Below are 54,790 nucleotides of genomic sequence, written 5' to 3'. Positions count from 1 at the left end.
GTGTCGGTGAACGCCATGTCTCCGTAGGCGTAGAGCGCGCGCAGCGCCCGCTCGGCGTACGCGAGCACGGCGCGCGCGAGACTGCCACCGACGCTGACCCGCGCGACGCCGAGCCGTCCGAGCTCCTCCACGGTCGGCATCGACGAGGTCAGTCCTGCGACGACGTTGAGCGGTCCGGGGATCTCGGCGACGAGCCGACCGATCGTCTCGGCGTCGCCGACACCGGGCACGAACACGCAGTCGGCGCCGGCGTCGAGGAATGCCACCGCACGGCGGACCGTCTCGTCGAACGGGTCGGCGGCCCCAGCGAGATAGACGTCGGTGCGCGCGTTGATCACCATCGTCCCCGCAGGTGCGGTCTGCCGTGCGGCGCGGATGCGTTCGGTGGCCCGAGGGGCACCCATCAGGCCGCTCGCGTCCGCATCCTCCAGGTTGACTCCGACCGCGCCCGCGGACGCCGCCCGGGCGACGGTCTCCGAGACGTCGTCGGGCGTCGGCCCGTAGCCGGACTCGATGTCGGCAGTGACCGGAAGCCCGGTCGCGGCGACGATCTGCGCGACGCGCTCCAGGATCGGCTCGCGGCCCAGCGTGCCATCGGGCACGCCGTGGCTGAAGGCGATGCCGGCGCTGGTGGTGGCGAGAGCCGGGAAGCCGACGCCCTCCGCGATGCGGGCCGACCCGCCGTCCCAGACGTTGGGCAGGACGAGGGGCTCGGAGGCGTGGTGCAGGGCGAGGAGAGCCGCGGCCTTGGCGTGCCGCCGTACGTCGTCGGTCATGCAGAGCAATCTAGGCGTGGCCACTGTCAGGAGATTTTGTTAGTGCACTAACCATCCGTACACTCATCACATGGCTGCCGACGACCCCCTCGCCCTCGAGCACCAGGTGTGCTTCGCGCTCGCCGTCGCGTCGAGGGCGGTCGTCGCCGCGTACAGGCCGGTTCTGGAGCCGCTCGGCCTCAGCCACCCCCAGTACCTCGTCATGCTCGCGCTCTGGGAGCACGACGGCCTGTCGCTCAAGGAGCTGAGCACCACCCTTCACCTCGAGCCCGCCACGGCGTCGCCGCTGGTCAAGCGCCTCGAGTCGGTCGGTCTCGTCACCCGGGAGCGCTCTGCGCACGACGAGCGCGCGCTGACGATCACGCTGACCGACGCGGGCCGGAACCTGCGCGACGCGGCCCTCAGCGTCCCGACGACGATGCTCGACCGGCTCGGTATGTCCACCGACGAGCTCGTCGACGCGAACTCCTTCCTCCACCGCCTCATCGCGGCCGCGCACGCGACCGATCCCGCCCCGACCAGGAGTCCCGCATGACCGAGCGTGCCGAGCCGACCACGACGCGACCCGTGCGCAAGACACGCGAGCAGCTCGATGCCGAGCACCAGGCGCTGCGCGTCGTACAGCGTCGCGTGGCAGCCGTCGGCTTCTTCGCCGTCACCATCCACGGCGTCCTCGGCTGCATCGGGCTCGGCATCGTGCTGGACGACCAGGGCCGCCACAGCGACGCCGTGCTCATCACGATCATGTCGGGCGTGATCGCCGCGATCACCTACTCCGGGGTGCGCGTGATCCTCCAGCGGTCGCTGTGGTCGCCCTTGTGGATCGTCGTCGCCGCACTTCCGACCGCCGTCGCGCTGGCCCGGCTCCTGATCGCCTGACCGCCGACGCAACAGATCGTCGCCGGCGCGCGTCCTCAGAGGTGCCAGGACCACCGTCGAAGGGCCACTCATGCGCCGTCTGCTGAGCGCCGTCGCCATGCTGATCCTGCTCACCAGCGCCTGCGGAGAGGACACGCTCGCCGCAGGCACCTACGACGGGCCACTCGCCGCGGAGGGACGGCAAGGCGCGGCTCACCGGGTCGTCGAGTGCGACGACGCCCCCACGGGTGGCAACAACTATCCCGGCGAGTACGACAACGGCGCGTTGAGCGACGAACCCGAGGCCGCACTCCGCACGGCGTTCGACGAAGCCCAGATCACCGGCGTGCACGACGGCTACGTGCTGGTGCGCGAGGACGACGACCGAGCACTGTTCACGTTCACCGACGCCGGGCGGGTTCGGCAGGCGTTGATCGTCCATGACGGCGAGGCGTTCGGCAAGGAAGGCTGGTACGTGGAGTCGTGGGCGCGCTGCGACTACGCGGAGCTGCCCGCAGCCGTCGCCGAGAGAGCCGGCGTCGAGATCTGGTTCGACGCGGACGGGCCTGTCTCGACCCGCCGTGTCCACTCGGCGGACGGGCCCGAGCACTGCGGCTGGCAGCACCTGACGTTCCTGTCCCTCGGCGAGACGACGTACGTCCGCGACGCCGACACCGAGTACGCCGAGTGGACGGATGCCCCGTACGACTCCGAGGCCGACCTGCCGCCGCACGCCGTGGACACCGGATTCCATCGCGACGGCGACCACCTCTGGCGGTCGCCGGACGGCACGCGTGCGTACGTCGGGAACCGCGAGAAGGTCGCCGTCTGGCCGCGCACCAAGGACGGGTTCACGTGCGCGTAGCCACGGCATGACCCGACCCCGACGGGGTACGGGGCACTCATGAGCGACGATCAGGCATTTCCTCCGCAGCAGCAGGATCCCCCGGGCTCGACCGCGGCGATGAACCCGGTCCCCGACCACGGCGAGGAGTCGTACCACGGCTCCGGGCGTCTCGAGGGACTCCGGGCGCTCGTGACCGGCGGCGACTCCGGGATCGGTCGGGCCGTCGCCATCGCGTACGCACGCGAGGGCGCCGACGTAGCCATCTCGTACCTTCCCGAGGAGAAGCAGGACGCGGAGGACACCGCGTCGTGGATCGAGCGCGCGGGGCGCCGCGTGATGCTCCTTCCGGGCGACCTCACCGACCGCGAGACCGCGTCGAGCCTGCCGCAGCGGGTCGTCGAGGAGCTCGGCGCGCTCGACGTGCTGGTCAACAACGCCGGGTTCCAGATGGCGCGGCGGTCGGACGGCATCGAGGGCATCACGCCCGACGAGCTCGACCGGGTGTTCAAGACGAACCTGTACGCCCTGTTCTGGCTGACGCAGGCGGCCGTGCCGCTGATGAAGGAGGGGTCGAGCATCGTCAACTGCACGTCGATCCAGGCGTACGACCCCTCGCCGACGCTGCTCGACTACGCCGCGACGAAGGCGGCCATCAACAACGTCACGGCCAACCTGGCGACGACCCTCGGGCCGAAGGGCATCCGTGTCAACGCCGTGGCGCCCGGTCCGATCTGGACACCGTTGCAGCCGGCGACACAGCCGGTCGAGAAGATCGAGAGCTTCGGCAAGGACACTCCGCTGGGACGCGCAGGTCAGCCCGCCGAGGTCGCCCCGGCGTTCGTGTTCCTGGCCTCGCCCTCGGACGCGAGCTACGTGACGGGCACGGTGATCGGCGTGACGGGGGGCAAGCCGGTCTTCTGAGGACCGACGCTGCGTCTCGACATCGCGACCACGGGACGGACGGAATGTCGATACGCAACGCCTCAGGTCAGGTCAAGGCGGGCACGGACGGCGTCTGCGGGTACGGCGCGCGCGACGTGGCCACGGAACCCACGGGTCGTCGTCGCCATCAGCACCGAGTTGAGCAACGCCTCCTCGACTGCGTCCATGGCAGCGCCGAACAGCGGGTCCAGTGCGGCGTCGGCCGGTGGCGTACCTGACCCCACCGAGAACGCGAGCGCGTAGTCGCCGCTGCCGTGCGCAAAGCTCGCGCCGACCCGCCCCATCGCGAACACCGCGCGCCGCGCCGCCCGGTCCAGCTGGCGCGCATCGAGCGGCGCATCGGTCGCCACGACGATCATGCAGGAGTTGCCGTCGGTCTCCCCGACCGGCTCCTCGGCAGGCACCGGCACGCCGGCCACGGTGAGCGTCCCACTGAAGTTCGACTGGACGAGCGAGCCGACGGCGTACGACTCCCCGGCGACGTCGACCCGTCGTGACGACGTGCCGACACCACCCTTGAACCCGAGCGCCGTCGTCCCTGCCCCAGCACCGATGCACCCCTCGCCGACGGGACCGCCGCTCGCTGACGCCAGCGCTTCCTCGACCTGCTCCGCACCGACCGCTCGAGCCCGGACGTCCGACAGGTATCCGTCGTTCGTCTCACCGACGACCGGGTTGAGGGTGGTGACGTCCGCGTAGCCAGGCCAGGCCAGCACGTGCGCGACCAGTGCGTCGGCCACCCGGAACGCGGACAGCGTGCTCGTGAGCAGGACGGGGGTCTCGATCGCACCGAGCTCGCGCAGCTGCGTCGCGCCGACGAGCTTGCCGAACCCGTTGCCGACGAACAGGCCCGCCGGCAGCTGCCTCCGCGACGCGCCCAGCTGATCCGGCACGATCGCGGTGACGCCGGTCCGGAGGTCTCCCGACGCGAGCGTCGCGTGGCCGACGCGCACCCCCGGGACGTCGGTGATCGCGTTGTGGGGGCCCCGCGGGTGGGGGCCGAGGGTCAGAGGCAGCTCGTCGACGCGCACGCCGACGACGTTAGCCGCTCACAGCGCGTCGACGTCCAGGTCGATCGTCGTGCGATCACGCGCGGCGACCAGGTCGAGCTTCGGCGCGATCGTGGGCAGCTCGTACGTGAAGAAGTAGCGTGCGGCGGCCCGCTTGCCGTCGTAGAACGAGCCCTCCTTCTCGTCCGCGACCAGAAGCTGCTCGAGCCACGTCCAGGCGACGACGACGTGACCGGCGGCCTCGAGGTACGCGGTCGCGTTGGCGAGCGCCACGACCGGGTCGCGGTCTGCCCACGCGAGGCCCGTGACCTCGCCGAGCCGGCCGAGCGCACGCTCGAGCGCGTCGGCGTACGAAACAGCGTCTCCTCCCGCCTTGCGCGCCTGCGCGATCGTCGCACCGATGGTGTCGGCGAGGAGCGCCAGGCCCGCGCCGCCTCCCGCGACGACCTTGCGTCCGAGCAGGTCGAGTCCCTGGATGCCGTTCGTGCCCTCGTGGATCGGGTTCAGCCGGTTGTCGCGGTAGAACTGCTCCACCGGGTAGTCGCGGGTGTAGCCGTAGCCCCCGTGGACCTGGATGGCGAGGTCGTTGGCAGCCAGGCACCACTGCGACGGCCACGCCTTCGCGATCGGGGTGAGCACCTCGAGCAGCTGCCTCGCGCGCTCGCGGTCGGACTCCTCGGGCGCCGTTGCCGCCTCGTCGACCAGGCGCGCGCAGTAGAGGACCAGAGCCAGGCCACCCTCGACGTACGACTTCGAGGCGAGCAGCATGCGGCGCACGTCGGTGTGCTCGATGATCGCGACCGGGGCGGACGTCGGGTCCTTGTCGTCGAGCGCACGCCCCTGCGTCCGCGACTTCGCGTAGTCGAGCGCGTGGAGGTAGCCGGTGTAGCCGAGGGCGACGGCCCCCGCCCCGACCCCGATGCGCGCCGCGTTCATCATGTGGAACATGTACGAGAGGCCGTGGTGCTCCTCGCCGACGAGGAACCCCACCGCACCAGGCCGACCGCCGGGCGTGGCGAAGCCTTCGCCGAAGTTCAGCAGGGTGTTGGTGGTGCCGCGGAAGCCCATCTTGTGGTTCAGCCCCACGAGCGACACGTCGTTGCGCTCACCGGGAGCACCGTCGGCGTCAGGGAGGAGCTTGGGCACGATGAACAGGGAGATGCCCTTGACGCCCGCCGGTGCGTCCGGCGTCTTGGCGAGGACGAGGTGGACGATGTTCTCACCCAGCTCGTGGTCGCCGGCGGAGATCCACATCTTGGTGCCGGTCAGCCGGTAGGAGCCGTCCTCCTGCTGGACCGCGCGCGTGGTGATGTCGGTCAGCGACGACCCTGCCTGCGGCTCCGACAGGCACATCGTGCCGTACCAGCGGCCATCGATCACCGGCGCCGCATAGGTCGCGATCTGCTCGGGCGTCCCGTGCGTGAGGACCAGGTGGGCGTTGCCCTTGGCCAGCGACGGGTACGCGCTGACGCCGACGCTCGCCGCCTGGAACCAGACCGACGAGGCCTGCTGGAGGGTGAACGGCACCTGCGCTCCGCCGTGCTCGGCGTCGAACCCCAGAGCCGGGAAGCCCGCCTCGTTGTACGCGGCGAGCGCGTCGGCGACACCCGGGAGGAGGACGACCTTGCCGTCCTCGCCGACCCGCGGCTCGTCGACGTCGAGCGCTCGGGCCATCGGTGCGAACATGTCCGTGGCGATCCGCTCGGACAGCTCGAGGAGCCCGTCGAAGGTCTCGCGATCGTGCTCGGCGTAGCGTTCTCGTCGCGTGAGCTCCTCGACGTCGAGCCACTCGTGGAGCAGGAAGTCGAGGTTCCTACGAGACATGATGCGCGATTCGGCCATGGCGCCATACTAAGCGCTTGCTTACCTCCCTGGCGATGCCCGACCCTCCGGAGTCTGTCAGCGGTGAGCGGTACGTTCCGAGCACGAACCCCGCCCGTACGGAGTGACCATGTACGCCGTCATCGACACCGAGACGACCGGCCTCAGCCCGTCGCTGCACCATCGCATCGCCGAGATCGCGGTCGTCCTCGTCGACCGTGACGGAGCGGTCGAGCTCGAGTGGTCCACCTTGATCAACCCCGGGCGCGACCTCGGCCCGCAGCGCATCCATCGCATCCGCGGGGTCGACGCCGTGCGCGCCCCGCGGTTCGCCGACGTGGCCCCGCACCTCGTGTCGCTGCTGCGCGGTCGCACGCTCGTCGCCCACAACCTCCCGTTCGACCTGACCTTCCTGGACGCGGAGTTCCACCGCCTCGGCGTCGCGTTCCCTGTCACGCCCGACCTCGGGCTCTGCACGATGGCGCTCAGCGTCGACCTTCTCCCCGGGTCGGGCCGCTCCCTCGGAGACTGTTGCGCCGCCGCCGGCGTGGAGCTCGAGGGCTGGCACGCTGCGGCGGCCGACACGTGGGCGACCGCCGGACTCCTCGCGGCCTACCTCGACCGGGTCGGCACGCCTCGACCGTGGGACGACGTCCTCGCGTCCAGCCGTGCCCTCAGGTGGCCGGTCCTCCCACCGACGGCCTTCCGCCCGGCGCCGCGACCGCGGGCGGCCGTGCCCGAGCCGCCGACGGGGTTCATGGCGAGCCTGGTCGACCATCTCCCCCGCGACCCCCACACCGCGACCGCCGACCCCTACCTCGCGGTCCTCGACCGAGAGCTCGCCGAACGCGACCTCGACGGCATCGACGCCGACGACCTCGCCGGCCTCTCGCGCTCGTTGGGCTTCACCGACGCCGATGTCGCCCGCATGCACCGCGACTACTTGCGTGCCCTCGTCCGAGCGGCGTCGAGCGATCGACGGCTGTCTCCGGCGGAGCACACCGACCTCGAGCGCGTCGCCGTGCTCCTCGGGCTCGACCGCACGGCCGTGCGGGCCGCCGCGGGTGAGGACGCCGCAGCGGTCGAGCCCGCGCCGGCCCGGGCTCGTTACGCGGTCGCTCCAGGCGCACGCGTCGTCTTCACCGGCGAGATGGCCGAGCCGCACCAGGCCTGGGCGCGACGCGCGGAGGCGTACGGGCTCACGGTCCTCGACGCCGTCACCCCCCAGGTCGACGTCGTCGTGGCCGCTGACGCCTACACCATGTCGATCAAGGCGCGGAGGGCCCGCGGGTTCGGCATCCCTGTGATCACCGTGGAGGAGTTCGCGCGACAGCTGGTCGTCCCCGGCCCGGAGGTCAGTGACCTCGGAACGCCTCCTCCAGCCACCACGACGCCGCGCGCGTGACCTTGGCGTCGACGAGGAGCGGTCGTTCACGTGGTCCGGCGAGCCACCGCCCGACCTCTCGCAGGTCGTCGACGCCTCGCACCGTCACTGCCTCGAACCCGTACCCGCGCCCGATGGCCGCGAAGTCGGCCGACGGAAACATCACCGTGTCGAGCGGGTGTCCGTCCGGCCCGAAGTGGTGCACCTCGGCCCCGTACGCCTCGTCGTCGTAGACCACGACGACCATCGGCAGCCCCAGACGTACGACGGTCTCGAGCTCGGCGGCGCCCATCAGCGCTCCGCCGTCCCCGAGGGCGGCCACGGCGAGCCGCTCGGGTTGCGCCAGCGCGGCGCCGATTGCCGTCGCGAGCCCGAGGCCGACCGACTGGAACGCCTGCGTGAAGCAGAACCCGCGCTCGTCAGGGACAGCCAGGAAGGCGCTCGGATAGCCCATGAAGTTGCCGGAGTCGACGCCGACGACCCTCTCCGCCGGCAGCAGGTCGTCGAGGGCGATCGTGAGCGTCCGCGGGTCGATCCGTTCGGGTCGCCCCTGTGCGTCCTGGGTGCTGTCGTCCTCGTAGGCGACGTCGCGCCACCGACCTTGCGCGACGATCTGCTTCTCGACCTCCGGAGTGCGGTAGCCCTGGCGCGAGCCGGTCAGGCGCTCGATCATCGCCCGGGCGGTCGCGCCGACGTCACCGACGACCCCCACCGCGTCGGGTCGGTGCGCACCGATGGCGTCGGGGTCGTCGTCGACCTGGACCACGACCGCTCCGGGGCCGATCAGCCGACCGTGACGCATCGTCCACATGTTGAGGGCGCACCCCCAGCCGACGATCAGGTCGGCATCGGCGATCAGCTCGGCGACGACCGGTGGCGCGAAGCCGCCCGACACGTCGAGCGACCACGGGTCGCCGGCGAACAGACCACGCGCGACGGCCGACGTGGCGAGCAGCGCGCCGCACGCCTCCGCGAGGCGGGCGACGTCCGGACCGGCGCCCCGTGCGCCACGTCCCGCGACGAACACGGGCCGCTGCGCCGCCGCGAGGGCGTCGCACAGGGTGGCGAGGTCGGTCTCCGGCGGTCTCGCCACCGGCCGGGCCGAGGCCCCGACGACGCTGGGACCGGCCCACGCCTCGCCCGCCTGCAGGTCGAGCGGCACGTTCAGCAGCACCGTACGGCGCTCGTCCCTGGCGACCGCGACGGCCGCGCGTGCGTCGGCGATCGCGGAGTCCGCCGACCCGACCCGGATCGGGACGGCACCGACCGCCAGTGCGAGCGCGTCCTGGTCCACGAAGAAGTTGGAGAGCGGCTGGGTCACCTCGGCAGCGACGACGACGACGGGCGTCCGGCTCTTCGCAGCCTCGGCGAGTCCGGTCATCGCGTTGGTGAGCCCGCACCCCTGGTGCACGGTGACGGCCGCCACGCGACCGCTCGTGCGGGAGTACGCGTCCGCTGCGGTCGTCGCGCCGCCCTCGTGGCGGGTCGCGACGAAGCGCGCACCGGCGGCGACCATCGCGTTGGTGAGATGGAAGTTGCCCGACCCGACGACACCGAAGACGTGGTCGATGCCGGACTCGACGAGAGCGCGACCGACGGCCTCGGCGACCTGCATCAACGCTCCACCAGGGCGAGCACCCGTGCGGGCGACCCGGAGCCGCCGACGATCCGTAGCGGTGACGCCACGACCACGGCACCGGTGACCGGGAGGCGGTCGAGGTTCTGCAGCTGCGCCAGGCCGTACTTGCCGTTGCCGAGGAGGAACGCGTGGCAGGGGAACGCCGGGTCGAAGGAGTGCGCGGCACCCGCGTCCGTACCGACCGTCTCGACGCCGATGCCTTGCAACGGAGACTCCTCCGCGACCCAGCGGGCGCACTCGGCGGACATCCCGGGGCTCGTCGGACCGGTCTCCGTGTTGTTGATCATCTCCTGCTGGGTCGTGCGGGCCGACCATCCCGTGCGGCACAGGAGCCAGCCGCCCGCGGGGAAGGCGCCGTGCTCGGCCTGGAAGGCCTCGAGGTGCTCGACCTCGATGAGGAAGTCGGCGTTCGAGGCGACCTCGTCGGTGACGTCCAGCACCACGGCCGGAGCGACGAGCGCCGAGACCGGGACGGAGTCGATGTCGGCAAGGTCCTTGCCGCTCACCCAGTGGTTCGGGGCGTCGAAGTGGGTACCGGTGTGCTCGCCGGTACGAAAGTTGTTCCAGTACCAGGCCGGGCCCCGGTCGTCGTAGCGGCTGATCTCCTCGAGGGTGAAACGCTGGGTCTGACCGAACTCGGGCGGCAGCTCCAGGATCGGGGTCTCGTGAGACAGAGGCGACGTCAGGTCGACGACCTCGATCGAGCCGGAGCTCAAGGCGGCGGTGAGGGCTGTGAGAACGGACATGTTGCTCCGTATGGTCTTTGCTGTGAGGGGTGTGCGAGCACACTAGTGGTTCGGGCCGGTTGTACGGCAGACGATCGAGGAGGATTCCGATGACAGGGCATGACGAGGTGGTCAGCCAGGTCGTGCGTGAGCTGAGCTCCATCCGGGGGCTCACGTCCTCGATCGAGAAGGTGACCGAGTCGGCGCGAGTGCTCTTCGGAGCGGACTACGCCGGAGTGACGCTCATCCGGGGAGGTGGGCGGCTGGAGTCGGAGGGTGCGACGCACGACATCGTCGAGCGCCTCGATGCCGTCCAGTACGACCTGCGCGAAGGCCCGTGCGTCGACGCGGCGACCGACGAGGGCCTGGTCCTGACGGGCGACCTGGGAGAAGACCCCCGATGGCCGAACTGGGGGCCCTTCGCGCGCGAGCACGGCGTGAACAGCATGATGGCGGCCGACCTGCACGCCGACGACAAGCGGATCGGGGCGCTGAACATCTTCGGCACGAAGATCGACCAGTTCGACAAGAACGACGTCGCACTGCTGGTGACCTTCTCGGCGCACGCAGCCGCCGCGCTCGCCTCCGCGCACACGATCGAGTCGTTGACCACGGCCCTCGAGAACCGGACCGTGATCGGGCAGGCCGAAGGCATCATCATGGAGCGCTTCGGAGTCGACGACGTGACGGCCTTCGCTGTTCTCAAGCGCTACTCGCAGCACTCCAACACGCGACTGCACGAGGTCGCGGCCGAGATCGCGGCAACGCGGCAGCTCCCTTCATCATGATCCAGAACTTCCGCGAGTACCTCGACGACCTGGTCCACTCGGGCTACACCGTGCGCCACGACGGCCACGGCTCCGACCCCGACCTCATCGACCCGGGCGGCAACCCGATCGAGACGTGGCGCGCCGACTACCCGTACGACACCCGGATGGACCGCGACGTCTACGAGGCCGAGAAGTACCGCCTCCAGGTCGAGCTGCTGAAGTTCCAGTACTGGGCGCAGGACAGCGGCACCCGCCACGTGATCCTCTTCGAGGGGCGTGACGCCGCCGGCAAGGGCGGCACGATCAAGCGGTTCACCGAGCACCTCAACCCACGCACCGCCCGCGTGGTCGCGCTCACGAAGCCGACCGAGACAGAGAACGGCCAGTGGTACTTCCAGCGCTACGTGGAGCGCCTCCCGACCGCCGGTGAGATCGTCCTCTTCGACCGCTCCTGGTACAACCGGGCAGGTGTCGAGCGGGTGATGGGTTTCTGCACGGACGCCGAGTACGAGCTGTTCATGCGCCAGGCGCCGCTGTTCGAGGAGATGCTGATCGAGAGCGGCATGTCACTCACCAAGCTGTGGTTCTCGGTGACCCAGCACGAGCAGCGCACCCGGTTCGCGATCCGCCAGATCGACCCCGTACGCCGGTGGAAGCTGTCTCCGATGGACATCGCGTCGCTGGACCGCTGGGACGCCTACACCGATGCGAAGGAGGCGATGATGGTGCACACGGACACCGACATCGCCCCGTGGACGGCGATCAAGAGCAACGACAAGAAGCGCGGCCGTCTCAACGCCCTGCGCTTCTTCCTGAGTCAGTTCGACTACACCGGCAAGGACACGGCGGTGGTCGGCTATCCCGACCCGAAGCTCGTCCGGCGTGGCAAGGAGTCCGTCGGCGACTGACATCCGTCAGGGGAACGTGCCCGCGTGCAGCAGCGCGCCCGGGAGGCGACGACCGATCTCTTCCTCCAGCCACTTCGCGGCTTCGATGAGGCCCGACAGCGACAAGGACGTGGCGATGTCCGAGCGCTCGAAGGTGTAGACGAGGTCCTCCGTCGCGACGTTTCCGGTGGCGTTGGGCGCGAAGGGGCAGCCACCCGTGCCGCCGATGCTGGCGTCCAGCACGTCGACACCCGCTGCTACGCCGGCGAGCGCGTTTGCGACGCCGGTGTTTCGCGTGTCGTGCAGGTGCAGCCGGGTGCTGGTTCCTGGGGCGATCCTCGCGTCGAGGAGCGCCAGCCGGGCCGTCACGGCGGCAGGCACGGCGACACCGATCGTGTCGGCGAGGGCGACCTCGTCCGGTGCCGCGTCGGCGACCCGGGCAAGCACGTCCGCGAGCCGGTCGAAGCTCACCTCGCCCTCGAACGGACATCCGAACGACGCTCCGACAGTGACGGTGGTGAACAACCCGGCCTCGCGCCCGGCCGCGACCAGCGCGCGGGCCTCGTCGCACGCCTGCGCCGTCGTCCTCCCTTGGTTGCGCTGGCAGAAGGTGTCGGTCGCGACGACGACGACGTTGATCTCGTCGACGCCGGCCTCCACGGCCCGGTCGAGCCCGCGACGGTTCATCACGAGGCCCGCGTACGAAACACCCTCGACCCTGGGGACTGTCGCCATCACCGCCTCCGCGTCGGCCATCTGCGGGACGCGCGCAGGGTTGACGAAGCTGACTGCCTCGACACGGCGTGCGCCGGCGGCGACTGCCCGCTCGACGAGCTCGGTCTTCACCTCGGTCGAGAGGACGACCGACTCGTTCTGGAGGCCGTCTCGCGGCGAGACCTCGCAGATCTCCACGCTGGTCATGCGACCGACGCCAGGTAGTCGACCGCCTCGGCCGCGCTGACGACCTGTGCGTACTTCGCCTGAAGGTCGTACAGGTTGGCCTCGTGCGGTCCGGACGCCCGGTCAGCCACGGCGTCCCGGACGACGAGTGCCACCAGCCCGTGCTGAAGCGCGTCCACCGCCGTCGCACGGACGCATCCGCTCGTCGAGACTCCGATGACGATGACCGTGTCGACGTCCATCGACGCGAGCATCGAGGCGAGCCTGGTGCCGAAGAACGCGCTGGCGTACTGCTTGACGACCACCGGCTCGCCCCCGGCAGGCGCGACCGGCTCGACGATCTCGCTCAGCGGTCCGCCCCCGACGAGGCCTCGCAGCGCGGGCAGCTTGCGGAGGAACACGCCGCCGTTCGCTCCGTCGGCGTCGTAGGCGACCCGGGTGTGCACGACGGGTACGCCCGCGGCACGGGCCGCGTCGAGCACCCGCCGCGCGGGACCGAGCACGTCGGCCGACGGCAGGCACAGCGGCGACGAAGGGTCGAAGTACGCACGCATCAGGTCGACCACGACCAGCGCTGGGCGTCGACCCGGGGGAAGGTCGACGCCCAACGCCGGCGGGAAGGCGTCGTCGTCGACGCCGGTCACAGGGCCACCGGTGGCTTGGGGGCGGGTAGCCCGGTCTCCTCCTCGCACCGTGCGAGGATCTCCTCCAGCGGCGGGCCGGAGTTGAACGTCGGCAGGACGTCCGGCCGACCGGCGTCCATCTCCACCCGCAGCGTCGCCGTCGCGTCGGCGTCGACGGAGCCCGACTCGTCGCACACCACGCCGTAGCGCCGTGCGCCGTCGGCGGTCACCAGCCCCCGCCGTACCTCGAGGGCGACGAGCTCGGGGTCACGCGCGAGCGGGTCGCCCCATCCGCCGCCGCCCCACGTGACGAAGTGGAGCACGTCGCCGGGCACGACCTCGACGTCGTGGATCTTGCTCGGCAGGATCTCGGTCGTGCCGTCGGCCCGGAGGATCCACTTGCGGCCACGGGCTCCGGGTTCGCCGCCGTTGACGCCCCATGGATAGGTGAGCCACCGGTCGTCGTGGATGGCGATCGTGCCAGGCTCGAGGAACCGGTACGCGACGTCGACCGCGTTGCCGCCCCGGTGAAGCCCTGCGCCGCCCGTGTCCGAGACGGTCTCCCACGCCTCGACCCGCAAGGGGTAGTACGACTCGAGGTACTCGCACGGGATGTTGACGAAGGACGGCCACAGCGAGTGCCCGTCCGGGCCGTCTCCGATCGGACGGCCTGGGATGCCACCGAAGCCGATCGAGTACAGCTGGAACCACTCCCCCTTGCGTTCGCCCTCGCTGTAGTTCCCGGAGTACATGAAGTGCGGCGACGACGAGAAGCCGGCGGCGTTCAGCAGGTCGGGGTTGGTCTGGCCGAGGAGGCCTCCGAAGAGGTCGAACACGCGCCCGATCCCGTGGTTGCGGGCATTGAGCGCTGCCGGGAACTTCGGCTTCCAGAACGAGTCCTCGGGGATCTCGACGTCGACCAGGGGATAGAAGCCGTCGTTCCAGAGGATCTGCGGGTCCGCGACCGTGATCATGTAGATCCCGAAGAACATCCGGACGAGGTTCTCGTTGATGTAGTAGTTGATCGGCCCCTTCGCCTGCGGGCTGCTGCCCGTGAAGTCGAGCAGGACCTTGTCGCCGTTGCGGGTGAGGCTGAGCTTGAGCTCGTACGGCCCGTAGCCGACGCCGTCGTCACAGATGTAGTCGGTGAACGAGAGCGTCTCGCCGTCCTTGAACACCATCTGGAGCAGCGCCTTCATCGCCCGGTAGTTGCGGTCGAGCAGGGCGTCGAGCGCGGAGGTGTAGGTGTCGGCACCGAACCGGGCGCAGAGCTCCTGCACGCGGCGTGACGCGGTGCTGCAGGCTGCGACCAACCCGTTGAGGTCCGCGCGGTTCCAGTCGGGCTTGCGTACCTGGTTGAGGATGATGCGCAGCGCGTCCTCGTCGAGCACGCCTGCCTTGTAGAGCTTGAAGGGCGGGATGACGACGCCCTCCTCGTAGATGGTGCGGGCGTCGGTCGGCATGGAGGCCGGCGTCTTGCCGCCGACGTCCGACATGTGCCCGAACATCGAGGCCCACCCGACGACGCGCCCTTCGAAGTAGATGGGCATCACGACGAGCCAGTCGTTGGCGTGGCTGATCGCGGCGCCGCACGAGTACGGGTCGGAGGTGAGGAGGATGTCGCCCTCCTGGATGGTGCCGTCGAAGTTCTCGAGGAAGTCCGGGATCGAGAGACCGAACTGGCCGACGACCATCTTGCCCTCCGGGTCGCCGATCAGCGGGAACTCGTCGTGCTGCTCGCGGATCCCCGGTGACAGCGCCGTTCGGAACAGGACCTCGTCCATCTCGTAGCGAGCGTTGCGCAGTGCGTTCTCGACGAGGTCGAGCGTGACCACGTCGACGTCGACGGTCGGGAGGGGCTCGGTCGCGGTCTGGATGATCTGTGCCATGTCTCAGCCCTCCGCGCCGTCGCCGGCGCTGTGGTCGATGGGTCGGATGAGAAGGCTCCCGCTCGGGTGCACCGTGGCGGCGTGCCCGGGGAGAACGAGAGTCGTGGAGTCCATCTCGGTGATCACCGCCGGGCCCGCCACGACGTTGCCGGCCAGCAGCTCGTCACGCTGGTAGACGCCGGCGTCGACCGCCGCGCCGTCGACCCAGATGCTCTCCGTTCCGACTCGAGCACCGGAGGCATCCTCGCCACCGGCGGCGAGGACCGGGGCTGCGACGTCAGGACGGGGACCGCTCGCCGTCGCCCGCACGGTGACGATCTCGTGCTCGTTGTCGAGCAGGAAGGAGAAGAGCCGTTCGTGCTCCGCGTCGAACGCTGCGCGCAACGAGGCCAGGCCTCCTCCGCTCCCGTCGAACGTCGCGGCGTCGACCGTCACCGGGATCTCGAAGCCCTGCCCGTGGTACCGGAGGTCTGCCGCGTAGGTGACGGTCAGGTCGGACTCGCTCAGACCGTCTCGGATCAGCGAGGCCCTCGCGTCGTCGGCGAGCTCGACGAGCTGGCCGCGCAGCGCGTCGTCGTCGAGGCTGGAGAACGGGCGCATCAGCGTACGGACCGCCTCGTCGCGCATGCTCGTGGTCGCGTCGCCGTACGCACAGAGCACGCCGGGCGACGGCGGGATGATGACCGGCCATGCTCCGGTCAGCCGGCCGAGCGCGTTCGCGTGGAGCGGGCCGGCGCCACCGAACGCGACCAGCGCGAAGTCGCGCGGGTCGAACCCCTGCTGCACGGAGACGAGCCGCAGCGCGCCCAGCATGTTCTCGTTGACGATGTCGACGATCCCCTCGGCGGCCTGCTCGACGCTGCCGAGGTCGGTCGCCTCCACGATGGTCTGCACCGCGGCCCTCGCGGCGTCCCGGTCCAGGGTCACCTCGCCGCCGGCCAACGAGGTCGGGAGGTAGCCGAGGACGACGTTGGCGTCCGTGACCGTCGGCTCCGCGCCGCCCTGCCCGTACGCAGCAGGTCCGGGCACCGCCCCCGCCGACTGCGGGCCTACCCTCAGCGCCTGCGTCAGCGGTGGCACGTGCGCGATCGACCCGCCGCCGGCGCCGACGGTCCGCACGTCGACCGAGGTCGCACGCACCGTCAGGTCACCGACCTTCGTCTCACGCCCGATCCGAGGAATCCGGTTCTGGACGAGCGCGACATCGGTCGAGGTGCCCCCCATGTCGAAGGTGAGGAAGTCGGCGAACCCCGCCTGCTCGGCCACCCACGCCGCACCGCTCACCCCACCGGCCGGTCCCGACAGCAGCAGCGAGACGGGGTTGTCGGCTGCGGTCGCCGCCGAGGCGAGCCCTCCGTCGCTGCGCAGGATGTAGAGCCTGCCACCGACGCCTGACTCGGCGAGCTGCTCACCGAGGTTGGCGATGTAGCGGGCGACGCGCGGCTGCACGTACGCGTTGGCGACCGTGGTGAGGGTGCGCTCGTACTCGCGCAGCTCGGGCAGGACCGACGAGGACACCGACACCGTGAGGTCGCCCATCACCTCCGTGGCCACCTTGGCCACCCGGCGCTCGTGCTCAGGGTTGGCATAGGAGTTGATGAGGCTGATGCTCAGCGCCTCGACCCCCTGCGCGGCCAGCTTCTCGAGCGCGGCGCGGACGTCGTCCTCGTCGAGGTCCTCGACGACCGAGCCGTCGCTGGCGATGCGTCCGCCGACCTCGACGGTGTCCTCCAGCGCGGCGAGCGGCTCGGGCTTGGGCCAGATGATCCAGCCGGCGAGACCGCCGGGGACGAACGACCGCGCGATCTGCAGCACCTGCCGGAACCCGCGGGTCGTCACCAGCCCGACGCGCGCCCCTTTGCCCTCGAGGATCGCGTTCGTCGCGACCGTGGTGCCGTGCATGACGTCACCGACCTCCTCGAGCCCGATGTCGGCGGCCGCGCAGGCCTGCATGATGCCCCGGAGGACGCCGATCGACTGGTCGTGCGGCGTCGACGGCGTCTTCGCCCGATAGGTCTCGCCCGAGCTCTCGTCGACGAGCAGGATGTCGGTGAACGTGCCTCCGACGTCCACACCGAGCCGATAGGTCATGGTGTCCTCCTAGGTCACACGGTTCTCAGATCACGCCTGCCTCGCGCAGCGTGGTGAGCTGGTCATCGTCCATCCCGAGCAGGTCTCGGTAGACGTCGTCGTTGTGCTCGCCGAGCTCCGGCCCGAGGTGGCGCACGGACCCGGGCGTCTCCGAGAGCTTGGGTGCCACGTTCTGCACCGCGAACTCGCCGAGGTCGGGATGCTGGAGACGGACGATCGCCTCGCGGGCGGCGAAGTGCGGGTCGTCGAGCATGTCGCGGGCGCGATAGATCCGGCCGGCAGGCACTCCCCCGTCGTTCAGCCGCTCCAGCAGGTCCTCGGCGTCGATCTGTGCGGTCCACCGCGCGATCAGGGCGTCGAGCTCGTCCATCGAGGCACCGCGCGCGCCGTGGGTCGCGTACCGGTCGTCCTCGGCCAGGTCGGGCTGCCCCATCACGTCGGCCAGCCGTCGGAAGACGGTGTCCTGGTTGGCGGCGATCAGGATCGTCTCGCCGTCGCGCGTCGGGTAGACGTTGCTCGGCGACACGTTCGGGAGGACGGTGCCGGTGCGCTCCCGCTGGTAGCCCGCGATCTGCCACTCCGGGACCATCGACTCCATCAGCGCCAGCACCGACTCGTAGATGGCGGCGTCGACGACCTGGCCGCGTCCGGTGCGCTCGCGGGAGTGCAGCGCCACCAGCGTCCCGACGCACGCGAAGGTCGCTGCGAGGGAGTCGCCGAGCGAGACGCCGGTGCGTGCGGGCGGCTTGTCCGGGTCACCGGTCACGTAGCGGATGCCTCCCATCGCCTCGCCGATCGAGCCGTAACCGGCGCGGGCGGCGTACGGACCGCTCTGACCGAAGCCGGTGACGCGGGTGACGACCAGCCCGGGGTTGATCTCCCAGAGCGACTCGGGCGAGAGGCCCCAGCGTTCGAGCGTCCCGGGGCGGAAGTTCTCGACGAGCACGTCGGCGTGCGTGAGCAGGTCGCGGACGACGTCCTGCCCGCGTGCGTCGCGCAGGTCGGCCGTCACCGAGCGCTTGTTGCGCGCGACGACCGGCCACCACAGGGACTTCCCGTACGGCTTCTCGCGACCCCACTGCCGCATGGGGTCTCCGTGCCGCGGATCCTCGACCTTGATGACGTCCGCTCCGAAGTCGCCGAGGAGCTGGCCGCAGAACGGGCCCGCAAGGAGCTGCCCCATCTCGACGACCCGGACGTCGGACAGCGGTGCGGAAGGAGCAGCCACGTATCAGGACCCCGCTCTCGTATACAAACGCGAGACGAATTTCTGCGAACCTAGGCTCCAGCCGGATGCGGGTCAAGGGCCGAGCGCGAAGATTGTATGCAATTGCCAGGTTCGCGGATGCTACTCTCCGAGACCATGACGACGAGGGCCCCGGACGGCGGGATCACCGCCGAAGGGGTGTACGAGGAGATCCGTGCGCAGATCCTCTCCGGGCGCCGGTTCGGCGGGGAGTGGCTGCGCGAGGAGGACCTGGCGAGCGAGATCGGCGTCAGCCGCACCCCCGTCCGCGAGGCGTTGCGTCGGCTCGCTGCCGACGGGCTTGTCCGCCACGAGCGGCACCGCGGGGTTCAGGTCCTGAGCTGGAGCGTCGACGACCTCGAGGAGATCTTCACGATCCGCGGACTGCTCGAGCCCTTCGGTGCTCGCCTCGCCGCGATGTCGGAGGCGCTCGACCTCGACGCGCTGGACGAGCTGGCTACGGCGATGGACCGGGCCGCCGACCCCCGACGGGACCCCGAGGCGCTGACCGCGCTCAACAACCGCTTCCACACCGCGATCGTCATCGCATCGGGCAGCGATCGACTGCGCTCCCTGCTCGCATCGATCGTGCAGGTCCCCCTCGTCCAGAGCACCTTCGCGCACTACACGCCGACGGCCCTGGCACGCAGCCTCGCCCAGCACCACGAAATCGTCGAGGCCCTGCGAGCCGGCGACGCCGACTGGGCCGAGTCCGCGATGCGGTCGCACATCCGCCACGGCTGGATATCGCTGCGCGAGCGGTTGCCGACCCTCGGCGCCCTGGCTGACTCGCCTCCAGACGACTGAAGTTTCCGCGCCTGCCTCACAACACATCGCAGTTCTTGAGTCGATCTTCGCAACGATTCGCCCTCGGCGCGCAACGCTTGTCGACATACGTTCGAGTCACCGCACGGCACGGAGGTATGGATGACGATCACCACGGGCGCTCTCGCGCCCGATTCGGCGACCCACGAGCGTACGGCGCCACGGACGACACAGCGGGACGCGTCGCCTCGCCGCTTCCTCATGTGCCGCCCCGAGCACTTCGACGTCACGTACGCGATCAACCCGTGGATGGACCCGAGCAAGCCGGTCGACACGGCTCTCGCGATCGCGCAGTGGGAGCTGCTGCGCTCGACGTACGAGGTGCTTGGTCACCAGGTCGATCTCATCCACCCGGTCGAAGGCCTCCCCGACATGGTCTACGCCGCGAACGGTGGCGTGGTCTTCGAGGGCAGGGCGATGGCGGCCCGGTTCACCTTCGCCGAGCGCCAGCCCGAGGGCGCGGCGTACCAGGCGTGGTTCGAGGACGCCGGCTTCCGTCCGACGATCCAGGCCGAGTCCACGAACGAGGGTGAGGGCGACTTCCTCGTCGTCGGCCGGATCATCCTCGCCGGGACGGGCTTCCGGACGTCGGTCGCTGCGCACCACGAGGCTCGGGAGTTCTTCGGCGCTCCGGTCATCTCGCTCCAGCTGGTCGACCCGCGCTTCTACCACCTCGACACCGCGCTCGCGGCCCTCGACGACCGCACGATCGCGTACTACCCGCCGGCGTTCAGCGCGCAGAGCAACGCGGTCCTGCGCCAGCTGTTCCCGGACGCGATCGTCGCGACCGACGCCGACGCCGAGGTCCTCGGCCTGAACGCCGTCTCGGACGGCCACAACGTGGTCCTCACGGACAAGGCGGTCCGCCTGCACGAGCGGCTGCGCGAGCGCGGCTTCAACCCTGTCGGCGTCGACCTGAGCGAGCTGCTCAAGGGCGGCGGAAGCGTCAAGTGCTGCACTCTGGAGGTACGAGCATGACCACCGTCTCGTTCGTCGACGTCCCCCACATGAGCCGCTGGATCTCCGAGCAGGGTGCCGAGCGCATCATCGGCGAGATGGTCACCGCCCTGGAGGACGACTTCCGCCGCTGGCCGGTGTTCGACAAGTCGCCCCGCCACGCCGTTCACTCCGTCGAGGGCGTGATGGAGCTGATGCCCACGAGCGACGGCGACGAGTACGGCTTCAAGTACGTGAACGGGCACCCCAGGAACCCGCTGCGGGGCTTCCAGACGGTGACGGCGTTCGGAGTCCTCGCACAGGTCCACAACGGCTACCCGACGTTCGTCGCCGAGATGACGCTCCTCACCGCCCTCCGTACGGCGGCCACCTCGGCGATGGCCGCACGCTGGCTCGCCCGTCCGGACGCGACGACGATGGCAATGATCGGCACCGGCTCGCAGGCCGAGTTCCAGGCGCTCGGGTTCCGCGCCGCTCTGGGCATCAGCAGGCTGCACGTGTGGGACACGGACCCGGCGGCGATGGCCAAGCTGGTCCGCAACCTCGAGCCGCTCGGATTCGAGATCACCGTCGCCACCAGCGCCGCGGACGCCGTCCTCGGAGCGGACGTGATCACGACCTGCACCGCCGACAAGACGAACGCCACCGTCCTGCGTGACGTCGACGTCGTTCCCGGCGTCCACATCAACGCGATCGGCGGCGACTGCCCCGGCAAGACCGAGCTCGACCAGGCGATCCTCGAGCGGGCCACGGTCTTCGTCGAGTACCCCGAGCAGACCCGTGTCGAGGGCGAGATCCAGGCGTTCGGTCCGGAGTTCGAGGTCACCGAGCTGTGGCGCGTGGTCGCCGGCGACGCACCCGGACGCGCGTCGATCGACGAGATCACCGTCTTCGACTCCGTCGGGTTCGCGATCGAGGACTTCATGGCGCTGCGTTTCGTCCGCGACGCCGTGCGCGGCACCTCGTACGAGGCGTCGCTCGACCTCGTCGCCGAGCCGAGCGACCCCAAGAACCTCTTCGCGATGGTCGCTCCCGTGCGGGCTGAGACGCTCGTCGCGCACTAGGTCGCCACACCCGCGCGGGTACCGTCGAGAGATGGTCCGTCGCGCGGCTCTCGGTGTGGCGGGCGCCATCGCCTTGCTGGTCGCAGGGTGTGGCGGCCCGCCTGTCGAACGTGCGCCCGAGCCACCCGCCGAGAGCAGCTCGTCACGTCCTGCCCCCACGTCGCCGACACCGGCACCGACCACCGCGGTGACCACCCGGTCACCTGAGCCCGTCGCGGTGCATCCCGCCCCTCATCGCGACGCGCTCCTCGACATCCCGTCCCTCGGGGTCGAGGACCTGCGTGTCGTCGCGTACCGCGGCAGGACCGACGACGCTGCCGGCACACGGATCCAGAACCGCGGGCGGGCCGCCAGTCCGCACGGACCTCGTGGAGGTTCCGGACCCGGCGGTGTCGGCAACTACCAGGTCACCGCGCACCGGCTCTCGTCGACACGGGCCTTCCTCGACCTGCCCGAGCTGCGGCGCGGCGATCGCGTGCACGTGAGCGCCGGGGGGACGCGGTGGACGTACGAGATCGTGCGTACGCGGTCGACCTCGTTCCGGTCGGCCCGCTCGCTCAGCGAGCAGCGCGCTGCCGTCCCGGGTCAGCCCGGTCGCACGCCCGACCGCGCGTACATCACGCTCTCGACCTGCGCCACGCCCGAGGACCATGCGCGGGGGAACTTCTGGGCCGACGAGTTCGACAACCCCGAGCACCGCATCGACAAGATCGGGGTCCTCGTCCGCACCGAACCGGCCTGACCGTCGCCGTCGTCACCCGAGCACGATCACCAGGACGCCGACCCCGAGCAGCAGGTCGAGCGTGCCGCACCACTCGGCGAACGCCCGGCTCACGACGGCGTCCTCGTGCCAGTGGACAGCGTCCCAGACGGCGTGCCCGATCAGCGCGGTGCCGACGATCGTGGCCGCGAGCACGGGGTCGGCGTACGCACCGACGAGTCCGGCGACGAGGAAGAGGGCGGTGAACCAGGGGTACAGCCGCTCGAAGCGCGACGGCCCCCACCGGTGTCGTACGGCGCCGAGAAGTGCCAGGGCGACGGCGACGACCGCCAGCACCGGGACGGGGTCGACGTCGACGACCCGCAGGACCACGACCGCGACCATCTCGGCCGCGACGACCGCCCAGATCAGGCCCTGCCGGTCGAGGACCGCGGTCGCGATGTATCCCAGCGCCGCAACGACGAGGACGAGCGCGGCCTCCGACCCCTCGGTCATGTCGGACACGATGTACGCGCCGGTCGCGACGCCGAGCATGGTCGGCCACCGCCTCACGAGCCAAGGCGCACGGCCACGCCGCCCGGTTCCGGTCTCTCGTCCCTCGGTCGCACTGGGCATGCGACGACGGTACGAACGTCCCACCGACCAGGACCCCGCGCGACGGGTCGTGTCCGAGATCCTGGGGTTCCTGTCCATTCCGCCGTGCAGTACGCGGCGTCGTACGCCTGACGGTCATCGACTAGCGTCGTCTGGTGACCTCCCCCGACCAGACGCTCCGCCGTGCGCGGGTCGCCGTGGCCGTGCTTTTCCTGACCAACGGCGCGATCTTCGCGAACGTCCTCCCCCGCTATCCGGAGATCAAGGCCGACCTGGACCTGACCAACGCCTCGTACGGATTCGCGATCGCCGCGCTCCCGGTCGGTGCGCTGGTGGCCGGGCTGGCCGCAGGGGTGCTGATCCGCCGCTTCCGCTCGTCGCGGGTGGCGGTCGTCGGCACGATCCTCACCGGCCTCGGCGCGTTCATGATCGGCGTCGCCCCGACGCTCGGTGCGTTCGCTGCCGGACTGTTCGTGCTCGGCGCCATGGACGCGATCACCGACGTCGCCCAGAACGCGCACGGACTGCGCGTCCAGCGCCGGTACGGGCGGTCGATCCTCAACGCCTTCCACGCCGTCTGGTCGGCGGGCGCGGTGCTCGGTGGCTTGATGGGGGCGGGCGCGGTCGCGCTGGGGCTCTCGACCGCGGTGCACCTCGGTCTGTCGTCGGCGCTGTTCTCCCTCGTCGCGATCGCTGCGTTCCCGTTCCTGCTGCGCGGCCCCGAAGCCGACCCGGTCGAGGACGTGGAGCCCGACGGCACCCCTGCGCGACGCGTCAACCGCTCCGGCGGGCCGACCCCTCGGACGATCCTCGTCCTCGGCGCCCTCGTGCTCCTGGGCATCGCCGGCGCTCTCGTCGAGGACGCGGGCAGCACGTGGGCTGCGGTCTACCTCAACGACTCGCTCGGCGCGGCGGCCTCGATCGCGGCGTTCGGGTACGTCGCGCTGGTCGGCGCGCAGTTCGTCGGCCGTGTGCTGGGCGACCGTCTCGTCGACCGGTTCGGGCAGCGAGCGGTCGTCCGCGTGGGTGGCCTGATCACGGCCTCCGGCATGGGGGCTGCGCTCGCCTTCCCGACCGTGCCGGGGACCATCGCCGGCTTCGCGGCCGCCGGCTTCGGTGTGGCGACCGTCATCCCGGCCGCGATGCACGCGGCGGACGAGCTGCCCGGCTTCAAGGCCGGCAGCGGCCTCACCCTGCTCACGTGGCTCATGCGCATCGGCTTCCTCGCGTCGCCGCCGATCGTGGGTCTCGTCGCCGACGCGACGAGCCTGCGGGTCGGCCTGCTCGCCGTTCCTCTTGCGGGCATCACGTTGGTCGCGCTCGCGGGTGTCCTGGACGGACGGCGACGCGTCTAACGATCCCCTGGGCGGAGGTGCCGCCACTCCACGTCGGCCACGACGCGTTGGATCTCGGCGTGGTACTGCTCGGCCGCGAAGGCGAGATCCGGGAGGTCCAAGGGGCTCGGCCTCACCGCCAGCTCGAACTCGTCGAGATCAGCCTCCGGGGGGAGCGCCCCGGCGTACCAGGATGCCGAGGCAGCATCCTTCCAGCGCACGCGACCGTGGCGTTCGCTGATCACCCACGAGACGTTGCCGCAGCCGACGCCGCCGCCGCACGCACACTCGTACAGCGCGATCCTGCGCGGCGGGTCGGCCGGCAGCAGCGCACCGGTGGCAAGGACCTCGTCGGCGGGCAGGGGCTCGTGTCCGTCGAGGAGCCGGGCGATCGGGACGCCGTCGGCGTGGAGGACGGCGAGGTCACGCCCACGCTCACTGCGCATCTCGATCGTGAACGTGCTGACGTGGGCCATGCGGGGAGCATAGGGTGACGCTCCGCCGGCAGCTCAGGAGCGTGACTCGACCACGTGACCGCGACCGATCGAGCCCACGTCTCTCGTCCCGCTGAGCGCCATCGTGAGGTCGAGCTCGGCGACGACGTTGCGGATGACGTCCTCGACACCGCGCTGACCCGCGAGCGCGAGGCCGTAGACGTACGGCCTGCCCAGCAGCACGGCGTCCGCCCCGAGCGCGAGTGCGGTGAAGACGTCGGCTCCGGTCCTGATGCCGCTGTCCAGCAGCACGGTCGGCTCGGGCCCGATCTCCGCGCGGACGTCCAGCAGCGCGTCGAGCGAGGCGATCGAGGAGTCGATCTGGCGTCCGCCGTGGTTGGACACCACGATCGCGTCGACGCCGAGCTCGAGTGCGCGGCGAGCGTCGTCGGGACGCAGGATCCCTTTGAGCACCACCGGCAGCGACGTCCGCTCGCGCAGGGTGGCCAGGTGGTCCCAGCTGAGGCCGGGGTTGGAGTAGATGTCGAGGAACGTCTCGACGGACGCGCGGGGCTGCGGTGAGCGGACGTTGTCCCAGAAGTCGCCGGGGTGGTTGCGCGACATGTCGAGCAGGGTGCGGACGGCGCCGAGCGTGACCTCGACGGACGGTTTCTCGGACGGCGACGCCAGCCGCTCGCGCACGATCTCCTGGAACCGCGGGTCGGAGGTGTACTGCGCGATCCCGATGCCCCGGCTGAAGGGGAGCGAGCCGAGGTTGAGGTCCTGCGGACGCCAGCCGAGGACGGTGGTGTCGAGGGTGACCACGAGGGCACCGGCGCCGATCGCCTCGGCGCGCTGGATCAGACTGTCGACGAGCCCCTCGTCCTTGCTCCAGTAGAGCTGGAACCACCGGGACGCGTCGCCCATCTCGGCGGCGCACTCCTCCATCGGGCTGCAGCCCTGGTTGGACATGACGTACGTGCTGGCGGTCGCCGCGGCGGCGCGAGCGATGTGGAGGTCGCTGTCGTCCTTCATGAGCGCCGCGGCACCGACCGGCGCGAGCAGGAGCGGGCTCGCGTGCCGGGCGCCGAGAAGCTCGACGGAGAGATCGCGGTCGCCGGGCGCCGAGGCCATCGCGGGGACGATGGCCCACTGGTCGAAGGCCGCACGGTTGCGGCGGACGGTCCGTCCCTCGCCGGCGCCACCCGCCACGTACGCCCACGCCTTGGCGCTGCTCACCTTCTTGGCACGCCGCTCGAGCTCACCGAAGTCGGCCGGCACGGCGGGGCGGCGGCCGAGCACGCCCGCGCGGTAGATCGCATTGAGCCGGTCGATGCCGGCACCTCGTGCGGGGGTCGTGGTCATGGCGCCTCCTCCTGCTGCGGCGCCCGTCCGGCGCCGGAGAACACGCTAGATCACGTCAGGACGCCGGGGCTGCGGACGGCGGGATGTTCTGGTTCAGGTGGAAGACGTTGTCGGGGTCGAACATGTCCTTGAGGGCGGTGAGCCGGGCGAGCTTCGCCGGCGGGTACGCCCTTCGCACGCCGGCCGCGCCGTCGTCGCTGAGCACGTTGACATAGACGCCGCTCGCGAAGTGCTCCAGGCGGGCCCCCGCTGCTCGGGCCGCCGCGATGCGCGACTCGTCCTCGTCCGGATCCGTCCAGCGGACTGCAGCGACGTACTCGAAGGTCGTGCCGCGCTGGCTGTAGGCCGTCTCGTCGTCCGGCACGTCGGCGATCGCGCCGCCGTAGGCCTGGAGGCTCGACGCGACCGAAGGGTCCTGGGCGACGAGCACCTCGATCGCGGCGTCCGTGAGGTCCCGGAAGTAGTGACCCTTCCAGTAGCGCCTCAGCGCATGGCCTTCAGCGCTGTCCTCGCGTCGCTGGAGGTCGACGTACGACAGCTCGACGACGCGCTCGGCGACAGGGTGCCCGAGCGCTTCCAGCTGGCGCGCGTGCTCGCGCCCCTCGTCGGGATCACCGATCCAGACGAACCCGAGCGTGACCACCCCCGCCCAGATGCTGGCGGCGTACGTCGCCCGTCGCGGCGCCATGGCGCTCAGGTCGCGCCAACGCGCGACGGCCGGTGCTGCCTCGTCCGCCGGAAAGTCGAGCTCGACGCTCAGCGTGCGGGTTCCCGTGTCGTGCAGCCGGAGCTCGAACTCCGTCACCACCCCGAAGTTGCCACCGCCGCCCCGCAGGCCCCAGTACAGCTCCGGGTTCTCATCCGCCGCCGCGCGCACGACGTCGCCCGTCGCCGTGACCACCTCGAAGGAGACGACGTTGTCGCAGGTCAGCCCGTACTGGCGGGCGAGCCACCCCATCCCGCCGCCGAGGGCCAGCCCGCCCACACCGGTGTGCGAGACGTTGCCGGCCGTGGTGGCCAGCCCGTACGGCTGGGTGGCCGCGTCGAGCGCGCCGAGGAGGGCGCCGCCCTGGACCCAAGCGCGCCGCCGTCGCGGGTCGACGCGGACGCCTCCCATCGGCGTCAGGTCGATCATCAGGCCGCCGTCCGGCACCGCGTGCCCGATGACGCTGTGGCCGCCGGACCGCACCCCGATCTCGAGCCCGTCGCGTCGGGCCGTCTGCACGGCAGCCGCCACGTCGCCGACGTCTCGGCAGCGCACGATCATCGCCGGCCGGTGGTCCACCATCGCGTTCCACACCTGGCGGGCACGGTCGTACCCGTCGTCGCCCGGGCGAAGGATCCTGGTGTCCGGGATCGTCCGCGGCTCTCGCGCCTCGCCTTTGTCTGCATTCTCGACTGGTCGCCCCATGGCAGGAGTGACCGCCCACCTGCGCCGAACTCATCGCGTGAGAGTGTCGGAGGCGTGGAAGACGACGCGCTGATCCTCGACCTCCAACCCCTGCCGGACGGCATCGACGAACGACTCGCCGCTCAGCTGACGTTCATCGCCGAGGCCGACCGGCTCAAGACGGTGCTCCGCGCATCGCCGCTGGCTGCCGCGGACCGGCGCGAGAACGATGCCGAGCACTCGTGGCACCTCGCCCTGATGGTCGTGCTGCTCGCCGAGTACGCGGACGCCCCGATCGACGTCGGGCACGCCGTGAAGCTCGTGGTCGTGCACGACCTGGTCGAGGTGTACGCCGGCGACAGCCCTGTCTACGACCCGCAGGCCGTCCTGGACCAGCAGGCGCGCGAGGAGGCTGCGGCCGACCGGCTCTTCTCGCTGCTCCCTGCGGACCAGGCACGCGAGATCCGGGAGCTGTGGGACGAGTTCGAGGCCGGCGCGACACCCGAGGCACGGTTCGGCAAGGGGATCGACCGCTTGCAGCCGATGCTGCTCAACTGGCTCGCGGGTGGCGGGACCTGGTCGATGCCGGGCGCGACCGAGGCACGGGTCCGAGCCCGCGAGGCCGGCGTCGTCGCCGCGTCCGCCGCACTCGGCGACGCAGCGGGTCTGATGGTGGACGAGGGCGTCCGCCGCGGCTGGATCCGCACGTCCGAGGGCTGACCCTCAACCCAGGGCGCGCGAGAGCCGGTGCGCCTCGTCCAGCAGCAGCCGCCCCAGCTCGGCCTGTCGCTCGGGACGGAACCGCGACTCGATCCCGGTGAGCGTGAGCGCCCCGCGCGGTGCGCCCGCCGTGTCGAACACCGCGGCGGCCATCCCCCAGCTGCCCTCGACGACCAGACCGGGGTTGACCGCCCACCCCGCCTCGCGCGTCCGGGCGATCCGTTCCCGCACGGACGCCGGCTCGTGGGCGGCGCCCCACTGGGTCGTGAGGTCCGCCCGCCTCAGGTAGTCGTCGATGTCGTCGTCGCTCAGGTACGACAGCACCACGAGACCTGCGGATACCACCCCGAGCGGGAACCGCGCTCCCTCGTACAGCACGAAGGAGCGGATGGGGAACGCCCCGTCCTCGCGCAGCAGGACCACTGTCTCGTCGCCGCGGCGGACCGAGAAGAACGCGCTCTCACCGGTCGCCTCGGCCAGCCGGCGTACGCTGCCCCGCGCCTCGCGCGTCACGTCGAACCGCGACGCGGCTCGGGTGCCGAGCACGTAGAGCTCAGGGCCGAGGAACCAGCGGCCGGTGGCGCCGTCGCGGTCCAGCATGCCTTCCGCGGCGAGCGACTCCAGGAGGCGGTGCGTCGTCGCACGGGGCAGCTCGGTGTCGCGCGCGAGGTCGCTCGTCGTCACGCCGTCGCTCGACCCGGCAGCAACGGCGCGCAGGATCCGGCCGACGCGACCGACGAGCTGGGAGGACTGCGCCATGCCACGATCGTACGAGGTATCCGCTGAGTGGACGCTGGAGGCGGAGGTTGACCGCCGACCGAGAGGAATCCCAGGGACAAGTCCGGGATCATTGACGAGAAGACCCGCATCGCGTTCACTCGACGTGACCACTGGATGGACGGAGGCACATCGATGAGGAAGCTCCGCGACGACGCTCAGGCGGCGCTCGACGGCATGTTGCACGACGGCATGACGATCGCTGTCGGAGGGTTCGGCCTGTCGGGCAACCCGTTCGACCTGATCGAGGCCGTCCGCGACTCGGGTGTCCAGGACCTCACCGTGGTGTCCAACAACATGGGCGTGGACGGCAAGGGCCTCGGGATCCTCCTCGAGAGCAGCCAGGTCACCAAGGTCATCGCGTCGTACGTCGGCGAGAACGCGCTGTTCGCGAGGCAGTTCCTCGACGGGGCGCTCGAGGTCGAGTTCACGCCGCAGGGCACGCTCGCTGAGCGCATGCGCGCCGGGGGCGCGGGGATCGCCGCGTTCTACACCCGGACCGGCGTCGGCACGCCGGTCGCCGAGGGCAAGCCGACCGAGGAGTTCGACGGCGAGACGTGCGTGCTCGAGCGCGGCATCGTCGCCGACCTCGCGCTCGTCCACGCGCACACCGTCGACCCCGAGGGCAACCTCCGCTACCGGCTGACGGCGCGCAACTTCAACCCGATCGTCGCGACCTGCGGACGCACGACCGTCGTCGATGCCCAGCACGTGCTCGACACCTATCTCGATCCCGACGACGTGCACACCCCTGGGATCTACGTCGACCGCGTCATTGCGTCGAGCCCCCGCGAGTACCCGATCGAGCAGCGTACGACGCGCCCCCGCCCCGCCAGCACGACCGAGGAGGCCTGACCATGGCTTGGACCCGTGACGAGATGGCCGCTATCGCGGCACTCGAGCTGAGCGACGGCGACTACGTGAACCTCGGCATCGGCATCCCGACCCTCGTGGCCAACCACCTGCCGGAGGGTGTCTCGGTGTCGCTGCAGAGCGAGAACGGCCTCCTCGGGATCGGCCCGTTCCCCTACGAGGGCGAGGAGGACGCTGACCTGATCAACGCCGGCAAGCAGACCGTCACCGCAGCACCGGGCGCGAGCATCTTCGACTCGGCGACGTCGTTCGCGATGATCCGCGGCGGCCACGTCGACGTGGCGATCCTCGGGGCGCTGCAGGTCGGCGCGAACGGCGACCTCGCCAACTGGACCGTGCCCGGCAAGCTCGTCAAGGGCATGGGCGGCGCGATGGACCTCGTGGCCGGCACCCGCCGCGTCGTCGTGATCACCGACCACGTCGCGAAGGACGGCACGCCCAAGATCGTCGAGGAGTGCACGCTGCCGCTCACCGGTGCGGGAGTCGTCGACCGGATCATCACCGACCTGGCCGTCCTGGACGTCACGCCGGACGGGCTGAAGCTCGTCCAGGTGTGTCCGGGCATGACCGCCGACGACATCCGCGCGAAGACCGACGCACCGGTGCGCGACTGACGGCTACGCGACTGGTGCGGGGACCCGGACCAGCGCGAGCGGCACGTGGTGCTGCCCGGCGTGCATGTCGCGGTCGCGGAGCGACCCTTGGCTGATGGGCCGTGGGAACGAGATCTTGACGACGTTGAGCGACGGGATCCTGAACAGCTGGACGGCGCCCGCCTCGACGCCGTACAGCGCAGCGACGACCTCCTCGTTGACGTACGACGCGTCGGCCGCGAGCGCGTACGACACCTCGTCGCGCATGAAGAGCTCCATCGTGACCCAGAACGGTCCGGCGTTCTTCGAGCGGACCTCCAGCGCGACCTCGCCGAGCGTGATCGTGTCGTGCGTCATGCGAGGACCTCCTTCGTCTCGATCCGGAACATGCTGGTCGGGGTCGTCGAGTCGACGACGTGGTTCAGGACGAACTCGTACGCGGCTCCGCGCTCGATCTCGGCCGGCGACGTCGCGAACGCGAAGCTCGGCAGGTAGTCCATGTCCGGGGTGGGCAGGTGCAGCATCAGCGGGTTCGCGACCTTGGCGACGGCCGTCGCGGTGGCCTGGTCGGCGGCGCTGACGAGCAGCATCACGCCGACCTCACGGGGTGGTCCCGTGGCCGGCTCGAGGTTGTCGAGCACCGCGTTGTGGCCGTACAGGCGGATGTCGAACTCGTAGTCGTCCGGGCCGAGCCCGAGCGTCTGCGAGACGCGCTGCTCCAGGATCGTACGGAGCAGGTCCGCCCAGCCGTCGATGTCCGCGAGCACGAGCGGGTCGCGGATCGCGGCGAAGGAGAGCGTCTCGTAGCCCGTGAGGCGCGCACCCTCGAGCTTGATCGTGTGCTGGTCAGCCACGTGGAACTGCGAGCCCTCGACCCGGACGCGTCGCTCGTCCAGCGCCTCGTACGTCGCCTCGCTGACGTCGATCGTGCCGTCCGGCTCGCGCATCTGGAACGGGTTGACGGTCTCGTACAGCATGTGCGCGGAGACCGAGGTCGGCGTGCAGGCGGCGTCGAGGTCGAGGGGCTCGATGGTGAAGCCGTCTGCGTCGATCGTCGCGATCACGCCACCGGAGCGCGGGTTCGTGGTGCACTGGCCGCCGCACTCGACGATCTTCGAGACGTGCCAGGTGGGTCCTGCCGGCATCCCCTTCATGAGCGGGAAGGCCGCCGCTACGGCCGTGTCGGTGGCGCGTCCGGCCAGCACGACCTGCGCACCGGCTTCCAGGGCCGCGACGATCGGTTCGTGACCCATCATGCCGACGATGTGGGTGCAGCTCTGGAGGACCTCGACGCTGAGCTCGCCCATCGGCGGCAGCGGGTGCGTACGCCCGGCGTCGAGGTGCTCCTTGAGGTCGGCGGCGGACTGCTCGCTGTAGATCCGGGCGACGGTGAGATCGAGCCCCTCCTCGCGCATCACCTGCGCGGCGATGCCCGCCACCCAGTCGACACCGGCGTCCGTGCCGCTCGTGCCGCACGACCCGACGATCACCGGGATGCCGGCGCCTGCGGCCGCCGTGAGCATGATGCGCAGGTCGCGAGCGACCGCTGCGGCGGTCGTCTTGGGCTTGGACGCGCCCAGGTAGGCGGGCCCGGAGTCGGTCGAGCCTCCGTCGATGGAGATGACGTCGGCACCGAGCGCGATGCCCCGCTCCACCGTCGACTCCGCGAAGCCCGCACCGAGCATGCCGGCCGGGACGAGGATGCGTACCGACTCCGTCTGCTGCGGGTCCTTGGTCGTGGTCATGGTCGTCCTCTGGTCGGGGTCTGCTGGTCGTGGTGAGACGTGGAGGTCACAGGGAGATCGCCTCCTGCACGGCGGCGGCGAAGTCGGTCGTCGTCGCGGTGCCGCCGAGGTCGGGCGTGCGGACCTCGGCCGCTGCGAGCGTCGTCCGTATCGCGCCGAGCAGCGCCGCGGCCGAGTCCTTCTCACCGAGGTGGTCGAGCATCATCGACGCCGACCACAGCGCGCCGATCGGGTTCGCGATGCCCTTGCCGGCGATGTCGGGCGCGGAGCCGTGCACCGGCTCGAACATCGACGGGAACTCGCCCTCGGGGTTGAGGTTCGCTGACGGGGCGATGCCGATACTGCCGGCGACTGCGGCGGCGAGGTCGCTGAGGATGTCGCCGAACAGGTTCGACCCGACGATCACGTCGAAGGACGAGGGCTGCAGCACCAGCTTCGCGGCGAGCGCGTCGATGTGCTCCTGACGCCACTCCACCCGCGGGTGGCGCTCGGCCCGCTCACGCACGATCTCGTCCCAGAACGGCATGGTGTGGACGATGCCGTTGGACTTCGTCGCCGAGGTGACGTGGCCGCGACGAGTCGACGCGAGGTCGAACGCGTAGTCGACGACGCGGGTGACGCCGGCCCGCGTGAACACCGCCTCCTGGACCGCCATCTCCTGCGGGGTGCCGCTGGCGAACCGGCCGCCGATCTCGGAGTACTCGCCCTCGACGTTCTCCCGGACGACGACGAAGTCCACCTCTCCGGGGGCGCTGAGCGGCCCCGGCAGACCTGGCATCACGCTGATCGGCCGGAGGTTCACGTACTGCTGGAACCGGCGCCGGATCGGGATGAGCAGCCCCCACAGCGAGACGTGGTCGGGAACTCCCGGCCACCCGACGGCACCGAGCAGGATCGCGTCGTGCTCGCGGATCTGGTCGAGCCCGTCGGCCGGCATCATCGCGCCGGTCTCCTGGTAGCGGGCGCAGGACCAGTCGAGCTGGTCGAACGCGATCTCGAAGCCCGCGAGGTCGGCGAGGTGCCGGAGCACGTCCACGGTCGGGGCCGTGACCTCGCCTCCGATGCCGTCGCCGGGGATCACCGCGATGCGGTAGCCGTTCATGCTGACACTCCTCTCGCGTCGAGCAGGTGAGCGTTGACGCGGTGCTGGGCGCGGCCGGCGAGCGCGGCGACGAGCTCCTCCGCTCCTCGGATGCCGGCGGCGGCGCGCGCCTCGGCGGTCTGGCCGGCCATGTGTGACGTGATGACGATCCCGTCGATCCCCCGGAGCACGCTGTCGGCGGGGAGCGGCTCGGCGGCGACCACGTCGAGTGCGGCGCCCGCGATCACGCCGCGTCGTACGGCGTCGGCCAGGGCGGGCTCGTCGACGATGCCGCCGCGCGCCGTGTTGAGGAGGACGGCGGTCGGCTTCATGCGTGCCAGGGCTGCGGCGTCGATGAGCCCGCGGGTGGTCTCGTCGAGCGCGGTGTGGATCGAGACGTAGTCGGAGCGGGCCAGGAGCTCGTCGAGGCCGACGACCGTGGCCGCCACGTCCGTGCGCTCGTCGGCCGGCACGCGCGTCGTGCACAGCACTTCCATGCCGAACGCGCGAGCCAGCGGGACGACGGCGCGGGCCGAGGCGCCCAGGCCGATCAAGCCGAGGGTTGATCCGCGCAGCTCGTGGCCGTCACCGCGCGGCCAGCCGCCCGCGGCGACACCGGCGCTCAGCTGCACGAGGCGTCGCGCCGACGTGAGGAGCAACCCGAGCGTGAACTCCGCGACCGCGTTCGCGTTGATCCCCGGCAGGTTGCTGACGCTGATGCCGTGCTGAGCGGCGGCCACGACGTCGACCGAGTCGTAGCCGACACCCGTCCGGACGACGACGCGGAGGCGGTCGGCGTGACGGAGCACGCCGTCCGTCATCGGCTCGTTCGCGATCAGCGCGGCATCGACGCCGGCGAGGGCGGCGACGAGCTCCCGCGGGTCACGCGCGCCGTGCATCGGAAGATGGAGGGTCTGCATCCCTGCGTCGCGGAGGTAGTCGTCGACCGCGTCGCCCGGCCGCAGGTAGTCGGTGGTGATCAGGACCCGCGTGGTCACAGTGCCACCCCGTCCGTCCGGCGCCGCTGGAGCATGCTGACCCGGCTGACGACGAGCAGGGCGAACGCGGTGAGCACAGCGATGTCGAACAGCATGCTCGACCAGCTCGTGAGGTCGACGGCGCCGCCGACGATCGCCGGGCCGAGGAAGCCGCCGGAGGCCCAGCCCACGGTGTAGATCCCGGCGTACGTCCCCAGGACCCGGGCCGAGGGTGCGAGGTTCCAGAGGACGACCACGGCGTTGATCATGAACCCCGCCGCACCCGCCGCTCCGACGCAGAACGCGACGACCGTCGCGGTCGGTGTCTGGACGATGCCGCCGAACACCATCGCTCCTGCGAACACCGCCATTCCCCAGAGCATCACTCTGATCCGGCCGACCTTCTCGGCGATCAGCGCCGCGGGGTAGGCCGCCACGATGTAGGCCACGCCCGCCGGGAGGGTGAGCCCACCGGCGTCGCCACGGGACAGGCCGAGCACCTCCTGGCCGTACGGCGTGAGGAGCGCCCGCGATGCGGCCCAGGCGCAGCCGAAGAGGAAGATCGACGCGACCAGGAGGAGCCGGCTGCGGTCCTCGTCTCGGACGATGTCGCGGATGACGTCACGGACGAGGACACGCGGCGCCTTCCCGTTCTCGCCGGCGGCGTCCTCCTCGAGAGCGGCCTGGTAGCCCGCGGACCTGCTGTCGCGCACCTTCCACGCGAGCACGGCGATCGAGACCAGCATCAGCGCCGCCGGGATCGCGAACGCTCCCTTCGGATGCTCGTCCACGACGAGGATGCTGATGAGCGCCGCGACGATGACGGTCAGCGCAGAGGCGATCTTGACGGCCGCGTTGGCGCGGCTGCGTCGCTCCGGCGCGATGAAGTCCGGCATGAGCGACTCGGCGATCGGCTTGAACGAGTTGGCGACCAGGGCGTACGCGAAGATCACGGCGAGCAGCATCGGCAGCGAGGCGTCGGCGTGCGGGATGACGACGAAGAGGATCGCAGCGAGCGGCATGCCGACGACCAGGTAAGGCATGCGCCGACCCCACGACGTCCGGGTGTTGTCGGACCGGTTGCCCATCCACGGCTGGATGAAGATGCCGAAGAGGTTGTCCATGCCCATGCACAGGCCGACGATCGCGGCGCTGGTGATGTGCTCGCGCAGGAGGGGCGGCACCTGGCTGTCGTAGAAGTTCCACGTGGACTCCTGCGCGAACACCGCGAGCGCGACGAAGAACGTGATGCGTCGTTCTGTCGAACGCTGGGACCTTGGTGTCTTTGACGCCGTTGTCGACATGCGGTGGCTCCTCAACGGAAACAGTAGGGGGACGCCCGTACGTGGCTCGCGTCACACTATTTTGCTATAGCAAGACTGTCAAGAGTTGCAAAGCCACATGCGATGGCGTATCCGGCTAGGCTGACCTCGTGCCCTCCGAGCTCTCCACCCACCTCGCTTCCGACACGCTGGCCGACCGTGCGTACCGGTCCATCCGCGCTGCTGTGACGACGGGCGAGCTGCGCCCCGGACAGAAGGTCACCGAGCGGGGTCTCGCCGAGCGCCTGTCCGTCAGCCCGACGCCGATCCGCGAGGCGATCCGCCGGCTCGAGCAGGACGGCCTCCTCGAACGGACCGGCCCGCGCACGGTCGAGGTCGCGCAGATCGGCGACGGAGCCATCTCGGACCTCGCCGAGGTGGAGGTCGCCCTACGCGGGATGGTGGCGCGGTTCGCCGCACGGCACGCGACGCCCGACCAGCTCGACGCCCTCGACAGGATCCTCGACGAGGCCGACGACCTGCTGATCCTCCTCGTCCAGAGGAATCGCAACGGCGAGCCGCTCGACCGCTACGTCGACCTGCTCCTGGACGCGATGCAGCGCTTCAACGACGCGCTCGACGCGTGCGCCGGGAACCCCGTCCTCGTACGCCTCCTCGACCAGGCACGCGTCTTCTCCCGTCCCGAACGCCACGCCCGGATCCTCGAGGCGATCGACCACGACCCCGACTTCGGGCGCGACCGGTACGACAGCCACCGGGCGCTGGTCGTCGCGCTCCGCGGGGGCGACGGCGCCGAGGCAGAGCGGCTCATGACCGAGGATGCGCGCGGCGGGCTCGCCGACCTGCTGGCCGAAGGTCGCCGCTGATCCTGCGGCTGAGCGGCCGTCAGCGCGCCGAGAGCTGACCCGTCAAGCGGCGATGACGCTCGGCGCTCGCCCGGTTGAGGCCGGTGATCGTGACGGACTTGCCCTTGCGTGCGTACTTGGTCGCGATCGCGTCGAGCGAGGCGACCGTCGACGCGTCCCACACGTGTGCGCCGGAGAGGTCGATGACGACCGTGTCCGGGTCGCCGGCGTAGTCGAACTGGGTGTAGAGGTCGTTGCTGGAGGCGAAGAACAGCTCGCCCGTGACCCGGTAGACCGCCGTCGCGGCGCCGTGCCCGTCCTCGACGAGGTCTCGCTCCGTCTCGGTCAGGCGAGCGACGCGTCGAGCGAAGAGGGTCATCGCGACCAGGACCCCCACCACCACCCCGATCGCGAGGTTGTGCGTGAAGACAGTGACGAGGACGGTGACGACCATGACCGCGGTCTCGGACTTCGGCATCCGCCGCAGGGTGGCGGGGCGGACGGAGTGCCAGTCGAAGGTGCCGACCGAGACCATGATCATCACCGCCACCAGGGCCGCCATCGGGATGAGCGCGACCACGTCGCCGAACCCCACGACCAGGATGAGGAGGAGCACGCCCGCGAGGAACGTGGAGATCCGGGTGCGAGCACCGGACGCCTTCACGTTGATCATGGTCTGGCCGATCATGGCGCAGCCGCCCATACCGCCGAAGAATCCGGTGATGACGTTGGCCGCACCCTGACCGAGGGCCTCGCGGGTCTTGTCGGAGCGGGTGTCGGTGATGTCGTCGACGAGCTTGGCGGTGAGCAGCGACTCGAGGAGGCCGACCAGCGCCATCGCGAGGGCGTACGGCGCGACGATCTGCAGGGTCTCGAGGCTGAACGGGACGTCGGGGACGAACCATGACGGCAGGCTGTCGGGCAAGTCGCCCTCGTCACCGACGTTCGGGACGTTGACCGCGGCCAGCAGCGTGAAGGCAGTGAGGGCGACGATCGCGACGAGCGGGGCGGGGATGACCTTGTTGACGCGGGGGAAGCCGACGATGACGGCGATCCCGACCGCGATCATCGGGTAGACCATCCACGGCACGTCGATCAGGTGGTCGATCTGTGCCTCGAAGATCAGGATCGCCAGGGCGTTCACGAACCCGACCATCACCGAGCGCGGGATGAACCGCATCAGCCTCGCGACCCCGCCGAGCGCGAGGACGACCTGGATGAGGCCGCCCAGCAGCACGGTGGCGATCAGGTAGTCGTAGCCGTGGTCCCGCATCACCGGTGCGATGACGAGCGCGACGGCACCGGTCGCCGCGGAGATCATGGCTGGACGCCCACCGAGGAACGAGATCGCGACCGCCATCGTGAACGAGGCGAACAGCCCGACCCGCGGGTCGACCCCGGCGATGATGGAGAAGGAGATCGCCTCGGGGATCAAGGCCAGGGCGACGACGAGGCCGGCGAGCACCTCCGTACGGAGCAGCCTCGGGGACCGCAGGGCCTCGCGCACGGTCGGCTCAGGGCCGGTCGTGCGGCTGGTGAGCGTGGTCAAGAAGTGCTCCGTTCGGACTGGTCGGCCGCGCCAACCCTACCCTCACGTAAGGGTAGAGTTGGAATCGTCGCCCAGTGAAAGAGGTCACCATGGGATCCGCCATGCACATCGGCGAGGTCGCCGCACGCACCGAGCTCTCGCTCCGGTCGCTGCGTCACTGGGACGAGGTCGGGCTGCTACGTCCGTCCGGCCGCACCGAGGGCGGGTTCCGGCTGTACACCGAGGACGACGTCGAGAAGATCCTCGCGATCCGCCGGATGAAGCCGCTCGGGTTCAGTCTCGACCAGATGAGCGTTGCCATGCGCGACATCGAGACCCTGGCCGATCCCGCGGCCGACACCGACGCGGCCGACGAGGCGACGCGCCGGCTGGTCGCCGTCCTCGAAGACGCTGCCGAGCGGCGCGCCCGGCTCGAGGCACAGCTCGCGATGGCGGACGAGTTCATCAGCAGCCTAGAGAGCCGCCTCAGCCGGCCGGCTCGGTGAGATCTCCCCCGCGCGCTTCACGACTAGTGTGGCGAGATGTCGCGCGAGCAAGATCCCGAAGACCGTTTCGCCGAGCTGGCGCGATCCCTCCGCGACCAGAGCAACGAGTCCGACACGATCGATCAGGCACTCGCCATGGCGCTGGAGACCATCGCCGGCTGCAGCGAGGCCACGGTCAGCCTCATCCTGCGGGGCGGCCGGATCGAGACTCTCAACACCACCGGCCCGCGGGCCCGTGACGCAGATCTGCTGCAGTACGAGGTCGGCGAGGGCCCCTCTCTTGACACGATCGTCGATCAGGAGACCACGTTGGTACGCGACCTGGCCCACGAGGAACGATGGCCGTCCTGGAGCCGGCGCGTCCACCACGACCTGGGGTTCGGCAGCGTCCTCTGTTTCCAGCTATTCACCACCGCCGACGACTACGGGGCGCTCACCATGTACTCCGAACGCGTCGACGCCTTCGACGAGCACGACCAGGTGGTCGGTATCGCCATGGCCGCACACGTCGCGGTCGCCCTCGCGTCCTCACGCGAGATCGAGCACCGCAGCCGGTCAGCACACACCCGCACGACCATCGGCCAGGCGATGGGGATCGTGATGGAGAGATACGGCCTTGACACCACCCGCGCCTTCCAGTTCCTCCAGCGCGTCTCGTCGATCACCAACACGCGACTCCTCACTGTGGCCGAGCACGTCGTCGCCACCCGACGGATCCCCGACCGGCACGGGACTGGGCCGTGACGCGGCTCAGCCCGCCAAGTTGTCGATCACCGCGCCGGTGACCGTTTCGGTCGACGCGTCGCCCCCGACGTCACGGGTGAGGACGCCCTGGGCGCAGGTGGCCTCGATCGCGCGCTGGACCCGCTTCGCCTCGTCGTGCAGCCCGAGGTGGTCGAGCATCAGCGCAGCACTGCCGATCGCACCGATCGGGTTGCAGATGCCCTGGCCCGCGATGTCCGGGGCGGACCCGTGGACGGGTTCGAACATGCTCGGATAACGGCGCTCCGGATTGAGGTTCGCGCTCGCTGCGAGGCCGAGACTGCCTGCGAGAGCACTGCCGAGATCGGACAAGATGTCGGCGTTGAGGTTCGAGGCGACGACGACGGACAGGTCCTCCGGGCGCAGGACGAACTTCGCCGACATCGCGTCGACGAGCACGCTCTCCGTCTCGACGTCCGGGTAGTCCCTCGAGACGTCGGCGAAGACCTCGTCCCACAGCACCATCCCGTACTGCTGGGCGTTGCTCTTGGTCACGCTCGAGACCTTCTTGTGCGCCCGGGTGCGTGCCAGCTCGAAGGCGAAGCGCATGATCCGATCGCATCCGACCTCGGTGAACACCGCCGACTGGGTCGCGATCTGGCCCCGCCCGTCACGACCCGCGAAGTTGCGGCCTCCGAACCCCGCGTACTCACCCTCGGAGTTCTCTCGTACGACGACCCAGTCGAGGTCGGTGCTGTCCGCCTTGCGGAGCGGACTCGTGATGCCGGGGAGGAAGTTGACGGGGCGGACGTTGGCCCACTGGTCGAAGCCCTGGCACAGGCGTAGGCGCAGGCCCCAGAGGCTGATGTGGTCAGGGACCGTCGGCCAGCCGACTGCACCGAAGTAGATCGCGTCGAACGACTCGAGCTGCTCGGGCCCGTCGTCGGCGATCATCTTGCCGGTCTTCGTGTAGTACCCGCAGCCCCATGGGAACTCCTCCCAGGCGAACCGGTACGCGCCGCCGGACGCGGACTCGAGCGCGTCTAGGACACTGTGGCCGGCAGCGACGACTTCTGCGCCGACGCCGTCGGCGGGGATCGAGGCAATGCGGAAAGTCTGGGTCTCAGTCATGTCTCTCCCCTGGGAAATGTCTGACCTCTGAAGACGACCCTTCCACAGGTTCACCTAGGCGACCGACTGCGCCTGCGTGGGCAGGGTCAGGATCTCGGCTCCGTCCCCGGTGATCGCGATGGTGTGCTCGCTGTGCGCCGTCCGGCATCCGGTCGCGCTCCTGAGCGTCCAGCCGTCGGAGTCGGTGACGAGCTCAGCGGTGTCTGCCATGATCCAGGGCTCCAGCGCCAGCAGGAGCCCCGGCCGAAGCTTGTATCCACGACCAGGGCGGCCGGTGTTCGCGACGTGCGGATCCTGATGCATCGTGGATCCGACGCCGTGACCGCCGAACTCGGTGTTGATCGGATAACCGGCCTCGCTGAGGACCTCCCCGATGGCGTACGAGATGTCGCCGATGCGAGCTCCTGGCTGAGCAGCGGTGATCCCTGCATGCAGCGCGCGCTCGGTGGCGTCGATCATCGCGACGCTCTCGGGAGGCCGCAGGTCTCCCACGATGAAGCTGATGGCGGAGTCCGCAACGAGGCCTGCCTTGGAGACCGCGAGGTCGAGCGTCAGGAGGTCGCCGTCGGCGAGCGTGTAGTCGTGCGGCAGGCCGTGGAGCACGGCGTCGTTGACCGACGTACAGATGTAGTGCCCGAAAGGCCCGCGGCCGAAAGAGGGTTCGTAGTCGACGTAGCAGGACAGCCCGCCGGCGTCGACGATCATCGCCTGGACCCATCGGTCGATGTCGAGGAGGTTGGTGCCGACTGCGGTGCGGCTCTTCACCGACTGCAGGATGTCGGCGACCAGAGTCCCTGCCTCCTTCGCTCGAGGGAGTTCGTGGGGGTTCAGGATCTCGATCATGCAGCGCCTCCTCGCCGGCCAATAACTATCCCGGCCATATTATCCCGGTACTAGAATCCCTCCATGGTCAGGTTGCCCCTCACCCCCGCGGAGGTCGAGCGCGGGCAGCGCCTCGGGGCCCTGCTACGTCTGGCCAGAGGGGACCGCTCGATCCTGGAGACCGCTCTCGACGCCCGCGTCTCACCGGAGACTCTCCGCAAGATCGAGTCGGGTCGCGTCGCCACTCCTGCCTTCCCGACCATCGCAGCGATCGCCGGGGTCCTGGGCCTCTCCCTGGACGCGGTGTGGGCCGAGATCAGCCAGCCCACCCGAGGTGCCGAGCTCACCAGCTCCGCCCACGGCACAGGTGAGCGGCTCCCCTCGTAGCGGCGCCAACGGCCGACCCAGGCCGATACCTTCTGCACATGTCACCCAGCTCGCGCTCTCTGCCGCTGGTCACGTTCTTCGTGGCGGTGTTGATGTTGTCAGGCTGTTCGTTGATGTCGACACAGCAGGACGGCGGCGAGGGCGAGGTCGTCTATTCCGCCGAAGAGTCCGACTACACGGACCGGCTCCATGATGTGACGGAACGCTTCGACTCCTTCGGCTACATCGAACGCACCTCTCGCTGGAAGCTCGACGTGGCGTTTGCCGGAACGATCCCGCCAGCCGTTCGTGCGGTCGTCAACGATGCACCCGACTACTTGACGGTGACCGTGCGTACGTGCCGCTACAGCCAGGCCGAGCTGGAAGCAGCGATCGAGCGTGCCATCGGCCATCCGGCCGTCATCTCGGCCGGCACGCATGGCGACAACGATGCGCTGGAGGTAGGGACCCAGTCACCGCTTCTGATGCTGTCACCGGATCCGGCGGAAGTGCTCGGCATCGATGTCGCTGTCGTCGTCGTGTGGGGCGAGCTCTTGCAGACGGTGCGGGGCAATCTGGGCACCATCAGGGGCGCCCGCGACCTAGGATCGGCAGATGGATGAGAAGGCAGCGCTGCAGGCGAGCCGGATCGCGGGGCTCGTCACCCTCGTCACCGGCTCGGCACTCGTGGTCGATCCCCGTCGCGCGGGAGCGCTGACCGGCATCGGTGATCCGGGGACTGCGCGCAAGATCGGCCTGCTCGATCTTGCACTGGCGCCGGGCCTGCTCGTCGGTACGCCCAGATGGCCCTGGCTGGCGGCGCGGGCCGTTGCCAACGTGGGGACCGCGGTCGTCGTCGGTCGCGGTGGCCGGGCGGGTCGAGTGACGGCCGCGAGCTTGCTCGCCGTGACGCTGGTCGACAGCCGCGCCGCCAGGACCCTGCACGCGCGCGGCCGCTAGACCGTCGCTGAGGCTCGTGTCGCGCGGTGCCGGCGTACGGCTTCGCGGTTGGCGCAGGTCGTGCTGCAGTAGCGCTGGCGGCCGTTGCGGGAGATGTCGGCGTACGCCTTCGAGCACTCGCCTGCCGCGCAGATGCCCAGACGGTCCATGCCGAGCCCGCTGAGGTGAAGGGCGGTCCCCACGCTGATGAGCGCGGCGATCTGACGCGGCACATCCACGTCCGGCTCCCTGAAGTGCAGGTGCCAGCCCGTCCCGGCATGGTCGGTGAGCCAGGGAGCGGAGGCGTACTCGAGCATCAACGCATTCAACGTCGCCGCACGCGGTTCGTGCTCCGAGCACGCGACCACGCGCCGCCACTGCGCCATGAACGCACCCACCGCCTCGAGGTCGGACGACGTCGGCGCGGCCGCGAGGTCGAGGCCCGCCTCCTCACAACGATCCGCCAGCTCGGCCGGGGTGGCGCACGGGTCGTTCAACAGGCTCACGCCGAGCAGGATCGGATCTCGTCCGTAATGGTTGAACTGCACAAGGCCATTACATCACGGTAGAGGCATGGACACCACGCACGTACACGTCTGGACCACCGATTCACGTCACGTCACGAGCGAGGGCTTGATCGTCTACCAGCGGTGTGCCTGCGGCGCCCGCCGCATCGTGACAGGCCAGCCGGCCGCCGGCGTTGGCGCACGACCGATCGCGGAGTTCACCCCGACGCAGCCTCCGGCAGTGCCGCCCCCGGCCTTGTGAATGCCTTCCGCACGATCGGGTACGGGACAGATATCCGAGTGAAGGGAGCAGCAACCGACATGAGCACCATCCAGAAGACAGTCGACGTCTCCGTCCCCGTGCGCACCGCGTACGACCAGTGGACGCAGTTCGAGTCATTCCCCCGGTTCATGGAAGGAGTGGAGTCGGTCACGCAGCTGGACGACAAGCGTCTGCACTGGAAGGCCGACATCGCCGGTGTCACCCGCGAGTGGGACGCCGAGATCGTCGACCAGACGCCTGACGAGCGCGTCACCTGGCGTGCTGTGGAAGGAACGAAGAACGCCGGCACGGTGTCGTTCGCGTCCGACGACCTGGGCCGTTCGACGCGCGTGACGCTGCGGTTGGACTACGAGCCCGAAGGCATCGTCGAGAAGACCGGTGACGCACTGAACATCGTCGAGCGGCGGGTCGAGGGAGACCTCGAGCGCTTCAAGGAGTTCATCGAGTCCCGCGGCGCGGAGACCGGTGCGTGGCGTGGCGACGTCAAGCCCACGGGCGAGGTCGAGCGCTGACATCAGGCCCTTCGGCCTGTCAGTTTGAGCGCCCCCTCGGGCGGGAGCACCGTACGGTGACGTCCTGCCCGAGGGGTCCGCGCGCGTCGGCGTCGACCTAGGGTGCTGGCATGACACGCGAACGTGCTGCGCTCCTGGCTCACCTCGACGCCGAACGCAGGCACGTCCTGTCGGCTGTCGCCGGCCTGAGCGAGTCCGACCTGGTACGCCCTGCTGCGCCTTCCGGCTGGTCGATCGCGCAGCTGCTCAACCCCCTCTCGTACGACGTCGAAATTTTCTGGGCGGGCGCGATCCTCGGTGGCGACGAGGAGTGCATCGAGCTGATCCGAGACGGGTGGAGCGTCCCCGTCACGACCGGTGCGGATGCCGTGGCACGCTATCGTCGCTGGGTCCGGCGCAGCGACTCCGTACTCACCGAGACAGATCTCGATGCGCCTCCTCGCTGGTGGCCTCCCGAGGAGATCTTCCCCTTCCCGCCGTTCGCCGACGCACGCGGCTGCGTGCTGAGGCTGCTGGTGGAGACGGCCACCCATGCAGGCCATCTCGACCTCGCTCGGGAACGGATCGACGGACGGCAGCACCTCGTGGTCTAGCGCTCGGGTTCCATGAGTTCGGGAGTGCGACCGCGGCGTCTCGCCTCAACCGAAGGCCGGGTCGAGCTCGTCCCGTGGCTTCCCCGGGATGAGGATGCCCGCCATGACGGCGGCAGCGACGGCAACGGCGGCAGCGACCAGGTAGCCGCGCTCGAAGCCGTTCACGTCACCCGCGATCAGGCTTGTCGCCACCACCCCTGAGACGACCGCTGCTCCAAGAGAGGAGCCGAGCTCGTGGCTGGTGCTCAGAACGCCCGAAGCGATCCCAGCCTCTTCGGGCGAGACTTGCCCGAGGGCCGTGGCAGCCGCGACCACGAACATCGCACCGAGCCCGGCTGAGCCGAAGCTCACAGCGATGACACTCGCTTCCGTGGTGAGGCTGAGCGCGAAGACTGCCAAGCCGGCGGCCGCGGTCAGCAGTCCGAGGACCCCCAGGGTGCGCGGACCCACGGAGGCAAGCAGCCGTCCGCCGATCTGCGCTCCCGCCATGGTCGCCAGTGCGACCGGCAGGAAGAGCAGTCCGGTGGCCATCGGACCGTGGCCACGGACCTCCTGGAAGTAGAACGTGCCGAGGAAGAACACTGCCACCATCAAACCGGTGGTCACGAAGAGGACGAAGGTCCCGGCCACCACAGGCCGTCGGGACAGCAGAGCCGGGTCGACGAGAGGCGCCCGGCCGCGACGCCGGCTGAGGAGGAGCCACGCGATGAACCCTGCGTACGTCGCGAGACCGGCGGCCAGCAGCCCCAGTGTCCGGGCGCTGGACCAGCCGTGGGCGCCCGCGCCGATGAAGGCGTAGGTCACCAACAGGGTCGCGGCGGTCACCAGCACCGCGCCGACCACGTCGAGCCTCCCGCCTGCAGACCAAGGCGGCATCGGGGGCAGCAGACGGGCCAGCCCGATCAGCAGCACAGCGCCGACGGGCACATTGACCAGGAACACCCACTCCCACCCGGGCCCGGCGGTGAGGAGACCACCGAGCAGCACACCAACGGCAGCACCGACGCCGCCGAGCGACGACCAGATCGCGAGCGCCTTGTTGCGTTCCTCGCCCTCGAAGAGCCGGACCACGACCGACAGCGCCGCAGGCGACAGCATGGCGGCCCCGATGCCCTGCGCCACCCGCCCGGCGATCACCATCCCGCCCGAGGACGCCAGAGGGATGAGCAGCGAGGCGAGTGTGAACAGTCCGAGCCCGCTGAACATCAGGAGGCGCGGGCCGACCATGTCAGCGGCCCGGCCGGCGAGCAGCAAGAAGCCGCCGAAGCTCAGCGTGTAGGCGCTCATGACCCAGGTCAGTGCCTCGCGACCCATGTCAAGGTCCGCGCCCAGGTCGGGCATCGCCACGGTCACGACCGTGATGTCGAGGATGAGCATGAACTGCGCAACGGCAAGCAGCGCCAGAGCCTGCCACCGGCGCGGGAGTGCGGTCGAGTCGGCCTGCTGGGAGTCCCTCTGCGTCATCGGCCCCTCCTGGTCACTTCGTCTGATCCGTCTCAGCACGACGGGTTGGTGATACCGATCGAGCCACGGGGCGCGTCAGGCGTCGTCAGCATTCGTCGGACGTGTCCGGAAACGTGAGGTACATGGCGGGATTCCGGGCAAGGCGGAGCACCGGAACGGACACGCTGTCCCAAGCCGTCCGATGGGGCGTTCGAGACATCTCGGCCAGGAACTCGGACACGACCGCGCGTTGACGTGGCCGCGCGTCCCCGTGGCCGGGAGCGTCATCGGGGACCGCTCCAAACAGGAGGCTCCACTGTGTTCACGCGTCTGGGCCACGTCACCGTCAAGCACGCACGCACGATCCTGCTGCTCACCGCCATCCTCATGGTGGGCGCGACCGCTGCTGGCGTGACGGTGTTCACCAAGCTCCAGACCGAAGGTTTCACCGACCCGCGAGCGGAGTCGAGCGTCGCGGAACAGCTCATCGACGAGCGCCTGGGCGGGACCACGAACCTCGTCTTCGTCGCCGAGATCCCCTCCGACGACATGGACTCCAGAGAAGTCGTGGGTGCTGGCGTCGAGCTGACCGAGTCGCTGCGTGCCGATCCCGCGATCGACGAGGTCACCTCCTGGTTCGAGACCCGCTCTCCAGCCCTGCTGTCGACCGACGGCCGCCACGCACTGGTTCTCGCGCACGCCTCCGACGACAGCAACGAGACGATCACGGACCTTCGCAGCCGGTTCTCCGGCGACCGTGGACCGTTCCACATCACCATGGGGGGCGCTGCCGCAGTCGGGGTCGACATCACCGAACAGGTCGGCAAGGACCTGGCTCTCGCCGAATCCATCGCCGTCCCACTCATCATGGTTCTGCTCCTCCTTGCGTTTCGCACGGTGGCCGCGGCGCTCGTTCCCCTCGTCATCGGCGGGATCGCCGTACTCGGTACCTTCGCCGTGCTCACGGTGATCGGATCGGTCACCGACGTCTCTGTCTTCGCGCTCAACCTGACGACCGCGCTGGGCCTCGGTCTCGCGGTCGACTACGCGCTGCTGATGGTCAGCCGCTTCCGAGAGGAGCTCGGCGCCGGGCACTCAGCACCAGAAGCCGTGAGGCGATGCGTGTCGTCCGCCGGCCGCACGATCGCGTTCAGCGCGATCACCGTTGCCGCTGCGCTCGCCGTTCTTCTCGTGTTCCCGTTGTACTTCCTGAGGTCCTTCGCCTATGCCGGCGTCGCCGTCGTGCTGATCGCCATGGCAGCGGCCCTGGTGGTGCTCCCTGCGGCGCTCGCACTCCTGGGACCGCGAATCGAACGGGGCCGCCTTCCCTGGCTGGCGCCTCCGCCGCCGACCTCGAGGTTCTGGGGCCGCGTCGGCGGCACGGCCATGCGACACCCGTTGGCGACAGCCGCACCGGTCCTTGCCCTGCTGCTTCTGGCTGCAACCCCGCTGCTGTCGGTCCAGTTCGGCATGCCCGACGACCGGGTCCTGACCAGCGAGAACGATGCTCGAGTGGTGGGCGACCTCATGCGCGAGGAGTTCCCCGCCAACGAGGCGACCTCCCTGCAGGCGGTGCTCAGCGGTGACCTGACCGACGCCGAGCTCGACGACTACGCGGCGTCGGTGTCCCAGACGTCTGGCGTTGCACTCGTCCGCTCACGCGCCGGTGTCTACGTCGACGGGACTGTCACCGATCGCACCGAGACTCCGGCCCTGGGCGCAGAGGACACGGAGCTGCTGCTGATCGGCGCAGACGTCCACGCCGATTCGACCGACAGCCAAGCGCTGGTCGGTGACGTGCGGGCGGTTCCTTCCCCCGCGGCGACCGATGTCTACGTCGGCGGCGCGTCGGCACGGCTCGTCGACACCAAGGACACCGTCGGAAGCCGGCTGCCCCTTGCTGTGGGTCTCATCACCGGGATGACCCTTGTCCTGCTCTTCCTGTTCACCGGCAGCGTCGTGCAACCGGTCCGAGCACTGCTGCTGAACGCCGTCAGTCTGTCTGCGACGTTGGGCCTCATGGTCATGGTGTTTCAAGAAGGATGGTTCGACCAGGTCCTGGGATTCACTGCGCGACCGCTCGACCTCGCCATGCTCGTACTCCTGCTGTGCATCACCTTCGGCCTGTCGATGGACTACGAGCTCTTCGTGATCAGCCGCATCAAGGAGCTGAGTGACGCTGGCGCTTCTCTTCAGGAATCCGTGTCCGACGGTCTGGCGCGCACCGGCCGGATCGTGACGACCGCGGCGGCCCTGCTCGCCGTCAACTTCTTCGCCTTCATGACCAGCGGCGTGAGCTTCATCCAGATGTTCGGACTCGGGACCGGTCTGGCGATCCTCATCGACGCCACGCTCGTCCGAGGGGTTCTCCTCCCCGCCGCGATGCGCGTGACAGGTCGCTTCACGTGGTGGGCCCCGCGCCCCCTGCGACGTCTTCATCGAACCGTGGGCGTACGGGAGAGATAGGCGGTAGTCACCTGGTCACAAGCGCGAACCACCATGGTCCTGTCCTGGAATCCTGCCTACTCGTCCAGCGGGACACTGGTCATCGCCCACTGCGCCTTCTTAGGTTCAGGGGGTGAACGCAACTCGGACATTCGTCGTCGTCGGCTATCCCGGCGCTGAGCTTCTCGACATTGCTTCCGTCACGACGACGCTGGCACTGGCCAACCATGTCGCGGGCAGGCATCTGTACGCGTCCCGCGTCGTCACTCAGGGCGGCGCCCCGGTCACCAGCCCGTCGGGACTGTCGGTGAACGCTCACGACCTCCTGGAGCGGGAGAAAGGTCCTGTGGACACACTGGTCGTCTCGGGGGGATTCGGGCACGATCGCGCGGCGGAGGACATCCACCTCGTCGCCCACGTCAGGCGGCTGTCCCGCGACAGCACCCGGGTCGCGTCATTGTGCACGGGCGCGGGGGTGCTTGCCGCGGCGGGCCTCCTCGACGGGCGACGCGTAGCGACGCACTGGCAGTACGCCCGGACCCTCGCTCACCGCTATCCGGCAGTCGTCTTCGATCCCAGACCGATCTATGTCCGCGACGGAAAGGTCGCCACATCAGCGGGAGTCACGGCGTCGTTGGACCTCAGCCTCGCCCTGCTGGAGGAGGACCACGGCCCAGCCCTGGCGCGCGATGTGGCGCGCCAGCTGGTCACCTACATGCAGCGTCCGGGCAACCAAGCACAGATGAGCGTGTTCACCTCTGCGCCGGCACCCACGGCATCGGTCGCTCAACAGGCAAGCAACTATGTCGTGACCCATCTCGACGACGACTTGTCCGCCTCCCGCATCGCCGAAGCCGTCGGGCTGAGCGAACGGCACCTCAGCAGGCTCTTCCTGCGGGAGTTCGACCAGACCCCGGCCCGATTCGTCCGGCAAGCACGCGCCCAGGCGGCCGCGCACCTGCTCACCAGCACGACCCTCACGCTCGCAGCCGTCGCCACGCGTTGTGGTTTCAGCGGCGCGGAGTCGCTGCGTCAGGTCTTCGTCGCCATCTACGGCACCGCGCCCTCGCACTACCGACGGACCCAGTCGCAAGCAATCTCCTGCCAAGCCCGCGCGTGACACGGCGCCAGATACAATGTGAGGTGGGTCACACCGGACCAGCGGGGTGAAGATTGACCGAGCCAGACTCCAGCGTCGTCGTCGTGGCGTACCCCGATGCCGAGATCGCCGACATCGCCTGCGTCACGAGCGCGTTGTCGATCGCTGCCACGTGGGCGCATCCTCCGTACGAGGTCGTGCTCGCCTCGATCGACGGCGAGGTCGTGCGCTGCTCGAACGGCCTCGAGCTCGTCGCGCAGGCTGCTCTGCCGGACGTCGAGCGCTGCGACACGATCATCGTCGCGGGCGGGTCGGGGCACGAGGACGCCTCGAACGACGCCGGCTTGGTGGAGCAGGTTCGCCGCCTCGCGAAGACAGCGCGACGGGTGGTCTCCGTGTGCACGGGAGCTACCGTCCTTGCCGCGGCCGGCCTGCTTGACGGTCGTCGCGCCACCACGCACTGGAACTATGCGGCCGGCCTGGCCGATCGGTTCCCGAAGGTGCTTGTCGACGCTGGACCGATCTACATCAAGGACGGACCGGTGGCCACCTCCGGTGGGCTCATGGCATCGCTCGATCTGACGCTCGCTCTGATCGAGGACGATCACGGCGCCGAGACCGCTCGTCTGGTGGCCAAGGCGATGGTCACCTACCTGCAACGGCCAGGGTCGCAGCCCCAGGTGAGCATGTTCACCGCCTCTCCACGGCAGGGCGATCACCTGATGCGCCAGCTCATCGACCACATCCTGGCCAATCCGGGCGGCGACCTGCGACCAGCCGCGTTGGCAGCGAGGGCGAACGTGTCCCAGCGTCAGCTCACGCGGGTCTTCCGCGAGCACCTGGGCCAACCTCCGGCCATGGCGGTTCGAAACGTACGCCTGGAGCTCGCCGTCCGCATGCTGCGCTCGACCGACCGGGACATCGGGCAGATCGCCGATCGATGCGGGTTCTCGGGGGTCGAGCACATGAGACAAGCGTTCGTCTCGAGGTTCGGGATGAGCCCGAGGCAGTACCGCCTGGAGGGTCCCGGGTCTCAGCCCACGGACGGGTCGGAGCACACTCCCGTCGCCGGTTAGGTCGCTGTCCGCGTCATATCGGCCGTCTTGCCCCGCGCAACGGACACCGTCTCTCGTCGACCCGTTGCGTCCCGGCCTGAGGGGTAGAACGTCAGCTGTGACCCTCCCCAGCTCCACCCGTACCTTGGGCGTCCTCTTCGTGGGTGCCTTCGTGATGGGCAGCTCGGAGCTGCTCGTCGTCGGCGTGCTGACTCTCGTCGCCGACGACCTCGCCGTATCCGTCTCTTCGGCCGGAAGCCTCGTCACCGGGTACGCGCTGGGGCTGGCCTTCGGCGGCCCGCTCCTCACCGCCCTGACCATCCGGCTGGACAGACGGACGATCCTTTGCGCCATCCTCGCCGTGGCCGTCGCGTGCAATCTCGTCGTGACGATGAGCACCAGCTACGAGGTCGTTCTTGTCGCTCGCATCCTCACCGGTGCGCTCGCGGGACTGTTCGACGCGGCAGCCTTCGCCGTGGCCGTGGCCGTCGTCCCACCGGAGCGGACCGGACGAGCCTTGGCTGTCGTCATCTCAGGCGTCGCGGTGTCCACAGCGGTCGGTGTCCCCCTCGGCACCCTCCTCGGTCAGGCAGTGGGCTGGCGCGGGGCGTACGCCGCGGTCGTCGTACTCATGGCGATCGCGCTCGCCATGACGGCTGCACTCGTGCCGGGTGTGCCGAGCACCGGCGGCGGCGCCGGGGACCAGGCAAGGTACGCCTTCGCCCCGAGGGTGCTCTCCGTGCTGCTCCTGTGCGCCCTGGTCTTCGCCTCGACGTACGCTGCGCTGACCTACATCGTGCCGTTCCTCAGTGAGGTCACCGGCGTACCCGACGCCTTGATCAGCGTCTTTCTTCTCGCCTACGGCATCGCGACGGCAGTGGGGGCGTTCGCGGGGGGCCGGTACGCCGACCGTCATGCCGGCCGAACGCTGATCGCGGGGAGCATCGCGGCTGCAGGATCGCTGGGTGCCCTCTACGTCTTCGGCGACAGCGCGGTCCTCGTCGCCGTGTTCCTCCTGCTGCTCGGTGTCTGCGCCATGGGGATGGGCCCGTCGCTCCAGCATCGCGTCGTGGCGCTCGCCGGTCGCGGGGGGCAGCTGGCCCAGTCCCTTCCCGCCTCTGCCATCAATCTGGGTGTCGCGCTCGGATCCGCCGTCGGAGGGATCTCGCTCGCGGAGCTCGGCCCGTCCGCGGCGATCCTCAGCGGGCTCGTGCTCGCCGCCGTCGCCATTCCCGTCGCGTGGGCGACGAATCGGCTTCAGCCGCCCCGACACGCGGCGGTCGGCCTGTGCGGGTAGGCCGACCGCCGCCTTGTGTCATGCGCGGATGAACTCCAGGATGTCGGCGTTGATGACGCTGGCATGGGTGGTGGGCATGCCGTGCGGGAAGCCCGGGTAGGTCTTCAACGTCCCGTCGGGCAGGATCTTCGCCGACAGCTCCGCGGAGTCGGCGATGGGCACGACCTGGTCGTCCTCACCGTGAAGGACGAGAGTCGGGAGGGTCACGGCCTTCAGGTCAGCGGTGAAGTCGGTCTGCGAGAAGGCGACGACACCGTCGTAGTGGGCCTTGGCGCCGCCCTGCATGCCCTGGCGCCACCAGTTGGCGATGATGCCCTCCTTGGGCTCGGCGTCGGGGCGGTTGTAGCCGTAGAACGGCCCCTCGGCGAACTCGCGGAAGAAGTCCGCCCGGCGGGTGGCGACCTCGTGCTGGACGCCGTCGAAGAACTCCTTCGGCAGCCCGCCGGGGTTGTTCTCGGTCTTGACCATGATCGGCGGGACGGCGCTGACCAGGACGGCCTTGGCGGCGCGGTCCTGGCCGTGGCGGGCGAGGTAGTGCACCACTTCGCCGCCACCGGTGGAGTGGCCGACGTGGATGGCGTCGCGAAGGTCGAGGTGCTGGACGACGGCCGCGAGGTCGTCGGCGTAGTGGTCCATGTCGTGACCCGTGGCGACCTGCTCGGACCGACCGTGTCCGCGGCGGTCATGAGCGACGACGCGGAAGCCCTCGTTGAGGAAGAACATCATCTGGGCATCCCAGTCGTCGGACGACAGGGGCCAGCCGTGGCTGAAGACGACAGGCTGCCCGCTGCCCCAGTCCTTGTAGAAGATCTCGACGCCGTCGGAGGTGGTGAGCACGGGCATGGGTTCTCCTGGGAAGCTCGGAAGGGTGACACGCCGATCGGGCGTGGTGGTTCGATTCTCTATCGAACGGGCGAACTCGCACCTGCACCTCGTACGACAGGAATCCCTCGGTTTGCGTCACCGCCGGGGTGGACCGGCCGTTGCCCGCGAGCTGACCGTCCGAGACGGGTCGCGTCTGCGGCGCGGGCCTCGTTGCGGAAGGCGCGAGGCGAGCAACCCAGCCGGGCCAGGAAGGCTCGGCGCATCATCTCGCTGCTGGAGAAGCCCGCCGCCGCGGCGGCCTCCGCGACCGATGAGCCTGCGCGGAGCCAGTCGCAGGCGATGCCGAAGCGCACGTCGGCCACGTACGAGGCCGGAGTGTTGGCGAGCTCGTCTCGGAAGAGGCGGGTCAGCTGCCGCTCGCTGACGTTGGCGAAGGACGCCATCGACCTGACCGTGTGAGACAGCTGCGGGTTGGCGCGCACGTGATCGGTGACGCGGCGCACCACGTGCGACTCGGTGACCTTGACCCTCGCGGAGGGCGAGAACTGCGACTGACCGCCTCCTCGCTGGAGGTAGACCAACAGGTCGCGGGCGACGGCCTGCGCGACCTCGACACCGTGGTCCTCCTCGACCAGCGCGAGGGCCAGATCGATGCCGGCGGAGGCACCCCCGGAGCTGTAGGTCAGCTCGTCCCGTACGTAGATCGCGTCGTGCTTGACCGAGATGCGGGGGTAGCGACGGGCCAGGTCCTCGGTGTACTTCCAGTGCGTCGTCGCAACGCGTCCGTCGAGCAGGCCCGCCTCCGCGAGGACGAACGCGCCGGTGCAGATAGACGCGAGGCGGCGGGTTCGGCGTGACAGGTCGAGCGTTGCCGCGACAAGCTCGGGTGTGACGAACCGGATGGCAGGCAACGCGCTCCCGACCACGATGACTGTGTCGTAGCTCCCGGAGCCGAGCACCGGCTGCGCTTCCATCCGGGCACCCACCGACGTCTCGAAGTAGCCGCCGGCCGCGGTGAGAACCGCGGTCTCGTACGCGCCGGGAACCTGACGGTTCGCGGCGACGAAGACCTCCGCCGGCCCGCTCAGGTCGAGGAGCATCACGCCGTCGAATGCCAGCAACCCGACTCGACGACCGGAACTCGAGGGCCTCATTCCGGAAATGATGCCTCCGGAGCTCGTCGTGCTCCGACCCGCGTCGCAAGGCGGTCGTTCACATGTGACCACGGCCACCGTCGATGTGAGCAGCGCAGGCCGCACGACTGCGGACTCCCGAGCGACGCTCATGGTCGGGTTCGTCGTGCCAGCGGTGTCAGCGGGGTGGCATGCGGAGGGCGCCGTCCATGCGGATGACTTCGCCGTTGAGGTAGTCGTGGTCGATGATCATGGTGACGAGGTCGGCGAACTCGGAGGGGTGGGCGAGTCGTTGGGGGAACGGCACGCCGGCGGCGAGGCCGGCGCGGAAGTCATCGGAGACAGTGGCGAGCATCGGGGTGTCGACGATGCCGGGTGCGATGGCGCACACGCGGATCCCGTACTGGGCGAGGTCGCGGGCGGCAGGCAGGGTGAGTCCGACGATGCCGCCCTTGGAGGAGGCGTAGGCGACCTGACCGACCTGGCCGTCGTATGCGGCGATGGAGGCGGTGTTGACGACGACGCCGCGTTGGCCGTCAGTGTCAGGGTCGGTCGCGACGATCGCTTCGGCGGCAAGCGTCATGACGTTGAAGGTGCCGATCAGGTTGACCTGGACGACCTTCGCGTACAGGTCGAGGTCGTGGGTGCCGCGCTTGGACAGGATCCGAGCCGAGGGTCCGATGCCGGCGCAGGACACGACGGTACGCAGCGGCGCGCCGCCGGAGGTGGCCGCCGTGATGGCATTGCGGACCGAGGCGGGGTCGGTGACGTCGGTCTCGACGTAGGTCACCCCGGCCACGTCGGCCGCCTTGTCGATCGCACCGGCGAGGTCGAGCGCGTAGACGGCCGCTCCGCGGGCGGCGAGCGCGGCGGCGGTGGCGGCGCCGAGGCCGGAGGCGCCTCCGGTGACGACGGCAGCGGTGTGGGCGAGTTCCATGATGCTCCTAGCGGGCGAGTGTGCGGCTGATCACGAGCCGCTGGATCTGGTTGGTCCCCTCGAAGATCTGCATGACCTTCACCTCGCGCATGTAGCGCTCGACGGGGAAGTCCTTGGTGTAGCCGGCGCCGCCGAGGACCTGCACCGCGTCGGTCGTCACTCGCATCGCGTTGTCGGTCGCGACCAGCTTCGCGATCGCCGCCTGCCGGCCGAACGGTCGCCCGGCGTCCTTGAGCCGGGCCGCGGCCAGGTAGGTCGCCCGGGCCGACTCGACCGCAGCAGCCATGTCGGCGAGCAGGAACGCCAGTCCCTGGTGCTCGATGATCGGCCTGCCGAACGACTCACGCTCGCGGGCATAGGCGACGGCGACGTCCAGCGCCCCCTGGGCGACCCCGGTCGCGACGGCGGCGATGCCCAGCCGCCCGGAGTCCAACCCCGCCAGCGCGATCGGCAGACCCTGACCCTCGTCGCCGAGGCGACGCTCGAGCGGCACTCGGACGCCGTCGAACAGCATCGTGGTCGTGGTCGAGCCCATCAGGCCCATCTTGTCCTCGGGGTTGTCCGCGACCAGCCCCGGCGTGTCGGCCGGGACCAGGAAGCACGAGATCCCGCGGCCGCCGTCGTCGCTGGTGCGCGCCATCACCTTGTAGAAGTCGGCCTGCCCGCCGTGGGTGGTCCAGGC

Annotated in this window: 56 protein-coding genes (2 of these 56 cut by a window edge); 27 read left to right on the top strand and 29 right to left on the bottom strand. The window is 70.0% G+C overall.

Annotated elements, in window-relative coordinates; genetic code table 11:
- Nucleotides 1-776, bottom strand: the 5' portion of a protein-coding gene (locus tag AB3M34_RS04285) for an isocitrate lyase/PEP mutase family protein (protein ID WP_370617850.1). Its footprint begins 49 nt before the window's first position; 776 of the gene's 825 nt are visible here — the first part of the coding sequence; its start codon is at nt 774-776; its stop codon lies beyond the left edge, outside the window.
- Nucleotides 777-846: 70 nt separating this feature from the next.
- On the opposite strand from AB3M34_RS04285, the gene AB3M34_RS04280 reads away from it, so the two are divergent.
- From AB3M34_RS04280 to AB3M34_RS04265, 4 genes are all read left to right on the top strand, one after another.
- Nucleotides 847-1,311 carry a MarR family winged helix-turn-helix transcriptional regulator gene (locus tag AB3M34_RS04280; protein ID WP_370617849.1) on the top strand — a complete coding sequence of 155 codons (465 nt, stop codon included), beginning with the start codon at nt 847-849 and terminating at the stop codon, nt 1,309-1,311.
- Nucleotides 1,308-1,655: a hypothetical protein gene (locus AB3M34_RS04275; RefSeq protein WP_370617848.1), complete on the top strand. Its 348-nt coding sequence runs from the start codon at nt 1,308-1,310 to the stop codon at nt 1,653-1,655. The genes AB3M34_RS04280 and AB3M34_RS04275 overlap by 4 nt, the downstream gene beginning before the upstream one ends.
- A 70-nt stretch (nt 1,656-1,725) precedes the next feature.
- Nucleotides 1,726-2,499, top strand: a complete 774-nt coding sequence (locus AB3M34_RS04270; RefSeq protein ID WP_370617847.1) for a hypothetical protein — start codon at nt 1,726-1,728, stop codon at nt 2,497-2,499.
- 39 nt (nt 2,500-2,538) lie between these two features.
- Nucleotides 2,539-3,402 (top strand): SDR family oxidoreductase, encoded by an 864-nt coding sequence (locus AB3M34_RS04265; protein WP_370617846.1) that lies wholly within the window; start codon nt 2,539-2,541, stop codon nt 3,400-3,402.
- 62 nt (nt 3,403-3,464) lie between these two features.
- Here AB3M34_RS04265 and AB3M34_RS04260 read toward each other — a convergent pair whose 3' ends face one another.
- Together AB3M34_RS04260 and AB3M34_RS04255 are read right to left on the bottom strand one after the other, a co-directional pair.
- The gene (locus tag AB3M34_RS04260; protein ID WP_370617845.1) at nt 3,465-4,454 is read right to left on the bottom strand and encodes a P1 family peptidase; all 990 of its coding nucleotides are present in this window, start codon (nt 4,452-4,454) and stop codon (nt 3,465-3,467) included.
- 18 nt (nt 4,455-4,472) lie between these two features.
- Nucleotides 4,473-6,275, bottom strand: coding sequence for an acyl-CoA dehydrogenase (locus tag AB3M34_RS04255; RefSeq protein ID WP_370617844.1), 1,803 nt, complete (start codon nt 6,273-6,275; stop codon nt 4,473-4,475).
- 109 nt (nt 6,276-6,384) lie between these two features.
- On the opposite strand from AB3M34_RS04255, the gene AB3M34_RS04250 reads away from it, so the two are divergent.
- Nucleotides 6,385-7,659, top strand: a complete 1,275-nt coding sequence (locus AB3M34_RS04250) for an exonuclease domain-containing protein (protein WP_370617843.1) — start codon at nt 6,385-6,387, stop codon at nt 7,657-7,659.
- Here AB3M34_RS04250 and AB3M34_RS04245 read toward each other — a convergent pair.
- On the bottom strand, nt 7,610-9,253 hold the full coding sequence (locus AB3M34_RS04245) for a thiamine pyrophosphate-binding protein (protein WP_370617842.1): 1,644 nt from the start codon (nt 9,251-9,253) through the stop codon (nt 7,610-7,612). The genes AB3M34_RS04250 and AB3M34_RS04245 overlap by 50 nt on opposite strands.
- Nucleotides 9,253-10,023 (bottom strand): cyclase family protein, encoded by a 771-nt coding sequence (locus AB3M34_RS04240; protein ID WP_370617841.1) that lies wholly within the window; start codon nt 10,021-10,023, stop codon nt 9,253-9,255. Before AB3M34_RS04240 ends, AB3M34_RS04245 begins: the two co-directional genes overlap by 1 nt.
- Nucleotides 10,024-10,112: 89 nt before the next feature.
- On the opposite strand from AB3M34_RS04240, the gene AB3M34_RS04235 reads away from it, so the two are divergent.
- Nucleotides 10,113-10,790, top strand: a complete 678-nt coding sequence (locus AB3M34_RS04235) for a GAF and ANTAR domain-containing protein (RefSeq protein WP_370617840.1) — start codon at nt 10,113-10,115, stop codon at nt 10,788-10,790.
- Nucleotides 10,787-11,680, top strand: coding sequence for a polyphosphate kinase 2 (gene ppk2, locus AB3M34_RS04230; protein WP_370617839.1), 894 nt, complete (start codon nt 10,787-10,789; stop codon nt 11,678-11,680). Before AB3M34_RS04235 ends, ppk2 begins: the two co-directional genes overlap by 4 nt.
- A gap of 6 nt (nt 11,681-11,686) precedes the next feature.
- Here ppk2 and AB3M34_RS04225 read toward each other — a convergent pair whose 3' ends face one another.
- The 5 genes from AB3M34_RS04225 to AB3M34_RS04205 are packed head-to-tail and all read right to left on the bottom strand — an operon-like array spanning nt 11,687 to nt 18,390.
- Nucleotides 11,687-12,580, bottom strand: a complete 894-nt coding sequence (locus AB3M34_RS04225; protein WP_370617838.1) for a hydroxymethylglutaryl-CoA lyase — start codon at nt 12,578-12,580, stop codon at nt 11,687-11,689.
- Entirely contained in the window at nt 12,577-13,203 is a 627-nt protein-coding gene (locus AB3M34_RS04220; protein WP_370617837.1) for an isochorismatase family protein, read from the bottom strand. The genes AB3M34_RS04225 and AB3M34_RS04220 overlap by 4 nt, the downstream gene beginning before the upstream one ends.
- Entirely contained in the window at nt 13,200-15,071 is a 1,872-nt protein-coding gene (locus AB3M34_RS04215; RefSeq protein ID WP_370617836.1) for a hydantoinase B/oxoprolinase family protein, read from the bottom strand. The genes AB3M34_RS04220 and AB3M34_RS04215 overlap by 4 nt, the downstream gene beginning before the upstream one ends.
- Nucleotides 15,072-15,074: 3 nt before the next feature.
- Nucleotides 15,075-17,162, bottom strand: coding sequence for a hydantoinase/oxoprolinase family protein (locus tag AB3M34_RS04210; protein ID WP_370617835.1), 2,088 nt, complete (start codon nt 17,160-17,162; stop codon nt 15,075-15,077).
- A 25-nt stretch (nt 17,163-17,187) separates the two neighbouring features.
- A complete protein-coding gene (locus AB3M34_RS04205) occupies nt 17,188-18,390 on the bottom strand; it encodes a CaiB/BaiF CoA transferase family protein (protein ID WP_370617834.1) in 1,203 nt (400 codons plus the stop codon).
- A 135-nt stretch (nt 18,391-18,525) separates the two neighbouring features.
- Between AB3M34_RS04205 and AB3M34_RS04200 the strand changes: the two genes are divergently transcribed.
- The 4 genes from AB3M34_RS04200 (at nt 18,526) to AB3M34_RS04185 (ending at nt 21,996) form a co-directional block, all read left to right on the top strand.
- The gene (locus AB3M34_RS04200; protein ID WP_370617833.1) at nt 18,526-19,215 is read left to right on the top strand and encodes a GntR family transcriptional regulator; all 690 of its coding nucleotides are present in this window, start codon (nt 18,526-18,528) and stop codon (nt 19,213-19,215) included.
- 120 nt (nt 19,216-19,335) lie between these two features.
- Complete coding sequence (gene ddaH / locus AB3M34_RS04195) at nt 19,336-20,211, top strand: dimethylargininase (protein ID WP_370617832.1); 876 nt, start codon at nt 19,336-19,338, stop codon at nt 20,209-20,211.
- Nucleotides 20,208-21,254, top strand: a complete 1,047-nt coding sequence (locus tag AB3M34_RS04190) for an ornithine cyclodeaminase (RefSeq protein ID WP_370617831.1) — start codon at nt 20,208-20,210, stop codon at nt 21,252-21,254. The genes ddaH and AB3M34_RS04190 overlap by 4 nt, the downstream gene beginning before the upstream one ends.
- A gap of 31 nt (nt 21,255-21,285) precedes the next feature.
- The gene (locus AB3M34_RS04185; RefSeq protein WP_370617830.1) at nt 21,286-21,996 is read left to right on the top strand and encodes a sortase domain-bontaining protein; all 711 of its coding nucleotides are present in this window, start codon (nt 21,286-21,288) and stop codon (nt 21,994-21,996) included.
- A 12-nt stretch (nt 21,997-22,008) separates the two neighbouring features.
- On the opposite strand, the gene AB3M34_RS04180 is transcribed toward AB3M34_RS04185, so the two are convergent.
- Nucleotides 22,009-22,590 carry a hypothetical protein gene (locus tag AB3M34_RS04180; protein ID WP_370617829.1) on the bottom strand — a complete coding sequence of 194 codons (582 nt, stop codon included), beginning with the start codon at nt 22,588-22,590 and terminating at the stop codon, nt 22,009-22,011.
- A 134-nt stretch (nt 22,591-22,724) separates the two neighbouring features.
- Between AB3M34_RS04180 and AB3M34_RS04175 the strand changes: the two genes are divergently transcribed.
- Nucleotides 22,725-23,924 (top strand): MFS transporter, encoded by a 1,200-nt coding sequence (locus AB3M34_RS04175; protein ID WP_370617828.1) that lies wholly within the window; start codon nt 22,725-22,727, stop codon nt 23,922-23,924.
- Here the strand turns inward: AB3M34_RS04175 and AB3M34_RS04170 are convergent.
- The 3 genes from AB3M34_RS04170 to AB3M34_RS04160 are packed head-to-tail and all read right to left on the bottom strand — an operon-like array spanning nt 23,921 to nt 27,113.
- Nucleotides 23,921-24,379, bottom strand: a complete 459-nt coding sequence (locus AB3M34_RS04170; RefSeq protein WP_370617827.1) for a hypothetical protein — start codon at nt 24,377-24,379, stop codon at nt 23,921-23,923. The two genes, AB3M34_RS04175 and AB3M34_RS04170, sit on opposite strands and share 4 nt — an antisense overlap.
- 33 nt (nt 24,380-24,412) lie before the next feature.
- Nucleotides 24,413-25,702: an alpha-hydroxy-acid oxidizing protein gene (locus AB3M34_RS04165; RefSeq protein WP_370617826.1), complete on the bottom strand. Its 1,290-nt coding sequence runs from the start codon at nt 25,700-25,702 to the stop codon at nt 24,413-24,415.
- 55 nt (nt 25,703-25,757) lie between these two features.
- Nucleotides 25,758-27,113, bottom strand: coding sequence for an FAD-binding oxidoreductase (locus AB3M34_RS04160; RefSeq protein ID WP_370617825.1), 1,356 nt, complete (start codon nt 27,111-27,113; stop codon nt 25,758-25,760).
- Between the two features lie 54 nt (nt 27,114-27,167).
- Between AB3M34_RS04160 and AB3M34_RS04155 the strand changes: the two genes are divergently transcribed.
- Complete coding sequence (locus AB3M34_RS04155; protein ID WP_370617824.1) at nt 27,168-27,812, top strand: HD domain-containing protein; 645 nt, start codon at nt 27,168-27,170, stop codon at nt 27,810-27,812.
- 3 nt (nt 27,813-27,815) lie between these two features.
- On the opposite strand, the gene AB3M34_RS04150 is transcribed toward AB3M34_RS04155, so the two are convergent.
- On the bottom strand, nt 27,816-28,571 hold the full coding sequence (locus AB3M34_RS04150) for an IclR family transcriptional regulator (protein ID WP_370617823.1): 756 nt from the start codon (nt 28,569-28,571) through the stop codon (nt 27,816-27,818).
- Between the two features lie 153 nt (nt 28,572-28,724).
- Between AB3M34_RS04150 and AB3M34_RS04145 the strand changes: the two genes are divergently transcribed.
- Together AB3M34_RS04145 and AB3M34_RS04140 are read left to right on the top strand one after the other, a co-directional pair.
- Entirely contained in the window at nt 28,725-29,444 is a 720-nt protein-coding gene (locus AB3M34_RS04145) for a CoA transferase subunit A (RefSeq protein ID WP_370617822.1), read from the top strand.
- A 2-nt stretch (nt 29,445-29,446) separates the two neighbouring features.
- A complete protein-coding gene (locus tag AB3M34_RS04140) occupies nt 29,447-30,076 on the top strand; it encodes a CoA transferase subunit B (protein WP_370617821.1) in 630 nt (209 codons plus the stop codon).
- A gap of 3 nt (nt 30,077-30,079) precedes the next feature.
- Here the strand turns inward: AB3M34_RS04140 and AB3M34_RS04135 are convergent, their stop codons facing one another.
- The 5 genes from AB3M34_RS04135 to AB3M34_RS04115 are packed head-to-tail and all read right to left on the bottom strand — an operon-like array spanning nt 30,080 to nt 35,162.
- Nucleotides 30,080-30,412, bottom strand: coding sequence for a DUF4387 domain-containing protein (locus AB3M34_RS04135; RefSeq protein ID WP_370617820.1), 333 nt, complete (start codon nt 30,410-30,412; stop codon nt 30,080-30,082).
- The gene (locus AB3M34_RS04130; protein WP_370617819.1) at nt 30,409-31,800 is read right to left on the bottom strand and encodes an acyclic terpene utilization AtuA family protein; all 1,392 of its coding nucleotides are present in this window, start codon (nt 31,798-31,800) and stop codon (nt 30,409-30,411) included. Before AB3M34_RS04130 ends, AB3M34_RS04135 begins: the two co-directional genes overlap by 4 nt.
- 46 nt (nt 31,801-31,846) lie before the next feature.
- Nucleotides 31,847-32,902: a tartrate dehydrogenase gene (locus AB3M34_RS04125; protein WP_370617818.1), complete on the bottom strand. Its 1,056-nt coding sequence runs from the start codon at nt 32,900-32,902 to the stop codon at nt 31,847-31,849.
- Nucleotides 32,899-33,879: an NAD(P)-dependent oxidoreductase gene (locus tag AB3M34_RS04120; RefSeq protein WP_370617817.1), complete on the bottom strand. Its 981-nt coding sequence runs from the start codon at nt 33,877-33,879 to the stop codon at nt 32,899-32,901. The genes AB3M34_RS04125 and AB3M34_RS04120 overlap by 4 nt, the downstream gene beginning before the upstream one ends.
- Nucleotides 33,876-35,162 carry an MFS transporter gene (locus AB3M34_RS04115; RefSeq protein WP_370617816.1) on the bottom strand — a complete coding sequence of 429 codons (1,287 nt, stop codon included), beginning with the start codon at nt 35,160-35,162 and terminating at the stop codon, nt 33,876-33,878. Before AB3M34_RS04115 ends, AB3M34_RS04120 begins: the two co-directional genes overlap by 4 nt.
- Nucleotides 35,163-35,290: 128 nt before the next feature.
- Here AB3M34_RS04115 and AB3M34_RS04110 point away from each other — a divergent pair, with 128 nt between their 5' ends.
- Nucleotides 35,291-36,007: a GntR family transcriptional regulator gene (locus AB3M34_RS04110; RefSeq protein WP_370617815.1), complete on the top strand. Its 717-nt coding sequence runs from the start codon at nt 35,291-35,293 to the stop codon at nt 36,005-36,007.
- 19 nt (nt 36,008-36,026) lie between these two features.
- On the opposite strand, the gene AB3M34_RS04105 is transcribed toward AB3M34_RS04110, so the two are convergent.
- Entirely contained in the window at nt 36,027-37,535 is a 1,509-nt protein-coding gene (locus AB3M34_RS04105; protein WP_370617814.1) for a SulP family inorganic anion transporter, read from the bottom strand.
- Between the two features lie 89 nt (nt 37,536-37,624).
- Here AB3M34_RS04105 and AB3M34_RS04100 point away from each other — a divergent pair, with 89 nt between their 5' ends.
- The gene (locus AB3M34_RS04100; protein WP_370617813.1) at nt 37,625-38,020 is read left to right on the top strand and encodes a MerR family transcriptional regulator; all 396 of its coding nucleotides are present in this window, start codon (nt 37,625-37,627) and stop codon (nt 38,018-38,020) included.
- Nucleotides 38,021-38,056: 36 nt separating this feature from the next.
- Nucleotides 38,057-38,764, top strand: a complete 708-nt coding sequence (locus tag AB3M34_RS04095; protein WP_370617812.1) for a GAF and ANTAR domain-containing protein — start codon at nt 38,057-38,059, stop codon at nt 38,762-38,764.
- 6 nt (nt 38,765-38,770) lie between these two features.
- Here the strand turns inward: AB3M34_RS04095 and AB3M34_RS04090 are convergent, their stop codons facing one another.
- Nucleotides 38,771-39,853 carry a tartrate dehydrogenase gene (locus AB3M34_RS04090; protein WP_370617811.1) on the bottom strand — a complete coding sequence of 361 codons (1,083 nt, stop codon included), beginning with the start codon at nt 39,851-39,853 and terminating at the stop codon, nt 38,771-38,773.
- 54 nt (nt 39,854-39,907) lie between these two features.
- Complete coding sequence (gene map, locus AB3M34_RS04085) at nt 39,908-40,696, bottom strand: type I methionyl aminopeptidase (RefSeq protein WP_370617810.1); 789 nt, start codon at nt 40,694-40,696, stop codon at nt 39,908-39,910.
- A gap of 63 nt (nt 40,697-40,759) precedes the next feature.
- On the opposite strand from map, the gene AB3M34_RS04080 reads away from it, so the two are divergent.
- The 3 genes from AB3M34_RS04080 to AB3M34_RS04070 are packed head-to-tail and all read left to right on the top strand — an operon-like array spanning nt 40,760 to nt 42,001.
- The gene (locus tag AB3M34_RS04080) at nt 40,760-41,062 is read left to right on the top strand and encodes a helix-turn-helix domain-containing protein (protein ID WP_370617809.1); all 303 of its coding nucleotides are present in this window, start codon (nt 40,760-40,762) and stop codon (nt 41,060-41,062) included.
- Between the two features lie 38 nt (nt 41,063-41,100).
- On the top strand, nt 41,101-41,664 hold the full coding sequence (locus tag AB3M34_RS04075; RefSeq protein ID WP_370617808.1) for a hypothetical protein: 564 nt from the start codon (nt 41,101-41,103) through the stop codon (nt 41,662-41,664).
- Nucleotides 41,657-42,001: a hypothetical protein gene (locus AB3M34_RS04070; RefSeq protein ID WP_370617807.1), complete on the top strand. Its 345-nt coding sequence runs from the start codon at nt 41,657-41,659 to the stop codon at nt 41,999-42,001. Before AB3M34_RS04075 ends, AB3M34_RS04070 begins: the two co-directional genes overlap by 8 nt.
- Here AB3M34_RS04070 and AB3M34_RS04065 read toward each other — a convergent pair.
- Nucleotides 41,998-42,486: a CGNR zinc finger domain-containing protein gene (locus AB3M34_RS04065; protein ID WP_370617806.1), complete on the bottom strand. Its 489-nt coding sequence runs from the start codon at nt 42,484-42,486 to the stop codon at nt 41,998-42,000. The genes AB3M34_RS04070 and AB3M34_RS04065 overlap by 4 nt on opposite strands.
- A gap of 321 nt (nt 42,487-42,807) precedes the next feature.
- Here AB3M34_RS04065 and AB3M34_RS04060 point away from each other — a divergent pair, with 321 nt between their 5' ends.
- Nucleotides 42,808-43,281: an SRPBCC family protein gene (locus tag AB3M34_RS04060; RefSeq protein WP_370617805.1), complete on the top strand. Its 474-nt coding sequence runs from the start codon at nt 42,808-42,810 to the stop codon at nt 43,279-43,281.
- Nucleotides 43,282-43,391: 110 nt separating this feature from the next.
- Nucleotides 43,392-43,874, top strand: coding sequence for a DUF664 domain-containing protein (locus AB3M34_RS04055; RefSeq protein ID WP_370617804.1), 483 nt, complete (start codon nt 43,392-43,394; stop codon nt 43,872-43,874).
- 45 nt (nt 43,875-43,919) lie between these two features.
- Here AB3M34_RS04055 and AB3M34_RS04050 read toward each other — a convergent pair whose 3' ends face one another.
- A complete protein-coding gene (locus tag AB3M34_RS04050; RefSeq protein WP_370617803.1) occupies nt 43,920-45,338 on the bottom strand; it encodes an MFS transporter in 1,419 nt (472 codons plus the stop codon).
- Nucleotides 45,339-45,635: 297 nt separating this feature from the next.
- On the opposite strand from AB3M34_RS04050, the gene AB3M34_RS04045 reads away from it, so the two are divergent.
- The 4 genes from AB3M34_RS04045 (at nt 45,636) to AB3M34_RS04030 (ending at nt 51,213) form a co-directional block, all read left to right on the top strand.
- Nucleotides 45,636-47,783, top strand: a complete 2,148-nt coding sequence (locus AB3M34_RS04045; protein WP_370617802.1) for an MMPL family transporter — start codon at nt 45,636-45,638, stop codon at nt 47,781-47,783.
- Nucleotides 47,784-47,895: 112 nt separating this feature from the next.
- Nucleotides 47,896-48,882, top strand: a complete 987-nt coding sequence (locus AB3M34_RS04040) for a GlxA family transcriptional regulator (RefSeq protein WP_370617801.1) — start codon at nt 47,896-47,898, stop codon at nt 48,880-48,882.
- Between the two features lie 53 nt (nt 48,883-48,935).
- Nucleotides 48,936-49,937, top strand: coding sequence for a GlxA family transcriptional regulator (locus AB3M34_RS04035; RefSeq protein ID WP_370617800.1), 1,002 nt, complete (start codon nt 48,936-48,938; stop codon nt 49,935-49,937).
- Between the two features lie 97 nt (nt 49,938-50,034).
- Nucleotides 50,035-51,213, top strand: coding sequence for an MFS transporter (locus AB3M34_RS04030; protein ID WP_370617799.1), 1,179 nt, complete (start codon nt 50,035-50,037; stop codon nt 51,211-51,213).
- A gap of 18 nt (nt 51,214-51,231) precedes the next feature.
- Here the strand turns inward: AB3M34_RS04030 and AB3M34_RS04025 are convergent, their stop codons facing one another.
- The 4 genes from AB3M34_RS04025 to AB3M34_RS04010 form a co-directional block, all read right to left on the bottom strand.
- A complete protein-coding gene (locus AB3M34_RS04025; protein WP_370617798.1) occupies nt 51,232-52,056 on the bottom strand; it encodes an alpha/beta fold hydrolase in 825 nt (274 codons plus the stop codon).
- Between the two features lie 59 nt (nt 52,057-52,115).
- The gene (locus AB3M34_RS04020) at nt 52,116-53,192 is read right to left on the bottom strand and encodes a GlxA family transcriptional regulator (RefSeq protein ID WP_370617797.1); all 1,077 of its coding nucleotides are present in this window, start codon (nt 53,190-53,192) and stop codon (nt 52,116-52,118) included.
- Between the two features lie 157 nt (nt 53,193-53,349).
- Nucleotides 53,350-54,108, bottom strand: coding sequence for an SDR family NAD(P)-dependent oxidoreductase (locus tag AB3M34_RS04015; protein WP_370617796.1), 759 nt, complete (start codon nt 54,106-54,108; stop codon nt 53,350-53,352).
- 7 nt (nt 54,109-54,115) lie between these two features.
- Nucleotides 54,116-54,790, bottom strand: the 3' portion of a protein-coding gene (locus tag AB3M34_RS04010; protein WP_370617795.1) for an acyl-CoA dehydrogenase family protein. It continues 468 nt past the right edge of the window; only the last 675 of its 1,143 coding nucleotides appear in the window; its start codon lies beyond the right edge, outside the window; the stop codon is at nt 54,116-54,118.

The organism is Mumia sp. Pv4-285 (assembly GCF_041320275.1).
GTDB lineage: Bacteria > Actinomycetota > Actinomycetes > Propionibacteriales > Nocardioidaceae > Mumia > Mumia qirimensis.
The sequence above is the reverse complement of the archived record's forward strand: the minus strand, read 5'-3'. Positions and strand labels throughout refer to the sequence as shown.

Bases quoted from the DNA above. Each gene is read 5' to 3' on its own strand.
- AB3M34_RS04210 (WP_370617835.1), bottom strand. From the start codon at position 17,162: ATGACCTATCGGCTCGGTGTGGACGTCGGAGGCACGTTCACCGACATC.
- AB3M34_RS04275 (WP_370617848.1), top strand. From the start codon at position 1,308: ATGACCGAGCGTGCCGAGCCGACCACGACGCGACCCGTGCGCAAGACA.
- AB3M34_RS04140 (WP_370617821.1), top strand. From the start codon at position 29,447: ATGGCTTGGACCCGTGACGAGATGGCCGCTATCGCGGCACTCGAGCTG.
- AB3M34_RS04015 (WP_370617796.1), bottom strand. From the start codon at position 54,108: ATGGAACTCGCCCACACCGCTGCCGTCGTCACCGGAGGCGCCTCCGGC.
- AB3M34_RS04025 (WP_370617798.1), bottom strand. From the start codon at position 52,056: ATGCCCGTGCTCACCACCTCCGACGGCGTCGAGATCTTCTACAAGGAC.
- AB3M34_RS04130 (WP_370617819.1), bottom strand. From the start codon at position 31,800: ATGACCACGACCAAGGACCCGCAGCAGACGGAGTCGGTACGCATCCTC.
- AB3M34_RS04100 (WP_370617813.1), top strand. From the start codon at position 37,625: ATGGGATCCGCCATGCACATCGGCGAGGTCGCCGCACGCACCGAGCTC.
- AB3M34_RS04215 (WP_370617836.1), bottom strand. From the start codon at position 15,071: ATGGCACAGATCATCCAGACCGCGACCGAGCCCCTCCCGACCGTCGAC.
- map (WP_370617810.1), bottom strand. From the start codon at position 40,696: ATGATCGAGATCCTGAACCCCCACGAACTCCCTCGAGCGAAGGAGGCA.
- AB3M34_RS04150 (WP_370617823.1), bottom strand. From the start codon at position 28,571: ATGGCGCAGTCCTCCCAGCTCGTCGGTCGCGTCGGCCGGATCCTGCGC.
- ppk2 (WP_370617839.1), top strand. From the start codon at position 10,787: ATGATCCAGAACTTCCGCGAGTACCTCGACGACCTGGTCCACTCGGGC.
- AB3M34_RS04200 (WP_370617833.1), top strand. From the start codon at position 18,526: ATGACGACGAGGGCCCCGGACGGCGGGATCACCGCCGAAGGGGTGTAC.
- AB3M34_RS04280 (WP_370617849.1), top strand. From the start codon at position 847: ATGGCTGCCGACGACCCCCTCGCCCTCGAGCACCAGGTGTGCTTCGCG.
- AB3M34_RS04240 (WP_370617841.1), bottom strand. From the start codon at position 10,023: ATGTCCGTTCTCACAGCCCTCACCGCCGCCTTGAGCTCCGGCTCGATC.
- AB3M34_RS04145 (WP_370617822.1), top strand. From the start codon at position 28,725: ATGAGGAAGCTCCGCGACGACGCTCAGGCGGCGCTCGACGGCATGTTG.
- AB3M34_RS04170 (WP_370617827.1), bottom strand. From the start codon at position 24,379: ATGGCCCACGTCAGCACGTTCACGATCGAGATGCGCAGTGAGCGTGGG.
- AB3M34_RS04060 (WP_370617805.1), top strand. From the start codon at position 42,808: ATGAGCACCATCCAGAAGACAGTCGACGTCTCCGTCCCCGTGCGCACC.
- AB3M34_RS04090 (WP_370617811.1), bottom strand. From the start codon at position 39,853: ATGACTGAGACCCAGACTTTCCGCATTGCCTCGATCCCCGCCGACGGC.
- AB3M34_RS04055 (WP_370617804.1), top strand. From the start codon at position 43,392: ATGACACGCGAACGTGCTGCGCTCCTGGCTCACCTCGACGCCGAACGC.
- AB3M34_RS04080 (WP_370617809.1), top strand. From the start codon at position 40,760: ATGGTCAGGTTGCCCCTCACCCCCGCGGAGGTCGAGCGCGGGCAGCGC.
- AB3M34_RS04255 (WP_370617844.1), bottom strand. From the start codon at position 6,275: ATGGCCGAATCGCGCATCATGTCTCGTAGGAACCTCGACTTCCTGCTC.
- AB3M34_RS04185 (WP_370617830.1), top strand. From the start codon at position 21,286: ATGGTCCGTCGCGCGGCTCTCGGTGTGGCGGGCGCCATCGCCTTGCTG.
- ddaH (WP_370617832.1), top strand. From the start codon at position 19,336: ATGACGATCACCACGGGCGCTCTCGCGCCCGATTCGGCGACCCACGAG.
- AB3M34_RS04190 (WP_370617831.1), top strand. From the start codon at position 20,208: ATGACCACCGTCTCGTTCGTCGACGTCCCCCACATGAGCCGCTGGATC.
- AB3M34_RS04265 (WP_370617846.1), top strand. From the start codon at position 2,539: ATGAGCGACGATCAGGCATTTCCTCCGCAGCAGCAGGATCCCCCGGGC.
- AB3M34_RS04165 (WP_370617826.1), bottom strand. From the start codon at position 25,702: ATGACCACGACCCCCGCACGAGGTGCCGGCATCGACCGGCTCAATGCG.
- AB3M34_RS04075 (WP_370617808.1), top strand. From the start codon at position 41,101: ATGTCACCCAGCTCGCGCTCTCTGCCGCTGGTCACGTTCTTCGTGGCG.
- AB3M34_RS04020 (WP_370617797.1), bottom strand. From the start codon at position 53,192: ATGAGGCCCTCGAGTTCCGGTCGTCGAGTCGGGTTGCTGGCATTCGAC.
- AB3M34_RS04180 (WP_370617829.1), bottom strand. From the start codon at position 22,590: ATGCCCAGTGCGACCGAGGGACGAGAGACCGGAACCGGGCGGCGTGGC.
- AB3M34_RS04070 (WP_370617807.1), top strand. From the start codon at position 41,657: ATGGATGAGAAGGCAGCGCTGCAGGCGAGCCGGATCGCGGGGCTCGTC.
- AB3M34_RS04095 (WP_370617812.1), top strand. From the start codon at position 38,057: ATGTCGCGCGAGCAAGATCCCGAAGACCGTTTCGCCGAGCTGGCGCGA.
- AB3M34_RS04125 (WP_370617818.1), bottom strand. From the start codon at position 32,902: ATGAACGGCTACCGCATCGCGGTGATCCCCGGCGACGGCATCGGAGGC.
- AB3M34_RS04270 (WP_370617847.1), top strand. From the start codon at position 1,726: ATGCGCCGTCTGCTGAGCGCCGTCGCCATGCTGATCCTGCTCACCAGC.
- AB3M34_RS04115 (WP_370617816.1), bottom strand. From the start codon at position 35,162: ATGTCGACAACGGCGTCAAAGACACCAAGGTCCCAGCGTTCGACAGAA.
- AB3M34_RS04235 (WP_370617840.1), top strand. From the start codon at position 10,113: ATGACAGGGCATGACGAGGTGGTCAGCCAGGTCGTGCGTGAGCTGAGC.
- AB3M34_RS04135 (WP_370617820.1), bottom strand. From the start codon at position 30,412: ATGACGCACGACACGATCACGCTCGGCGAGGTCGCGCTGGAGGTCCGC.
- AB3M34_RS04250 (WP_370617843.1), top strand. From the start codon at position 6,385: ATGTACGCCGTCATCGACACCGAGACGACCGGCCTCAGCCCGTCGCTG.
- AB3M34_RS04225 (WP_370617838.1), bottom strand. From the start codon at position 12,580: ATGACCAGCGTGGAGATCTGCGAGGTCTCGCCGCGAGACGGCCTCCAG.
- AB3M34_RS04160 (WP_370617825.1), bottom strand. From the start codon at position 27,113: ATGGGGCGACCAGTCGAGAATGCAGACAAAGGCGAGGCGCGAGAGCCG.
- AB3M34_RS04245 (WP_370617842.1), bottom strand. From the start codon at position 9,253: ATGCAGGTCGCCGAGGCCGTCGGTCGCGCTCTCGTCGAGTCCGGCATC.
- AB3M34_RS04050 (WP_370617803.1), bottom strand. From the start codon at position 45,338: ATGACGCAGAGGGACTCCCAGCAGGCCGACTCGACCGCACTCCCGCGC.